Source organism: Pirellulales bacterium (assembly GCA_036490175.1).
GTDB lineage: Bacteria > Planctomycetota > Planctomycetia > Pirellulales > JACPPG01 > JACPPG01.
Genome location: DASXEJ010000302.1, coordinates 1 through 45,563 on the forward strand (window position 1 = coordinate 1; position 45,563 = coordinate 45,563).

Consider the following 45,563-nt stretch of genomic DNA (forward strand, 5'->3'; position numbering starts at 1 on the left):
CCGTCAATAGTATGCTCAAGCGGCTCCTCGGAGCAGCACTACGGGCAAGATCTTACTGGAGCCAGTGCCGTGAAATCCTCCTGCGAGCCATCACACTCAACGTGATGATCCTCAGGCCATGCCACGGTTTCTACAGAGCAACACTGACTCGGTAAGCTGTGGCGTGATCGCCCTTGTAAGGGCCTACTTCGCGCTCGAGAACAGCCACTCCGCTTATTTGACTTCCAACATCCGCTCGAGCGCCACGAGCGCCCAGCGCGATGTTTCGGCATCGACCTCGACGATGTTCACCGGCGTGCCGGCCGCCAAGTTCTCGATGCTCCAGCACAAGTGCGCCAAATCGATGCGATACATCGTGGCACACATGCACACGACCGGCGACAGAAAGTGTATCTCCTGTTCTGGATGCTCTTGCTTGAGCCGATTCACCAGGTGCAACTCGGTGCCGATGACCCATTTGGTTCCGGATGGTGCAGACTCGACCTCGCGAATGATCTTGCCGGTGGACCCGCTCATGTCTGCCTTGTCGACGACTTCGCGCGTGCATTCCGGATGCACCAAGACGTTAATGCCGGGGAACTTTTCGCGAAACTGTTCGATGTGCTCCGGCCGGAACATCTGATGAACGCTGCAGTGCCCTTTCCAGAGTACGACGCGGCTGCCGGCAAGTGCCTCGGCCGTGTTGCCGCCGAATTCGTCGGCATGAGGATCCCATACCGGCATCTCCTCGACCGGGATGCCCATTCGCAGCGCCGTATTGCGTCCTAGATGTTGATCAGGAAAAAATAGCACGCGACGCCTACGGCGGAAAGCCCATTCGAGTACCGCTGCGGCGTTGCTGGATGTGCAAACAATGCCACCGTGCTGGCCACAAAATGCCTTCAGGCTGGCAGCTGAGTTCACATAAGTGACGGGCGTGATATCAGCGGTGTCGATCACGTCGCCCAACTCACTCCAGCAGTTTTCAACCTGGTCGATCATCGCCATGTCGGCCATTGAGCAGCCCGCTGCCATATCGGGCAGAATCACCTTGACGCGTTCTCCGCCGCGTTCGATCAGCGGTTCGGGGCGGTTCGCCAGCACGTCGGCCGTCTCGGCCATGAAGTGGACGCCACAAAATACAATGGCGCGACAATCGCGACTGTCGGCCGCCATGCGGCTGAGTTGATAGCTGTCGCCGCGCAGATCCGCCAGCGCGATGACCTCGTCCTGCTGATAATGATGACCAAGAATTAGCAACCGATTCCCAAGTTCGTTGCGAACAGCCTGGATTCGAGCGCGCAACGTCTCGTTTTCGAGCGCCTTGTACGGTTGCAGCTCGTAGCGAGGCTTGGCGGAAGAAGCTAACGCGACACTCATGCTCTGGAAACCTAATGACGTGGATAAAGTCCTATCGGCAGCCTCGCGCCCCGACATAACATCGTTTGGTGTACCACTCTTAGGTACAGACGACAGACGGGTTGGATTGGCAGGGTCAGGTTGCCTAAGTATATCCCTGGACTAATCCACGAGACAGCTGGCCAAGACGGTGCTGCTCAATGTGGTGGGACGGTCGGAACGCGCTGTCAGGACGTCGTTCAGTCCCTAGAGTCTCGCGCCGGACTTAGCTTGCTGAGACGATTCCGTGGCGAACGGCAAATCGTGTCAACTCGACAGTTTTGTGAATCCCTAACTTGCCCATGATTCGGGCCTTGTGATTCTCGACCGTATTGTGACTGATTCCTAGCATCCGAGCGCAATCTTGCACTCTTAGTCCACGTGCCAAATGCGTCAGAACTTCGAGTTCGCGCGAGGTTAGTAACGCAGACGAAGGCTCCCCCTCGCCACCGCTACGTCGGTATGGCAGCTTTTGCCTCTCACCCTGCTCGACAGCCGGTAATCTGGGGAATGCTGTTCCACCTGCAGCGATATTCTCGAGCGCTTCTGCAAAATCGTTCCAAGGTTCACACTTGGTCGAATAGCCCGACGCACCGCATTCGAGGGCGCGACGAATGTGGGCCTCGGAAGGAAATTCGTCCAGCAAGATAACGCGTGTCCGCGAGGTGTGAGAAGCAAGCGTCCGCGCGGCGCGGAAAGCGTTCGGCATTGCCGCGTCGATCACCGCGATCGCCGTCGGCACGCGCTCGGCGGCGGAAAGAGCTTGCAGGGCGTCACTTGTCACGAGCGCCACGGAAAAGCCGGGCAGGGCGGATACCGAGCGCGCCAGCAGCTCTGCCACCAGCAACTGGTTATCGACCACCATGACGGTGATGCGACGACGTCTCGGATTCGACGCCGCAGTCTTCCCACGGCGTGGGAACGACTTCTTCGATGATTTCGGCATGCATCTGCCCCCGGTTTTCCGCTTGCCGCGCGAAATCGTGCTGGCACGGCGCAAGTGCGCGCCGTGTGCTTGCTAAATTTCGGCCATTTCGCGGCTTCAAGATGAGCGGGAAGGTACTGATGAGACGTGACAACGGGCTGTCTTACCGTGACACCGGCGCAGCCGAAATAATCCCAACCGGTCCCGTAATACGTCCCCGACTGTCCAACGCCGGTCCGGGAAGCTATCAGTGGTGCCTCCTCCGATCGTATAAAAATCGTGCAAATCTCCCCGCCAGCACACCGGCATGGTTTGCTCTACAGGCAAATGCCACTGGTATCTATAATTCGCCGCCCCGTTCCGACCTGAGGCATTTTGCGGGCAACCAATTATCGCTGACTTAGCCGGGAGAACTCGATGCAACTCCGCATGCACGTGCCTTCGAGAACAACTGCTTGCATCTGCCTCGGGCTTTCTGCCCTATGGACGACGTTTGTCCGGGCGGACGTGGAAGTCGAGATGCGCGTTGGAGATACGGCATACCTGCAACACGAGGTCGAGTCCGTTCAGCAAACGGTCGATTGGACCAGTCTGTTTCTAGCGGAATTCGCCATCGGCGGTTCGATCGTTAATCCCTATTGCGACGTCCATGGTCTGTCGCAAGGAAAAAACCGCTTTGTCCCTTACCTGAGCAGCACGGAAGCCGCGCCAATCCCAGATGGGGTGGATTTCGGGCACGCGTCGGATGTGGAAGTGAACGGTGTACGCCAGAGCCAATGGTCGATTACCGGCGTTTTCGAAACCCATACGACGCCCTCGCTGGAACAACTCGGCCTGTATAACGAGCCGTCGGACGCTGACCAGCCGTCGCAGGCGGATCACGACGCCGTGCTTGGCATTGACAGCGTCTCGTTGCCACAACCGAACGCGGGGCAACAAACGCGTGCGAACAAGGCTTGCCCAGTGTTTGATGCGGAAGCCGGTTCGCTCCCGCACGGCCGACTTTCAACTCCGTTACGCCAGGGCGAGGCCGCCACAGAGATTTTGAAGTTGCGACGCACGCTGGGTGTGAATCCCATCGCCGGCACGATCTTCGATGCTCCGGCCGGCGAGACGACTGCCTGGGCTAGGGATACACCTAGCGGCAATGCCACTTGTACTGTGGCCGATGACCGCTGCCTCGCCGAGGCCATCCGCGTGCTCGAAGCGGAACAGGATGCCGCCGAGCAATCGGTGGGCCAATACAACCAGTGGCCCGTGCCAGAGGCCTTTCCAGCGTGCCATAGTGACCAATTGCGACCCGCTGAGCAAAAGCTCGAAGAGGCAGCCGATCTACTGGAGAAAATCGGCCAATTCGAGCGGGCTGACGCGATACGTGAACTGGCAAGCCAGGTGCGTCAGGACGCCAGGCAGTGCGAACGACAAGCACAAAAGGCACCCGTCCAAATATTCTCTGACCTCTACGCACGTTAGGCGATCGCCGAACTTTGGATCCTCAAAGATCTTCTTTTCTCTCAACCAGATCGATCGCCGGCCCTTTAGTTGGCGCACCCGCCTGCAGGTTGGCAGAGGGGCGGCCGGCTTATCGCATTTATTAGTTTCCTAACGATCCTCGTGGCCACGACAAGGTTCGTGCGACCGCGCTAGGGCCTGATTCGCGTCCATCTGTTTGACAGGCCAACGGCACGCCATTACTCTGAACCACAACAGGGCTTAGGCACTTTTCAGAGGCGGAGGCATTCGCCCCCGTTGCTTGCTCCGTCGGCGCAAACATCACGTCGTTCGGCCGTTGAGCTTACGCGGAATAGAACCGGCTCGTGTTATGTGCGGGCGCGAAGCGCTTCCTCCTTTTTCGTTTTTTCTGCCGCTACAACTATGACAACTTCCAACTCCCCAAGTCGAAAGCCGCCGATGGCATCTGGGAAGCGCGACTTTTCAGAGATATTGATTCGCCAAGGTGTAATCAGTGCCGACCAATTGGCCGAAGCCAATCAACTGTCGCGAGCGTCAGGGGTTAAGGTGGGCGACGCCCTGGTGCGGCTCGGCTATGCCAATAGTGAAGAGGTGATGCGGGCCATCGCACAGGAGCATGGCCTGGATTACATCAATCTCAGCGAAGTTGTAATTCCGCCCGCGGTCGTCGAATTGGTGCCAGAGTCTGTCGCGCGCGAAAACGTCATCCTGCCCATGGCAAAGGAAGACGACTCGCTGAAGGTGATCGTCAGCGACCCGAACGACCTGGATACGCTGGACAAGCTGCGATTTATTCTGAATTGCAAGGTCGATATCGCCCTGGCTCCGCGTGAACATATCGTCGACGCGATCAATCGCCATTACGGCCAGACCGAGGGCGAAAGCGCTGACTCGATGTTGCAGGAGTTCACCGACACCGCCATCGACTTTACCGAGACAGTGGAGTCGACCGACAGTTCGGCCGAGGTCATCGATGAAACCAGCGCGCCGATCGTACGCCTGGTCCAATTGATCATCACCGAGGCCGTTCAGTTGCGGGCCTCGGATATTCACGTCGAGCCATTTGAGGATCGGGTGCGGGTCCGTTACCGCATCGACGGCGTATTGGTCGAGCGAGACGCCGCCCCCCGCCGACTGTTGGGTGCCATCCTGTCCCGCATCAAGATTTTGGGCAAAATCGACATCGCCGAACGTCGCCGCCCCCAGGACGGGCGGATCAAGGTCACCGTGGGAGAAAAGGAGCTCGACCTGCGCGTCAGCGTCCTCCCCACCAACCACGGCCAATCGGTGGTCATGCGAGTTTTGGACAAAGACAGCATCAAGGTCGGCCTGCGTCAGCTGGGCCTGGCCGAGGAAGACTTCCGAGCCTTCAATCAGCTTATCAAGCGACCCAACGGCATTATCCTTGTGACCGGCCCGACCGGCTCAGGTAAAACGACCACCCTCTACGCGGCTCTGAACGACCTGAATCGACCCGATAGGAAGATCATCACCGCCGAGGATCCGGTCGAGTATTACCTGCCCGGGATCAATCAGGTGCAGGTCAGCCACGGTATCGGGCTGGACTTTGCCCGCATCATTCGCTCAATGTTGCGCCAGGCCCCGAACGTGATCCTCGTGGGTGAGATGCGAGATGCCGAGACCGCCGAGATGGGAATCCAAGCATCTCTGACTGGACACTTAGTATTCAGTACGCTACATACGAACGATGCGCCTGGAGCTATTACGCGCATGGTCGACATGGGGGTGCCGTCCTATCTGGTCGCCAGCAGTGTGATCGCCATCCTCGCGCAACGGCTTGTGCGGGTTGTATGCACGAAGTGCAAGCAGCCCTACATGCCTTCGGATGCCATTTTGGAGACCGCCGGCATCCGTCGCGAAATCGCCGAGAAGGCTCATTTTTCCAAAGGAAAAGGGTGCGGAAACTGCCAACGCAGCGGCTACCGCGGGCGCATCGGCATCTACGAGTTGCTGTTGATGAAGACCAAAATTCGCGAGATGGCCTTCCAAGGCGCGTCGACTCAAGAAATACGTAAGGTCGCAATGGCAAACGGGATGAAGACGCTTTACCAGGACGGCATGCTGAAAGCGATGAAGGGCATTACAAGTATCGAAGAGGTTTTTCGCGTGGCCAAACGAACCGGCAACGAGTAATCACCTGCGGCCACAGTGCAGGAGCGTCACCTGTCGTCGTCAGATGGTGCTTCGGCAACTTCTGGAGGTACAGCGCAGTGGCAGGACGACGACACGCTTTGCCGTCCGACCGGGCAGACGCCGTGACACGTTACAGCCGATTCGTAGTGGTCGAAGTGAACAAGCGGATAGGTACGGATTCAGAGAAGCGCAGTGATCGTGGCGAGTAAATGTTGAGTCGTGGGTGAAGGCAGCGAATAATCCCTAGCCAGGCAACACCGTGTCCTTCCGAGGAGCACGGCTGAGTCATTTCTTGCAGGGTTGCCGTCCCGAGGGGGGACGGTCGACCAACTCAGTCGCAAGCGGATGAGCGGTGTTGGGGGATTTCAGGGGTGCCCCGACCGACGCGGCTTGCCATAGGCCAATCGCGTGGGAGGCACTTTCGTGGGAACGATCTTAATCGACAAACTGTTGCAGACAGTGGTCACCCAAGGGGCCAGCGATCTGCACATCTCCGTCGGCCAACCGCCGGTTCTGCGGTTGCACGGCCGCATGCGCAAGCTGGAAACCAAAGTGCTCACCGGGGAAGATACCGTGAGCCTGATGAAAAGCATTACGCCCGAGCGCTGTCAGCAGGAATTGCAAGAGGTCGGCGGTAGCGACTTCGGATTCGCCTTTGGATCCGCGGCCCGTTTCCGGGTGTCGATCTTCAAGCAAAAGGGCAACATCGGCATGGTGTTGCGGCAGATTCCCAACAAGTTCCTGAGCATGGATCAGTTGGGCCTGCCGGTCGTTTGTAAAGAATTGATTATGCGTCCGCGAGGCCTGTTTCTCGTTACAGGCCCAACTGGGTCGGGCAAGTCGACCAGTCTGGCCAGCATGATCAACTATCTGAACGAAAATGTTGACCATCACATCATCACGATCGAAGATCCGATCGAGTTCTATCACGAACATAAAAAATCGACCGTCAACCAGCGCGAAGTAGGCGTCGATGTGCCAAGTTTCGCCGAGGCCATTCGCCGCGCCTTGCGGCAAGACCCGGACGTGATTCTGGTAGGCGAAATGCGCGACCTGGAGACGATCGAGGCCGCCATCACGGCCGCCGAAACCGGGCACGTCGTTTTCGGCACTCTGCACACCACCGGCGCGCAAGGCACGGTCAACCGCATCATTGACGTCTTCCCGACCAGCCAGCAGGATCAGATTCGCACGCAATTGTCGACGTCGATTATCGGGATCCTCTCGCAAGCGCTGCTACCGCGGATCAGCGGCGGCCGCGTTGCCGCGCACGAGCTACTGGTCGTCACCTCTGCAATCGCCAACCTGATTCGCGAGAACAAGACGTTCCGCATCAATTCGTCGATTCAGACCGGCATGAAGTACGGCATGCAGCTGCTGGACGATCACATGTTCAAGCTGTGGCGCGAGGGAATCGTCGACAAGGAGGAAGTGATGGTTAAGTCCAACTCTCCTGACGATATGAAGCGCCGCTTCGAGCGGGCCGAGAAGGGCATGTTCGAAGACGAAGAAAACCGTGGCGATAAGGATAAGAAGGAAAAGGACGAGCACTAAACCCCGCGCGCATTGTCGCGGATCGGCGGTGCGGAAATCAAACGTCGGACAGGTATGAAAAGGCTCGCGTACTAAGGCGCAGCGATAAAGGCACAGCAGCTATGGCAATGCGACGTATTGGCCAAATCTTCGTCGATCTTGGCTTCATCTCCGACGAACAGCTCGAGCTGCTGCTAGAAGAGCAGCAGCAACGCCCCGATGAGTTGCTCGGCCAGGTGGCCGAGGGAATGGGCCTGGTCTCCGACGACCAGTTAGCCCAGGCGTTGGCCGAACAGATGAACATGCAGGTGATCGGCCTTTCCGAGGTCGTCGTCCCGCCCGAGGTGTTGGCCTACGTGACCGAGCCGATGGCTCAGCTGTACCGTATCATCCCGATCAGCTTCAAGAACGGCACGCTGGTGATCGCCATGTGCGACCCGCAGAAGCTGTCCATTCTGGACGAGCTGCGGAACTTCTTAGGCTACGACGTGCGCGCCGTGGTCGCCACCGAGCGCGACATCAAAGGCGCTCTCGACCGCTACTACGCCACGGCCGAAAGCGTCGAGTCGTTGATTACCGACATGGAGCAGGACAAGGACCTGGCCAAGGCCGCCGCGCTAATCGGCCGCGAAGGTCCCATCGACCTGACCAGCGTCGAAGCTCTGGCCGATAGCGCCCCGGTGCGCAAGCTATTGAATATGGTGTTACTGCTGGCGATCAAGGATCACGCCAGCGACTTGCACTTCGAGCCGTTTGAAAACGAGTTCAAGATTCGTATCAAGGCTGACGGCGTGTTGTACGAAATGGTACCCCCGCCGCGGCATTTGGCGTTTGCCATTACCACGCGCATCAAAGTCATGGCCAACCTCGACATTGCCGAGCGTCGCTTGCCGCAGGACGGCCGCATCGAGCTGAGCGTCGGCGGCCATCCCGTCGACTTGCGGGTGGCCGTGCTGCCCACGATGTTCGGCGAGAGCGTGGTCATGCGGGTGTTGGACCGCTCGGTCGTCAAGCTCGACCTCAACGGCGTGGGCATGAACGCCGACCTGATGCGGCAATTTCGCGTGGTTATCGGCAAGCCCAACGGCATCGTACTCGTGACGGGGCCAACAGGATCGGGCAAAACCACGACGCTCTACTCGGCGCTTTCCGAGTTGAATCATATTTCCGACAAGCTCATTACGACCGAAGACCCCATCGAGTACGACATCGACGGTATCGTGCAGGTGCCGATCGATGCATCGATCGGCAATACATTCGCTATGTGCCTGCGCGCTATCCTCCGCCAAGATCCCGACCGCATCCTGGTTGGCGAAATCCGCGACGTGGAAACGGCCGAGATCGCCGTGCAGGCTTCACTTACCGGCCACATGGTGTTTAGCACGCTGCACACCAACGATGCCCCCAGCACGATCACGCGTTTGCGCGACATGGGTGTGGCGCCGTTTTTGATCACCGCCACGGTCGAGGCGATCCTGGCGCAACGATTGGTGCGACGCGTCTGCTCCAATTGCCGCGAAGAGGTCCGGCCGGCAGGCGAGATGCTCGCCGAACTACAGCTCACTCCGACCGACGTCGCCGACAAGAAATTCTTCCGCGGCAAAGGCTGCGATACGTGCAACAACACCGGCTACAAAGGGCGCGTTGGTTTGTTCGAGTTGATGATCATGAACGAGGATCTGCGCGAGATGGTGATCCGCAACGCCTCGACAGATGATATCCGCGACAAAGCCCGCAGCTACGGAATGGTCACGCTCCGCGACGCCGGCATGCAAGCCGTCTACGGCGGCACCACGACCATCGAAGAGGTTGTCCGCGAAACGATTGTGGAAGGATAAGGACGTAAACGATGAAAGCAAAATGATAAATGATGAGTAACAAGAGGACGCTTGCGCGGTCCCTTTCGTCATTCCGCATTTTGCATTTCCTTCGGAGCTTGCCATGCCGACTTTTCAATTCGAAGCGATGGACGCCACAGGTCAGGAAATCAAGGACCTGATCGAGGCGCCGAGCGAAGAAGAAGCGCAGGCCACAATTCGGCAGATGGGATACTTCGTCACGAAGATCTCCGTCAAAAAAGCCCGTAAGGCCGCGGCTGAAAAAAAGAAAAGCGGCAAGAAAAAAAGCTTTGCCATCGGCGGCGTCAACAGCAAGGTCCTCACCACCTTCACCCGCCAATTGTCCATTCTACAGGACGCCGGCCTGCCGATTCTTCGCAGCCTGCGCATTCTGGAAGGGCAACAAAAAGGTGGCCGGCTGAAAAACAGTCTGATCGACGTCTGCGACGACATCGAATCCGGCTCGACGCTGTCCGAAGCGATGGGCAAGCAGCACAAGGCGTTCGACCGCCTGTACGTCAACATGATCAAGGCCGGCGAGGCCGGCGGTGCCCTGGAAGTGATTCTCCGCCGCCTGGCTGAGTTCCAAGAGAAGTCGGAGTCGCTCAAGCGCAAGGTCAAAGGCGCGCTTGTGTACCCGGTGGTCGTGATCTGCGTCGCGGTCGGCATCTTGGTCTTCATCATGTACAAGATCGTGCCGGAGTTCATCAAGATCTTCGACGGCTTCGGTCTCAAGCTACCGGCCATGACGGTGTTGCTAGTGAACATGAGCTACGCCACGGTCCACTTTTGGTACTTGATCCCAGTCATTCCCATCAGCTTCTGGCTGGTCGTCAAGCTGATTCGCAAATTTCGCCACGGCCGCGCCGGCTGGGACCTGTTCCTGTTGAAGATGCCGGTGTTCGGCCAGATCATTGAAAAGAACATCGTGGCCCGCACCACCCGCACCCTCGGCACGCTGGTGGCCAGCGGTGTGCCGATTCTCGAAGCGCTGAACATCACGCGCGAGACGTCTGGCAACGCGGTCTTCGAGAACATGTACACCAAAATTTACGAATCGATTCGCGAGGGCGAGTCGATTTCGCGACCGATGAAGGAATTTTCCCGGCCGAAGTTCCACATCATGGCCGTGTTCTTCTGGTTTGTGTTCGTGGCCGGCCCGGTCGGCGTGCTGGTCTACCTCACACGCATGAATACACGTATCGTCGACGACCTGGTCGTGAACATGGTCGACGTGGGCGAGGAAACCGGCGAGCTCGACACGATGTTGTACAAAGTCGCCGATAACTACGACGAAGAAGTGGCCGTACTCACCGAGAGCCTGGTGAGCCTGCTCGAGCCACTTATGATCGTGATCCTGGGCGTCATGGTGGGCTTCATCGTGATCGCGCTGTTCTTGCCGCTGATCGACCTGATCACCAACCTGTCGGGTGGAAAGTAAGGAGCCTTGTCGTGAGAACCATGCTGAATCACAGAAACGCTGAACGCGAAGCGCGGAACGCGGAACTGATAGCACACGCATCCAGGCGGCCGGAAGCGCGGCCCGGGATCTCCGTTCGTCGCATAGCGATTAGCACTCCTCGTTCAGCGTTTCGCCGCGGCTTCACCATGGTCGAACTGATGATGTCGCTGATCATCATGGGCCTGCTGGTATCGCTCTTGGGCGTCGCCGTGGGGTTTGCCGTCAACAAGGCCAAAGAAGTCCGCATGACATCCGAGATCAGCAATCTCGATGTAGCGTTTCAAAACTACAAGAACCAATTCGGTGGCGAGTATCCGCCGTGCATGGCTGTTCCAATTCTGGGTGGAACTCAGTTGACATCGCCGTCTCGACTCGACTTGTTCAACCGCGCACTGCGCAAACGATTTGCGCGATACACGTTAGATTACTTGACCTTAAGGTCGATTTTGGCAAATGGTGCTGGCGCATCGAACCTGAACCCGCCTCCCTGGACAGTAAGCAGCATTAGTACCGGCCAGCACATTGCGCTTGATCTACAAACATTAGATGCAGCCGAGGCGCTCGTTTTTTGGCTGGCTGGCCCCCCGGCACCGCTCAATGTTGCGTCGTCAACGATCTTGTATGGTTTTAGTGCCAATCCGACGAACCCATTTCAGCAGGCCGGGTCACGTTTGCCGAGCCTTTTTGACTTCGACGAAACTCGTCTGACGGATGTCGACGGCGACGGTTGGCCTGAGTATACGCCAGCGGGGACGAGCAATAAGTCGATTGGCATGGCGCCCTTCGTGTACTTCGAGCCCGCAAGCATGACGTACATCAATTTGCAGAATAACAGCCAACTGATCGCGTGTTACCCGCCGAAGGTGACTGCTATTCCAATTGGCGCTCCGACCTACGCTCCTCAGGGCAATCCGCCCCAGCTGCCGGTTCAGCCAGGAACATACGGCAATTCCGGCCTCGGTGCAGAGTGGGGCTTGGCCGTGCCCTATCCGACGAGTGTCAATACCAGCACCACGAATTACACGTTTACCTTCTGGAATCCCAAGAAGTTCCAGATCATCTGCGCCGGGGCCGATTCGGATTACGGCGGGTCAAATTATGAACCGCCACCACCCGAATCGTCTGGCGGTGGCCGCGCTAACATGCCAGTCCTGCCGCAAACGGCAAAGCAAGGCGCGACGGGCTTTATCGGCACGCCCATTTTGCTGCAGGGCGATCTCGACAATTTGACCAACTTCACCACGGGCAAACTCGAAGATTTCACACCGCAATAAGTAACTTCCGTGGTGCCAGCCGGCACCAGCGCTAACATATTTATTTCCGTGACGCCGATCGCGCTACAGAAGCGCGTGCGGGCGGCACGTGGGCGTGGCCAGGAGTGTGAGACAGGTGGCATCGAGAACGGATCGGAATAGGCAATGTCCGTCGAAGACAAAAACCGCTGGCAAACGGCAGGTAGCTGGCACCGTGGTGTGCAAAGCGCGCCGTCCCAAGCGCTGAACCTTGAACGCCCGACACCACCTCGCGCGAGCTTCACAAGGCGCGCGGCCTCGTGCGTTTCTGCCCCGTCGTCATTCAGCATTTGTCGTTCCGTGATTCATTCCGCCCGTTCATCGTTCATCATTTCACATTCATCATTACGGCCAGCCTTCACACTCGTCGAACTGCTAGTCGCGATCATCATCATTGCCATCCTGGCTGGCCTGTTCTTGGGCGCCCTAGGTAAGGCACAACAAGCCGCCAACATCGCCAACACGCAGGCCTTGATCGCCAAGCTCAACAGCCAGCTCATGCTCCGCTACGAGTCGTACCGAACGCGGCGACTGCCGATCAGCACAACGACACTGGGCCTTGGTATCAGCGTATACAACGCCACTAATACCCCGCTGATCCTGCCTGGCCAGTGCTTTGCGGCCTATCGTCTGGCGGCAATTCGCGAGCTGATGCGCATGGAGTTGCCTGATCGGTATGCAGACATGATGACGGCCAACAATTCGTATAACCTTCCGTTCGGCATTCCAATTGTGCCCCAATACATCACTTTCGACGGGTCCACATGGTATCCCGGTCCAATCGGCGGCTCATTCATGATTCAACCGACGGCCGTGAATCTTTCCTATCAGCGTCGGTGCAATACCAACGCTCAGGGTGCGCCGTCACCGCAGTTTGAGGACGCCGAATGCTTGTACATGATCATCACGACCGGTCTCAGCGACAATACGGTGGCCAACGAGCAGATTAACCCCGCAAACGTGGGTGACGTCGACGGTGACGGCATGCCCGAGTTTATTGACGCCTGGGGCAATCCGATTCGCTTTTTGCGATGGGCCCCCGGATTCATATCCGATATGCAGCCGCAGGACGCAACGAACAGTCCCAGTGATCCCAATTTCACTGCGACCAGACACGATCCATTTGATCCGTTGAAATTGCAGCATCCATTTGCGGCGGCCGGCCACAATTTTCAAAGCTCTCCCGCGGCCACAGCCTATGACGGTATGGCGCTCTACCCATTGATTTATTCCATGGGTCCCGATCGCACGGGGGACATCCAACGTCCGTCCACCGACGCACACGGTTTCGCGCTAGCGTCGAACAATTGGGCCTGCACGTTTCAAACGATTTTCATGACGTCATCGCAAGCGTTCCACGTTTACGACCCGTATAGCGTCGGTAACGGTGGCAATCTTGCAGGTGCGCCCTTCGACGAAGACGGCGATGGCGATCCGAACGGCGGAGCAGACAACATTCACAACCATTTGATCGGTCAATAGCGGCGCGAGGCGATTCCTTTCTTTGTCTCGATGATCTCTGTAAGTAGGCGTATGCACGTGGACCAAGTACTTCATCAACGCCGCCGACACGTCCGTGGCGTCACACTGCTAGAACTCTTGGTCGTGATCACGATCATGGTCCTGTTGGCGGCCGCGGCCGTGCCGGTATTCGCGCCGGCGATGCAAAATCGCCAGATTCGTGAAGCGTCGCGAACGGTTGGCACGTTTATTACCGGTGCCCGGAATCGCGCTTTGCAAACCGGCCGGCCGGTGGGCGTGGTGCTCGAACGCTTGCAGGGAATGAACGACGCTTGTGTGTCGCTATCGTATGCCGAGGTGCCGCCCCCTTACTCGGGCGATGCGTCGAATTCGACCGCCCTGGTTCAATACTACAACGGTCAGGCGTTCCTGGCCGCCTTGACACCGTACTACAGCGGCAGCGTCCTCAACAGCTCGCTCGACGTAGGTTGGATGGGTGCCATCCGCATCGGCGATATGATTCGCTTCAACTTTCAGGGCCCGTATTTTCAAATCCTCACGCCGCTCAATCCAGCGTCCTACGATTTCACGACAGGTTTTTTGACCGGGGATCCCGCCACACCACCTGGTGCGAATCCTCCCTACTATTATATGTGGCCGCTGGGTATCGTGCCCGGATCGAACACCGTCCCGCCCAACAGCGGCGGAGGGACCACGGGCTTTCGCTACCAGATCGTTCGCGCACCGATCAGGATGGCCGCTGGCGCCGTGCAACTGCCCGGCCCCACGGTCATCGACTTGAGCTTCTCGGGCTTCAATGGCGGCAGCAATCTGGTCGACACCGGCGGCATGCAAAACGCCGCGCATAACACGAACATCTCTCCGTGGGTGTACAGCTATTCCTTCCAGCCGCTATGGCCGCGCGTTGGCGCCCCGTCTGTAGCCACGAGCAATTGTCCGTTTACCAACCCTCTTAATTCGAACTTACCGCGTGATGACACCTCTTCGGTGATCATCACGTTCAACCCCTCGGGCGGCGTCGACTGGATCTGGTGCTGGCCGAATGGCGGATACAGCCCAATGACAAATCCGGCCAACACGTCGCCGCTCCCTCTATTGGCGCCGCAATCGAACCCTGTGCCGGCTCCGGTCAAGGCGACCACGCCAATTCACTTGCTCGTGGGCAAGCGCGAGTTGCTGCCGCTCCCCTCGTTGGGTCCGCCGCCGAACACGAACCCTAACAGCTCGAGCTTTCAGCCCTATGCCAACTGGCAGGACTTGACCAATTTCTGGGTCACGATCAATCCTCAGTCGGGCACGGTGACGGTCGTCGAGAACGCCGCGTCGACCACGGCCATCAACAACAACGGCTACCTCAATAGCGGTTACGGTTCGTTTGTCGAGCTTATGGAGGCGCGGCAATTGGCCCTTCAGTCCATGCGCGCGAGAGGCCAGTAATATGATGAAGACAACACTCGGCCATCACCGACGCGGTATCTCGCTCATCGAAGTATTGTTCGCGATGGGCATCTTGTCGGTGGGCATTCTGGCCATGGCGGCGCTACTGCCGCTGGGCGTCTACGAAATGGGCCAGGCCGACATGCTCGATCAGACGAGCACGCTAGGCCGGGCCGCCTTCCGAGACCTGGAAATCCGCGGCTATCTGCAACCGAAAATGTGGGTCGATACGCAAGTCGGCATGCTCGTTGCGCCAGTGCTTAATCCCGATCCGGATCCGAATTGCCTCACGGGTCCTACACCGGGCTCGGGCGCCGCAAATCCAGCGCCTGGGCAGCGTTTGGTCGCGTACCAATATCTGCCGGAAAACTGCCTATCGCTCTTTGGACAGACGGTGCCAGGCCAGTACCAACTTGTCACCGCGCCTCCATACACGCCGTCATCGACCAACACTCCGCAATCGATTCCGTTCGCATTGCCGACCACCTTTAACAACTATCCCGCGAACAACCATACGCAACCTATTGCCTGGAACCCGCTCACGAACACGCCCTTGGCGCCAATTATCACCGACATCGCACTTCGAGCCGCTCCCGTCTATACCGCGCTGTATCCCACCTATGGATTGGCGCTTCCACTTTCGGTGCCTCCCTTCACGGCCACCGAGTCGCCGCTGGTTATTCTCGATCCCTTGATGGTGGGCGCGATGGGCCTGAAATATCTTTCGACCCAAGTTCCTTATTCCGTACCGACTGGGACAGCAACGGTCCCCAATCTCGGATCGCTTTCGCCGAATTCAAATCCATGGACGAACATCCAAACATTCCCTTATCAACAAACGTACGTACCCGGCGCGCCAATTATTCCCCGCCTGACGTTGCTGGAATCGCGGCTGCCGCCATTTTCTGTTCCAGGCGCGCCACCTTCCGCTGCACCACAGCCACCGATCTGGCCGTCGACATGGACCGAGGGCAACTGGACCACTCCGCGGTTCATGCCCTTTGCGGCGGCGGACCGCATCTTTCGTTCGGCCGATGATTTGGCGTTCAATGTTCTCGATCCAACAGACCGCACGCGTGATCGGCCCACACGATCCATGAATTATGATTCTGGAGTTACGCAACCTTTGCCGCAGCAAGTGCAATATCAGGGCAACTATTCGTGGTTCGTAATGATCGCCCCATCGCAGGGCGAATCCGATACAACCGCTGGTGACTTGGGGGTGGATCCCATTTTGAGCCCCGATACCAAGGCCCTGACCGCGTCGCGACAATTCACCGCATCGGTCGTGGTTTGCCAGAACCGTGTGCTGGATGTACCCCCCCCCCCGAGCATCGCGGCCGATTTCCGCCCCAGCGAGTGGATGGTGCCGGCAAACGTGTACGCCGGCGGCCTGGGCGGTGGCGACGTGACACTCTACGGTGTCGATGGGGTACGTAGCGCCTGGCTCGCAGGCGTGCGTCCGGGCAGTTGGCTGATGCTCTCAGGCATCACCGTCTCGGCCGAAATCCGTATGGACCTGAACACCGGTTCGCAAGTGTATTGGCCCAAGTTCAAGCCCGTTGCCGATTGGTATCGCATCGTTGCGGTTGACGACGGATCAGGCCTCACGCCAACCGGCGGTATGCTCAATGTCACTTTGGCGGGCAGCGATTGGCCACAACCGAATTTCTACCCAAACCCGGTCAATTTTGGAGCGACCCCGCCGATCCCAGGAGTCCAACTCGTCAATCTCAATCCCAATTCGAATCCGATTCTTAGCGGCACTCCCATCTATACCTACGCCACGGTTGTCGAAGGCGTCGTGGGGGTTTATCAGAAGACGATCAGCTTCGACGGAGATTCTTTGTTCTCGTCTCATTGAATATATCGCGCGTGAAACGCGCCGACGGTGGGCGACCCAGTCGTACCCGAGACAGTCATGCCCACGCAAACTTGAAGCAACCTAAGACTGAGCAGCAAAACTCTCCTTAAGACCATTCCGCCGACCAGCCAGTACGGCGGTAAATCATTTCGGCAGCATTAGCAAACAGCGACGACGGGCAGGGGCGAGTGACATCGACCCACAGGCAGGGTCAGCGAAAGAAGCATCATCATGACACGGAACAATCGACAGTCCGCAGGCAATCCATCGGCCCACGCCCGGCAGGCGACCGCCGGATCGACCGGCAACATCTCGTCGGCCCAATCGAGGCGAGCGCGAACGACGCCGCTCGGTGCGCAAACTACGGCCCGGTCACGCGGCAGCCGTCACGCCGCACAACCACGGCAGGGCATCATCCTGCTGATCGTGCTGGTGCTGTTGGCCCTGTTTACGATGATGCTCATCACGTTCGTCGTGGCCACGGTCAACACCCGCCAGGGAGCGCTCCAAGCCGCCCGCGCCGAACAAACAGGTGATCCCCCACAATCGATCTTGCACAGTGCGCTAATGCAATTGTTGCGCGGGGCCCGCAATCCAAATTCAGTGATCGGCCCGCATGGCTTGCTGGAAGACATGTATGGATCGAGCGTGCCGGGCAAGATCACAGCCAGTGTTACCAATCCAAGCGCCGTACCCCCGCCTACGACGGGCTACTTCTACACGCAGCTCGATGGTTCTGGCAATCCGCAAGTCGTACCGTACCTTCCTTCGGGAAACCCGATACTGGTAACGCCAAATGGGCCGCCTGCCAATGCGAAACAAGCAATCGGTTCCTTTCCGACGTACACCTATATCCACACACCGCTGATCGGCTTCCGGGTATCAAGCACATCGCCTACGGTTGGCACCGTTGCAGGCGGCGATTTCCCTGACGGATTCAATCGTCCGTACGGTTTCTACAATGGCCGCGTGATCACAATGCTCGACGGTCCTGCCGCCGGTCACAGTTCGCGCGTGGTCGGCTATTGGTACGACAATACCAGCGGTCCGCCGTTCTACAGCTACTTTCAGGTCCTCGACTTTGACGGGCTATTGCCCTACGACCCGGGCGTACCGGCGACGTTCAATGGCACGTCCAACGTTTATCCCAACTACCGGTTCATCATTAACGGTCGCGTGTTTTCCGGCACCGGATTTGGATTTGCCCCCCAATTGTTCAATCCGACCGCGCCGACTTATACCCGTAGGTTGAACGCGGCAGACACTTCGGGACCACACATTTACCCTTACGCGCTGTTGCCCAATCCGCGTCGAGGTGTCTTTTCGCCAAGCACTATCTTCTCTTATACCGACCCGGCTGGGTCAGGCGGCGCGAACGAAGACTATGACGCCCCGGATTTCCAGAACATGCTTATGGCGATGCGGATTTGGGCCGATCCGTTTCACACGGGCAACTATCAGCTTGCCACGCCGCTCCCCTCGTTGCACCGTCCCGACCTAATCAACTATTGGAACAACTGGTGGTCTACCAACGCTGGTCCCAATTACCTTGTCGCTCCGCCGACCGGAGGAGGTGGTTCGTACGATGCGGTCGAAAACATCAGTAATCCAGCGACGTACCTCGCTGCCCGCAATCTGCTACGCAAGATTGTGTTGCGTCCGCTATCGTTCCAGGACGACGTGACGAATACGCCGAACGTGGACGAAAGCGAACACCCGAACTTTACGGGGAGCAATCCGAACTTCAACCTGTTCACCGGCCCGTGGGATGTCGACAACGACGGCGACGGCACGCCGGACAGTATTTGGGTCGATATGGGTTTCCCGGTGCAAACTGCGCCAGATGGCCGGCGTTACAAGCCGCTGGTTGCCGCACTCGTGATCGATATGGACGGCAAGCTGAATCTCAATGCGCATTCGAATTGGTGGCACGCTCCCTCGACTTCGGTCGGCGTTCAGTCGCGCTTTCTCCCCATCGGCGCACCCGTTGCGCAGACCACTTTGTCGCTCCCTAGCCCGACGACCATAACGCTGAAAGCGGGTTCGGGCTATGGACCGGCGGAAATCAGTCTGCATCCGCTATTCGAGCCAGGATACCACATCAGCAACAACGCCTTCAGTCCCACACTGCAGATATCTCGCCTGCTCGGCGGCGACGCCGTGAATCTCATTGACGGGCGCTATGGCGAGATCGAAGTTGCCTCGGGTGCGGGCCAGGCTCCACTTAACCAAGCCCCCGGCCCAGGCATTTCGAATGTTGACGATCCGATCGCATGGCTGCGCGAGACGGACTATCCGCAGATTCACTTTATGGGCACCGTCAATAACTACCCGCATAGCAACTACCCCTACCTGCCCACCGGCACGTCGGTTGGTGGGTTTACTCTCGACTCGCTGTCCGGCGTTTGGCTGCCTAGTTCGGCAAGCCCACAAATCTGGATGAAGCGTTCGGCGTTCGGCACCCCCAACGATCTGGACGGCGATGGCATACTCGCGCTCGATCCGCGCGGTCAGCCGCTGTACATCGATTGGGGCATGTTCAGTGGCGCCAATTCCGGCAGTCGTGGCTTTGGCGAGCGCGATGACACGGTCGACGATCCCTATGAAATGGACCTGTCGCTCAACACCTCGGAAGGAAGCTATTCCGGGAGCCCGGCGTTCCCCTACTTTTCCGCGAACGTGATGACAAGCATCAGTACAAGCAATGTTGTCTCGCTCGACGCACCGTTCACGCCGGCCGAATTGGAGCGCATTCTCCGACGCAACGATGTGGACGCAGGAATGCTCCCCGACCGGCTCATCCGCCTCGCGCCGTTAGGATTCACCGATCCCAATCCCTTGAGTTCGCAGCCGCCGATCACCCAAGCCACGGGTCGTTTCCCTTATTTGCCCGAGTTGGCGCAGATGCCCAACCTGGTGACAACTCACAGTTTCGACGTGCCGGCTCCAGCAACGCTCTTCACGTCGCCCGACTTGTTAAACACTGCGCGAACGGTGGCAGCTTACGACCAGACGAATGGCATTTCTAATCCGCCGACGTCACCGGCACTCTTCAGCCATATTTCGCAGGTACTCACGACCCGCATCTATTACGAAAACAACTTGAACCACGGAACGCAACCTACGCACGCGAACCTGGATCTGGCTATCACACAACTCCTCTCGCCCGACTTGATCGGCGGCGAGAAGATGAATATCAATCGCATGCTCGGCGATGGTCAAGATGACAACGTCGCCGGCTGGAACATCACAGGTGCGAACAATGCTGTTGACGAACCAGGTGAGACCGAAGGTGGCTGGGCGGCCCTTGATGTAATTGGCGGCGTTCCCACAAACATTCCATTCGATCTCGACAATGACGGCACCGCAAATAATTTCGCGCAGAACAATTCTGTTGGGCACGACGATTTGAAGGCGCGCCAACTTCTCGCGCGCCACTTGTACATACTACTGATGTTGTTCAAGGATCCGGGCTTTGTCATCGTCGCGGATCTCAACGGCGACATGCAACCGCCGACGACCGCGATCATTCAAAACGGTCCGAGAACCATCTATGCGCAGGACATTGATACGGCGTACTACTTTGCCCAGTGGGCGATCAACGTGGTCGATTTCCGCGACCGCGATGCCATCATGACGCCCTTCGAGTTTGACGTCGATCCGTTCTTCGACAACGACGGCAATGCCGCAAACACGACTTGGGATGTAGACGGCGTCCTTAACTCCTCAGTAAGCATTGGAACAACCAGCACCGATGACACACAGCTATATCGTGGACTGGTGTGGGGTGCGGAGCGTCCCGAACTTTTGATCACCGAGACGTTGGCGGCACATGACCGGCGCACGCGAGATACCCCGAATGGCACCCCTGCAGGGACCATCATTACCTCCCCGCCAAGCCCCGACCAGGACTTCGATCAAGTGCGGCGCCCCCAGGGATCGCTCGTCATCGAACTATTCAACCCTAATCCTCCCCTGGCCGTTGGCAACAAGCTTGCAGGCCAAGCTCCGAACGAGCTGTACGCCTCGGCGGGAACCGACGCGCTGGGCGCTCCGATGTTTGGAGTTAATCTGGCCTTGCAAACGCCGAGTAGCGCTGGAAACGTTTATCCGGTCTGGCGACTGGCAACGCTCAGCCGCGCCGCGGCATTGTCGCTGCCCCCCAATACGCCACCGGGTGGGGGCACAGCTAAGGCTCTTCCCACGCGGCAACCCATTTTGCCGCATCCAGCGACATTACCTCAGTACCCGCTTGCCTCGGCGACGGCATCGTACCCACTGCCAACGCTCCCTTACCCAAACCAAATTGCAACGACCACTTTTCAACATAATGAATCGGTGATCGATCGCGTAGCCTATTTCACTCAGCAGCCGACAATCGGCGCGATTCCGCAGATGGACGTCGAGGCGTATCGGCAGTTCTACGCGATGCCCAGTGTCGCGCCAGGTGGCACAACGCCGCCTATCATTCCACCCAACCGCTACGCGATTGTCGGCCCCGGTTGTTATGAAGTGGACCCCTATTTACCGGCCGGTGCCCCCCCGGGCGGCGCGATTCTGCTGGGCCAGCGCAGTTTCGCGAACGACAGCGACCCGACGGGCCTCAACTACCCGTCGACGATCAAGAACACGTATCAAAAGCGGATCATCCTGGACCCGACTTTAGGTGCAAACGCCGTTTCGGTCCATCTCGACATGATAGGCACCAATTATGGCGCTTATTCGTTTCCCGGCGAAACGAAGCCGGCCATTGCCATCCCGATGGCGCCACTGGCGTTTACGGGCAATACGCCCGCGCAACTGACACAGTCGACCGGCTATGCATCGGCGCTTCGCCTACTGCGGTTTAGCATCACGGAGCCAAGCATCGGATATCCGGTCCCTGTCGGACTACAACTTGGCAGCGCGCCTGCCTGGGATGAGAACGGGTATTACACCACGACGCAGGTCCAGGGAACGCCTTACGACTCGACGAACTCAAACAACTTCCAACCATCGAATGATCCGAACGACGTCTTACGGCAGCAGGCAATTATCAGCCCGGCGACTGCGGACAGCACGCAGTACAACTACACGATCGTGTACCTCCAGCGACTTGCCAATCCGCTGTTGCCGTGGGACCCGAACGCCAATCCGTACATCATCGTGGATCAGATGTGGGTCGATCTGACAGCGTACAACAGCGAGAAGCATACCAACACGCCCCTACAACAAGTGATGAACGGTAGTACTACTTTCAATGAACCGCTTCCCGGGGGCAATGTAAACGCCCCCTCGTTTACATTCGACACGCGACAGCGTGCGCCTGTTCCGGCGGCGATCCCGGGTCCTGCGAACGCATCGAACACTCTGACAGGTCCGATTCCAACAGCGCAAAATGCATTGAGCACTAATAACCTTTGGTATCCGTTTGGTTCACCTCCCACAACTGGAGCGCCCTACGGCGGGACGGCGCCGACCCTTCCGCTCGGGAACGCAACCATTGGATACCTCAACTTCGAGTACGGGGACTATGCAAAGTCGGTCTCGCGCATACGGCCGGGCCAGTTTCAGGTATATGGATCGTTGTTCCTTGCGCAAGAATACTACGGCGACCCAACGATTCCGTTCCCTTGGTTGAATTGGAACGATCGTCCGTACGTCAGTTCGAAGGAGCTCATGCTTGTCCCCTTGGGTAGTCCGACGAGTCTTCTTACCGAGATGACCGTGAATGGCCCCTATATGACAGGCACGCTCCTCAATCCCACGACGGCTGGCCCGATAGAGCCGACCAACCCCACGCCGCTGAACGATCTATTGCCGAAGGGAGAATTCGGCCACTTGCCGAATTTCTTCCACTCACCGCGATACCTGGTGAATGGAACACGGACGGACCCCCTCGGCAATCAGACATATCCCAACGCACAGCCGGTCGCATCTGCCAACTTCTATCGGCTGCTGGAATTCGTTCATGTGCCGTCCCGATTTGCCGGTACGGAGACGTGGTTTCCGCCGCTCGTCATGGAAGGCAACGATGCAGGATACATTCCACCCAACGGCTTACCAGCGCACCAATTCCATCCGCCGTTTAATCGCGTGTCGCGATTTCGTGATCCTGGTCGGGTGAACATAAACACAATCTTCGATCCGTTCATATGGCAAGGGATCATTGATGATGGTTATTCGGCAAATACAAGCTCACCTCCCTGGCGGAATCTGTGGAAACTCATTTGCACGAGCCGGCAAGGCACGACGATCCGCGCCAACGACGGCAATGCTGCGTATTTACGGACGGCTCTTGTGAATTCGCTTGGCCCGAATGCCAGCAATCCGACTACGACTACTGTCTCACCAAGTCTATTTAGCGCGCCATTCCGCTCGTACGCCGGGCACACGCTTGTCCCGTTGGACAGCATGCGCACCGGAAATGACACGACGCGACAGACGTGGGGAGATCGAGAGATCGACAGCACTATGCTTCGCGGAACGATGTTACCCGGCGATCCGGCTCCGTCGACTCAACCCGATCCCACTGGGGCTGCAACGGACGGGTTTCCCTCACAGAATGCGCCAAACTATCCGCTATTTGAATACCCTGGCTGGCCTGGCCAGACTGGAATACTGCAATGGTGGGAGCTTAGCGGTACTTCACCAGCGGTTGATCCAACGCAGAACCCGTACTTCGCCTACAAGGCGTTCACGCGTTTAGACAACCTTCTGACCACACGCTCGAACGTCTATGCGATTTGGCTGACGGTCGGTAATTTCGAGGTCACGCCGGCGCCAAGTAATGATCCGCAGCGCAGTGTGAAGTATCCCGACGGTTGGGTGCTGGGGCAGGAATTGAATTCCGACACGGGGGACATTCAGCGGCATCGGTCGTTCTACATGTACGACCGCACGATACCTGTCGGCTTCGAGCGCGGTGAGAATCACAACGCGCACCGCGGCATCTTGCTAGAGCGGTTTATCGAATAGCTGGCTGGATAAACGATACGCGAGCGTGTGAAGTGGTTCCCATCGCCTGATCGGCGATGGGCAATGGGGCGTCGTCACGTCCTGACGGAGTCTGCGGCTTGCTCCCTTCCGATGTGAAGTGACGTGGACCGTCAATACCGCAAATGCTCACGGCATCCGATAACCGCGTCGGATGAGATGCCGGAAACGTCGACCAGAGTGCTGTGACGGATGAAACTTATTCTGAGACAAACTCCTGAATGATCGTCACTTCGCGGATCTGTTTGCTATCAGGATCGAAGCAGCGAATCTTGACCTGAATGCCGCGCAGCGGAGCCGTATACGGCGGCGGCGCCTCGAGCTCGCCCGGGTCATCGACCAGGCCGTCACTGTTGTCATCAACGCCATTAGTCCCCTGGTCAACGATGCCATTACTGTCCTGATCGATGCCATCATGTTCGTAGGCCCACGAACCTGTGTCATAGATCGCGGCAGCGGGAATCCACGAGCTGTTACTGCTGGGCAGATAATTCAAGGAGGTTGCATCGCGTTGGTACGCATCCAGCCGCGAGCGCGCATCGCCGGGGCCGAAAAATGAAGTGGTCGACGACATTGCCGGCGCCGGCAGCGTTCCGTACTGCAGGAACGTGCTGAGTTGTGCTGCTGTCGGCGCTTGAACGGGGCAAGGAAACAGCGGAGGAACGATGGGTGCCCCGGAAGGCGGATTGGAGACGCCCGTGAGGACTACCTGAGCCACCGGATTGTTAACAGACCCGAGACTTGTACCACCTGTAGCTGCATAGTAGTAGGCGGCGATTCCGGCGTAATAATTTAAATCAACGTACGCACCCTGCGAGACGAGCGAGTAACTGAAGTTGCCCGACCCGCTGAGCAGCCCTGCGTAGTTGAGAACCGCTGGGGCGTAGCCCGGATCGCCGGGGGCGTAGGTTGCTACATTGCCAGAAGCGTCCGTCAGCGCAATCGTCCAAGCCGTGGGGTCCCAAACACGCACGTCGAACGACAGGACATTCGTTAAAACGATGTCGTCGGACAGCCGCGGGGGAAACGGCGTAGAGTTCGGCGCATCGAGAAAGTGGCTCAGCGTGCCCGATAGCGGGTCAATCGGCGTGCTGGCGTTGTTCAGATACATGGTTGCGGTAAATGGCGGGTTGGGATTATCCCATGCGTCGAAGACTTCGGGGTTTCCCGTGGCGGAATTCGCACCCAATAGGATTTGTTGCCCTGTCACCGCCGTGCTCACCAGGTCGACCGTGCCCGGATAGAACCAATTTTGCGACGAGCATTCGCTGAGCGTAGGCAGACCTAGCCGGCCCGTCGTCATCGCACTCCCCAATACACCAGGGGCGTACCCATACGGCGTGCTGCTGTAAAAAATTCCCCAGCCGCGCACATCATGCGGCCATCCATAGGGAGAATTCGACGGCGTGGTGGCTGGTATTCCCGAATAGAGTACCAGCAGCGGGCGATGAAAGAGACGGTTCTCGCGATTTGTGAGGTCGCTCAGCGAATTCGCCACGGTTAAGAGCGCTGTAGGGGGCGTGGGGCTGAGGTCGAATGCCGCCTTGGTCGGTAGGCCCGTGGGGATCGAGTACGAACCCGCAGCATGGACCGACAGGTCGTTATGCCCATAAAACGCATACTGAGCGGGGTAATTGGCCGGTTGAAGGATGCGCGGCGTTGTCACCGTTGCCGCGGGGGGTGACAGATAGAACTCGTTGAGATCGGGCCGTACCAGCAACTGCCGACGATAGAGCGTCGTGCCGCGAATAAACCAGGCCACTTCGGCAACCTGACTCTGAACCGTCGTGTCATTCGCAAAGACAGGATCGTAGTACCGTCCTGTAAATGGTTCTCCTTTGGTGCGCGTGGTGAACATCAATATGTCATCGTTGTCGCCGACGGTCGTATCGGGGCCGAGGTTTCCCCGCTCGTCGAGAACGAATACGGTGTTGGCGCTGGTGCCGTATTGGCCGCTAGGAGACAACGCGGGGGCCAGTTGCCCTGCCGGCCCATCGATAATCTCGAAGTACCCCTCGCCGTACTCGAACCGGCGCGGGGGGAGCATTTGTGCCGTGACGCCGGCCAGGTCGACTTGCAAGCGATTCTTGGCCGTACGCAGTTGATCGGTCATGTCCATGGTCGCATGGCTATTCGACACTCCAGTGCCGATCGCGCCGAAGATCGTCACCACGATCCCCATCAGGATTAGCGTCACGACCATCGCCACTAGCACTTCGATCAGCGTGAAGGCCAGGCGGTGCGGTCGGCAAGCCGTCGCCAGAGAGCCGCCAGTGCTGGGCAGAAATGCCAGTGAACCGTGCGCGCGACAGCGATTGGAAACGACAAAGGAAGTGCGAACAACGGGCCGGTGCATGCTCTGCTCCACGCGTGTATGAGCGCTCGAAAGAAACCACTTGCCCGTCAGTCCGCTGGCCCGCGATAACGGTCGGCAGATCGCGCTGAGACCGAGGAGCGGTTCTGGCGACCGCGACTCAAGTGATGTCCCGACGTAGACCTACTTAACTATTGCACTTGGGCCGCGAGCGTATGTCAAGTGATCTGCGGTTTCGACCAGCCGATGCGCGCGAAAAAGCAACTTCGCGGTGTTTCCACGCACATTGAGGCAGGTTTATTACCCCGCCGCGTCCCAACGCGGCTACTTCGATGGCGCCAACGGCCCACTACAGCATCGCCTGGTGCTGGATTCGCACGTCACGATTCCAACGCGGAGCATGCACTCCGTGCCGAATTATTGCGACTATTCCGACAATCGGGAGCGATTTACGGATGTTAATGGCTATTCGTAAACGGTTACACGGGCGGCCGCCGTGCAAACGGTTCATAACATGGACGTGCCGACCCGCCGGCTTGACGCACTTGCCATCCGCGACAGCAGTGCCGCGGCGTTCATCGACGACCTCTTACCCCAGCGCTTGTTGACCCCCATCGCCAGCGCCAAGTAATCGAAGCAATTCGCAAGTAAGTCGGATCTAGCCGCCGACGGTGAATCCCACTATTAGCGTCCGCCGGCGGCAATCGCTTCCCTGCATGCTGGTCGTCTCTCTCCGCTCCCGCACGTCGCGCGAGCCGTCTGTAGTTCCCCACAGGACCGCTCCGGTCTTAGGGGCGGTCTCCACCCTTTCGGAGATCCCCCAATGATCGCGATTGCTACCGTTTCAGGTACACCTTCTGTAAAGAGTCTCAACTGCTGCGATCGAGTCGTAGCCGGCCAAGAGCAGTTTCTGGTCTTACTGCCGGCCATCCGCCGTCAGGCGCGCAGGGCGTTTTGCCATTTGGGAGTCGAAGCACGCGAGGAATCCGTCAATGCCACGGTCGCCCACGCTTGGGCAGCATTTGTGCGGCTGTGTGAACTCGGCCGTTCAGAAATAGCCTATGCCAGTCCGTTGGCCACCTACGCCATCGCTCGTCTTCGGGAAGGGCGCTCGATAGGGAACCGTCTCAATTCCCGTGACGTCACTTCGATCCGTTGCCGTCGTCGGTACGGCGTGCAGATCGAAAGCCTGGACGACGGCGACGACGAATGGCGTGAAATCGTCGTCGAGGACCGTAAAGCAGGGCCCGCCGATATCGCCGCTGTACGGCTCGACTTCACAGCTTGGCTCAACTCTCTCTCCAGCCGCGATCGTCGCATGGCAGAGATCCTGGCCACGGGTGAGACCACAAGGCTGGCGGCGGAACGTGTCGGCCTATCAATCAGCCGCGTCAGTCAGCTACGCCGCAAGCTGTATGAAGCCTGGCTGACATTTCAAGGCGAGATGGGCGGCACGGAGGGGATCGCGTCGGCGTGTGCCTAAACGGAAATGTCAACGGCTCGTCGTAGCCCGCCCACTCGTTCTCTTGCCGACCTTCGGCAGGAGACGGGCGGGCCGCTACCTCAGCGAGACCTTGACCGAGATGATATGCACCATTCCACCGCCGGGGTGGCCGATCTGGAACATACGAACCGCGGCCAGAAAGCAAACCGCACTGTGATCGACACCGGTAGCCTTTGATCGGCGTGCGTCGTACAGGGGCTAGTCGCGTACCTGCTCCACTGCGAAATTTATTCTGCCGGGCGGTTGAGGATCTGGCGAGGTCGGGCGTCAAGTTATCAGCCCACACAGGATCCCCGAGAACTAGGTGTCCATCACACAGACGCCCCCCTGCACCTGGCTGCCGGCGTCGATCAACCACGTGCAGCGCGTGTACGGAGGCGAGGGTAGTGGAGTCGCGTCAGAAGTGGCACTCAGCGGCGCTATAATTCACCCTGGGCAAGCTTAAAGACAATTACATCGGGTCCCTGTAACAGCACATGGCCACGTCAGGCGCCAGTTCGAACATTCCGCGTTGGGCCGCCGCTCGAATGCAGGACCTGCATGCGCGACTGTCCTCGCAGCAATTCGGCTGGCAGATCCGCGCACGCCTCTTGACCGACGCCGAGCGTGCCTCGGTGCCGGACGACCCGCAGACGTTGGCGGACATGCCGCATATTTGGGGACGGCTACATGCCATGAGTTTGGAAAAATTCTGTGTTGGACCTAGCGCTGCGGATGAGCATCCTCACTCCGGGCGATCATCAGAGTCTGCACGTGGCACTGGGGCTCGTCGAGGCGCCAGCCGGGGGAACAGTGCCCGTGCCCGAATGGGACGATGCCGCTCACGTACTCCGCTTCCAGGGTAGGACAATTCGGCAACTCCGTCGGCCAAAGCATAGCCCCAACGTGCGCGCAATCTTGAGGGCGTTCCAAGAAGAGGGATGGCCCTCGCAGATTGATGATCCATTACCTAATGGGCGCCATCCAGGGCGTTTACGTGAGACAATTCGCTCTCTCAACCGAGATCTAGAGCAGATCCGGTTTCGCGCAGATGGTGACGGTGAAGGAGTGCCCTGGGAACTGCGCTGAGTACACTCCCGGTTATACACGCGCTTCGCACATGGCTCGCACACGGCCATGACTTCTGCTCGGCCGTAATATGAGAAGGCGCAAGACGTGCGGTGCCATTTTCATCGTTGGCGCAACCCAATATTCCGGGATGTCGACGTGCATCGCCAGTGCAGATGCTCATGTCTTGTAACGGAACCCATCGCCTAGAGAAAACGGCAAGATGCCGCGATAAGCAGGAATTCGAGCATGGACGCGCAGGATAAAGGGACAGAGACATCCGACGAACGTACTTCCTCGCCAACCCACGACCGCAGTGCAAACGCGCTGCGGCACGGTCTGGCTGGCACCAAGCACCTGCCACCCTCCCTCCAGCATGGCCGAGTGGAGGAGCTGTTCCAACGTCTCAAAGAGGAAGTTCAGCCCACGTCGTTTTTGGAAGAGCTCTCGCTCCGCGAAATCGCACGACACGCGGCGATTCTCGATGTGATTGAGGTAGGCGAGCCCGCGGTAATGCGGCAGGCGGCACACGGTATGGCCGGTCTTATTGCCGTCGATGGCGATGTCAACGAAGACCTTGCCATGGCGCTGGCAGTCACGGCCGAACCGCTTGAGCGCGTTTCGCGATACCGGCGCGCTCACGAAAAGGCATTGCACGCCGCGCTGGACCGGATTGTCGCGCCACGTCAGCCTGCAGACGAGAGGGCGCGGCCTATGCCGGCCGCTCCGAAAGACCGCCGCTTCGCCACAACGGAGGCGTATGAGTCGTATCTAAGCCAAAGGTTTTTATCGGCTACCTGGAGCTGCCCTTGGTGTGGTAGCCGTGCCGGAACTTACCGCAAACGCCTCAAAGCATGGGCATGCGCCAGCTGTAACCGAATTATCGGTCTGCGGCAGGGAACGATCTTCGCACGCTCGCCGGTTCGCCTTCAAATTTGGTTTCGCGCGATCGACGTTGTCGCTGCCGATCTAAACATTGAAGCCTGCGAACTTGCCGAACGGCTCGCGATTAAGCGCCTCGCTACCGTCCGCAAAATGCTGCACAAGATCCGCGTGGCCCTAGCCTCTGGCGAAATGACCTTACCAAACGCGACACCAATTGACACCGTCGTGCACTACGTACTCCCGAACGCCTTTTTGCGAAACGAGAACCCCACGTCGCCCACATCTCGCCGCCACGCAAATCACTTACCAGCCAATAGTTAGCAAGCGCGTCGCCCTTTGCGACTCGCGCGCGCCAAGTGTCCCAAAAATTACTTCTCTATCCACGCCATCATCAAAGGATTGGAAATGGCCGACCTACCCCTGCTCGAGTTTTCCCACGACGATCGTCAGCGTGCACCCGAAAATGATGAACCCCGACAACGGCATGCGGACGGGAACGATCGTCACAGCCAGCAGGCCGGTGGCGACCGACGCCAACGCCGTGCAAACCGAGACCCTGGGCCGATTCTCAGCGCTGCAGAGTGCCTCGCGGCGCTGACAAACCTGCTAGGACTCATCGCCATGGGCACGATCAAGCCCGCACAGGCGAACGCGATGATCGCCACCATAAACGCGTTGTTGCGACAGCATCAGGCCGCCGGCAGCCGCAATGACCACCCCACGCTTTCCGATGACGACGTTTTCCAGGTCTTTAACGACTCCCCAGAAACGTTCAACCTGCTCAGCCCCTTTCTCACCGATGAACAGATCGATCTGGTGATGCGCCGTGCCACCGAGGCCAGTGATAAAAATGAATAAATATGACTTCTGTCAGACTTTTGTGAGGCTGGACAGAGGGCCGATGCGCTTCGCAGCGCGTCCCTATCTACCGGCGATCTATGCCGTCCGCGATAGGAACCTTGTAATTCGCGCGTCACGACAAGTAGAAAAATCGACGTTCCTCGCCAATACCATTTTGTTTGAGGCTTGCGCAAACCGGAACGCTCGCATCCTTTTCGTATCGCCGCGGGCCGAGCAGGCCAGTGTCTTCAGCCATATCCGGTTAATGCCGATGGTGAGGGATAGCCCCCTCCTCGCCCGGCACCTGCTTGGCAAACAAAAAAAGCTGCCGGTCACCAACGTCACCTTTGCCAACGGCGCACAGCTCTATCTGCGTGCGGCGTTTCATTCGGCCGACGCGTGCCGCGGGCTGTCGGCTAACCTACTGTTGGTTGATGAAGTTCAAGACATTGCCGCCGGTGACCTGCCCGTGCTGGCCGAGACCCTCAGTCACGCGGAGCACGGCCGCATGATCTTGACCGGGACGCCGAAGTTGGTTGACAACCATCTCGAAGGATTTTTCAGTCAGTCAACGGCCAACTGCTGGACGATCGTCTGTGACGGCTGCCAGAACCCGGTCAGAATTGACGAACGTGCGCTGGGGCCCGTTAGTCTCATCTGCAACAACTGCCAGACGCCGCTCGACGCCGCGCACGGTGCCTGGGTCCCGCGTAACCCCCAGGGTACTTGGGGCGAGGGTTTCACGATTTCGCATCCGATGGTGCCGTGGCTGGATTTCCACGATGTACTGGAACGGCAGCGCGCCTACGATCCGGTCCGTTTCCGTAATGAGGTTTTGGGATTGCCCACCACGCTAGGGGACCACGTGGTCACCCGCGCCGAACTTGAATCGTGCTGTGGCGACGACGTTTTGTCGAATACATCGCCGTTTCTCGGCATGCCCCTTTATGCCGGCGTTGATTGGGGAGGCGGCATGGCATCCCGCACTGTGTTGGTCGTAGGCACGATGCGAAGTGATTTCACGTTTCACATCTTACACATTGCCGCTTTCCAGCCTCAGGAGGATCCGCAGCGGATTCTCGATCAAATTTCTCGTCAGTGTCGCGAGTTCCGCGTCGTCGCCCTTGCTGCCGACGGCAACGGCAATGGCCACGTCTACAACCGACTTTTGTATGATCGACTACGGCCCCAGCGCGGATTCTACTCAATCTTTTACTCCCAAGCAGAGCAGCGACCGACACCGGATGGCGTAATGCATCGCTGGACTGTAAATCGCTCCGCCTCGATAGGGGTGCTATTTGGACGAGTTAAGCGCAAGCAATTAATATTTCCCCGGCGCGCGGACGTCGATGCCTTTCTCGATGAATTCGCCTGCGAGACGGCGGTCTATGATGAGCATGCTCGCGCGATTAAGTACACCCATCCCGAGAATCAGCGTGACGATGCCATGCATGCCACGAACTATGCGCTTTTAATCGCGACCCGCGCGCACAATGCGCCCTCTTCGTCAGACTGAACTGCACGGTCCGAGCAGACGGTCGGTCGCCGGCGAAACGCGACCTCTCGGACGCCGCGTTGTGGAATACGACCTGACCTGGCCGGCAGGCTATTTGGTCTTGAGATAGCCGGCGCTGGATTGGAAGTATTTGCGTCGGCGGCTGGCCTTGGTGTCGGCGGCTTCGGCTTGTTGATTGGCCAGATCATCCCAGTTGGCCTGGCAGTAGCGGCAGCCCACCACAGCGAGATGGAACTGAATGTATTCGGCTTCGGCCGGTGCGAGCACGCCCAGCAGGCTACTGCCCAGTTCAGCCCGGGTGGGGCAAGTCAGCCGATGGCGGCGCCAGATTTCGCCGAGCGAATGGCTCCCCGCGTCCCGCCGTAGATTGATGCTGGCCAGCCGGGCGATCAAAGCGCTATTCGCGCGGGCGGCGATCTCGATGCGCGCCATCTCGTCGGGCGGCAGCGCCTCGTCCAAATACCCGTCCAGATCGGCATCGGAGAATTCGTCGCTCATGGTCGTGGTAGCTGGGTTGATGTGATCGGTGCTCTTTTGGTCGCTGACGGCGAACACCGTACAAGTCCGTGCGAGCCGCACGTTGTTCTGAGTGCTCCTCCCCTCACCTAGCCTCTCCCTCCAGGGGAAAAGGGATTTTCAGGTGGCGCTCATCACTCACTCTGGCTTTCACGCCTTAAGGAGAGCCCTCATTATTTGCCACGTGGACCTCTCACACTTTGCGCGGTCATTTATTCCTCATGCAACTCCGGGAATACGTCTTGTGGTAGGCCGCGCTCCTTGACACGTGCGCGAAGGCGGGCCAGGAAGTCGAACTTGTGGTTGGCCACGGCTTGTTCCGAGATGCCCAGTCGTCGGGCGACCTCTTTGTTCGGTAGCCCGCGGACGAACAGCAGCTCGGCACACTTGATCTTTTCCCAATCTCCTTGTTCTTTCCAACGCTGCATCTGCGTCGAGACTGCTTCGACCAGGGCCGCACTCTCCAAATTCCGGCGCTCGCCGCTGCGGGCGATGCTGCTGGCCGGCCGGGCGTTGCCTGGCAAATCCCATTCGGCACCGGATGTCGCATTGCCGGCCAGCGGCAAAGCGGGGCGGCGGCCCTCACGTCGCAAGTAATCGGTAAGCTTGTGCGCCGCGATCGAAAACAAATAACCTTCCAACGGTCGAGCCACGTCATAGTTTGGCAAGCTGGTGAGAAAGCCGATGAAAGATTCTTGCACCACGTCTTCGCTCGCCGCTCGATTGCGCAACCGGCTATCGACAAAGGCCAGCAGCCGGCCTTCGAAGCGATTGATCAATTCGTTCCAAGCGGCAGGTTCGCCCGAGCGAATGCGATTCACGAGCAATGTGTCTGGCTGCGACGGAGAAGACATGCTGGGCGGCCGCTGTCGGCTGTGGGTCGAAAGAACACTCGCTCGCAAAACAAGGCCGCATTCGCAGGGCCCGCGGTCGCAGCTGGCCTTGCCAACTGCCGCCGTGCCAGTCACGACCCGCGCTGCTGCACGCCCGGGTGCCTGGCACAACGGGCGTTGGCCGCACGCCGCGATATCCGCATCACGGGGCGGGGTCATTACGGAATCCGCCGCACCGTGACCGTTGCTTCGCTCGTCTGCGGCCGGAGCAACGTCGGCAGCTTCGGCGAAGCGCCAACCAGCACTGTGCCGGCGCCCGCGGCAACAGTCGTAAGTATCACTACCGTGGCGGCGAACTGCAAGCGGCGCGTGTAGTAGCCACGCGTCATGGTGTCGAGCTTCAGGTATCCGAACAGCGTGCCCAGGATAAGCAGCACGGCACCCGCGCCGCCGGCGACGCTGAGCAATCGATTCTCGACGTCCGCATCGCGATGCATTCTTTGCATTTGCGTCTTGATGCGGCGATCGAAACCCAGCCGGACGTACAAGTTCAACATGGCGCCGACCGTCGGCGTATCGCTTTGGGAGTCCTGAACGTACCGATCTTTGACCAGATGATCCTGGATGTAGGCCGGCGGAATATGTACGACCTTACTTGCTCCGGCACCAAGGTAACTGTCGATGTAGGCATTGGTCGCCTTCTGCAATTCGGCGGGCAATTCTTCCTCGCATTCGCGAATCGTCTTGTAGGGGCCCACCACGACGGTAGTGTAATAGGTGTCGCGTTCGAGCCCGGGTGTCGACGTCAGCCAGGCCGGGGGCTGCTTGCCCTCGGCCGCTGAAGTGGATTCGGCGGACGTTGGCGCTTGCGGCGCCGCAAGGATTGTTGGCAGAGGCGGATTTGCGGCCGGTGCAATTGCCGGTAGCGCTTTAACGTCGACAGCAACTGGCGTAGCCGCCGGCGCGGGTGCGGCAACCAAGACCGCAGGGCTCGACGACGCAGATGGTGTGGGAGCTAATGGCGCCGAGACGGGTCGCGGGGGAACAGCAGCTGCCGTTGGATCAACCACGATTGCTTGCGATGCCGCCCGATCCGCTGCCGCCAGATTGCGATGTACCGTTGCTTCGACCTCGCGCGCGTCGACCATCGACCTGGTCAGCACTTTCAACGCCACAGCATCGCGATGCGTTTGATCATAAAGCGATTGCGCCATGGCAATCGCCCGCTGGGCCAATTCGCCGGCCTCGGCCAGGGTGCGGGCCACGTTCGGTATCCGCGCCGCTATGTCCTGCGCGGCGACGTTCGATTCTGCGACATGATTTTCCGCAAAGTTCGCAGCAGCCCCTGTCGAAGGTTTCGATTCTGCCGAATCCGCGGTGCGGTTGTCTTCGCTGGGCGTTACAGGAGTAGCGTCCACGGCCGAGTGATCATCGGCGTGGCGGCCGACATCGGCGTCGTTCTGCGCCGATTGTCGCAGGGCCCACAGGTCTTGATTATTGATTTTGGGGAACGTGTTGTTGCGAAATCGTGCATGTTCCGCCAAGTGCTCGACGCGATTCCAATCCCAATCTTTCCCACCACGGAAGTGGTTTACAGCAACAATAGCCAGCACAACCACGACGGCGGTCTTCCAGGGAAACCAGCCTCGCCTGCAGACGCCCTGTGCGTTCACACGACGACGCGACGGTCGCACACAACGGCTCACCACTACGATGGCCGCCACGATCAGAATCCAACCGAACGTAGATGGTTCGGCTGCGAACAGGGCCACCTGAGATAAAGTTCGCGTCATACCGAAGGCGAACATTCTGTCCCCCTTCTAGGGCTTAAAAACTCGTGGCCGGCGCATTGGCGACGCGGGCCACGCGAAGTTGCGGATCGATCCACGGACTAGACAACTGTACCGCCAACGAAATCGTTCCGGCGATCATCATGCCCCACGGCTGCGGGAATTGCCAGACACAATTAACAAGCGCGGCCGCTAGGACGCACACCGTCACGGACCACAGGCTGAGCCGGCTTGAGCGGAGCGGATCGGCCTGCTTCCACCAGCGAACGATAAAAAACAAGAATCCGAAGTAGGCCAGATAACCCATCACCTCGGGCTGCCCCTCGACGTTGTAAGCGCCACGTCCGTCGATCTGCACATGCGGCATATCGACTTCGTTGTCGAGCACGATCCTCATCAGCTTGGGTCCGGATTCAAAGGCTACCAAGCCGAATATCAGGCCGATTCCCAAGAGAACAAACCGCCGCAGCACGGCATCACCTTGGCGACCTTCCCAGAACTTGGCGGGGATCAAGACGCCCCAAGCCCCCAGCGTGCCGCAGAGGCCAAGCCATGAATACTCGGAATAAAACCGCTCATCGCGATGTTGCACAATGAACATCAAGAGTGCCGCGGCAGCCGAGACGGCGGCGGCCAACAGCAACGAGCCCACTAATTCGGTAAAGCTTTCACGAGGCGATTTGTGTAGCATCTCGCGCCGCGCGGAATCCCGACGAGCGATACGGCGCTCGCGGCGGGTATAGGTCGCCGCACGCGGCTGAGGGGGTGGCGGACCGGCCGCGGCTCGAGCCTGAGCCGCTGCGGGTGGTACGCTCCGCGGTGCCGGTTGGTCGGCAGTCGGGGGTCGTGGAGCGGGGGGCTTTGTGCCAAGCCAGCCTGCAAGCTTCATTCCGCCCAAGAAGAGCCCGGCGAGGATCACCACGCGGAACCCGTTTACAGAAACCGTGGTTCCTTCAATGCGCGATACCATCGAGAGACCAATAAACGCAGCAATCGCCAGTAGCACTTTGGAACGCGTCTGGAGCGGCGTCCACCAGTCGACAAACCGTCGAAAGTGGTTATGCGACTCCGGGCTGCCTGGACCGGCAACATGCACCGGACGCACCGGCTGGGCGACAGGGATCTTTCCCTGGGGCGGGATCGGTGGTGTACCGGGGCTGTGCAAGATCGTTGTCTCGGCCAGCGCGGGTTCCGGCCTGGGACGCGACGGCAACAACTGAGGAACCGCAGGCCGCGTTACATTGGCGGGTAGCGCTGCGAGAAACTCGGTAACCGAATGAGGCCGTTGCTGCGGATCTTTGGCCAGCGAACGCGCAACGAGACCCCGGAACTCCTCAGGGACACGACTGACGTCAGGCTCGGCCGTGAGATGCTTCATCAGCACCTCGCCCACGCTCTCGCCCTCGAATGGCACCTGGCCGCTGAGCAATTCGTACAGGATCACGCCCAGGGCATACAGATCGATTTCCTTGCCGTAGCGGCCATTGGCAATTTCGGGCGCCATGTAATGCACGGTGCCCACGCTTTCGGTCTGGCCACTGCGACGACTGGCGGAAATGAATTTCGACAGTCCGTAATCGCCGATCTTTACCTGACCATCGTCGTTAAAGATGTTGCCTGGCTTGAGATCACGGTGCACGATTCCTCGATCGTGCAAATAGGCAACGCCGGCGGCAATGCCGTGAAACCATAGCAAGGCCTCGGGGATGGGCATGCCCTGGGGCTGTCGCGCCAGCACATCCTCCAGGCTTTCGCCCGAGACGTATTCCATCACAACCCAGTTGTCGCCGCGCTCGTCGACTTTAACGTCGTACAGCGCCAACAGATTCGGGTGCTTTAGGTTGAGACATTGCATCACGCCGCGCAGCTCAATATCGAGGTTGCGGCGGATCAGCTTGAGCGCCACCTCTTTACCGGCGTCGCTTGTGGCGTAGTAAACTTCGCCGAATCCCCCTTGGCCGACACCTCGTTTGATCGTGTACCCCTCGAGGGGCCGCGAACCACTGGTGTAGGTGAATTTCATCGCTGCGGCCCGGGGGACTGGAGAGTACTGTAATTCAGCTGCTGGGAGGTCCATGGGATCCTCACTCACTACATCTAACGTAGCGGCTGGCTCGTTCATTTGTCCAGAAATCGCAAGGTCTTATGGCAAAACAATTAGCGCCGCAGTATCGACCCCGTTCCGGGTGGTCTGACGGGGGCGCTTAATTCGCCCAAAACTGTACCTGTCGCAACTGATCCCGATGCCTCTTCCCAGCGCCGGCCGTAACCGCTGTTCGTCGGCCAGCATGTTCCGCTCGCCGGCCGCGTGGGCCGGCCATCAAACATTCTCCAAGCTCAGCGAAAAATCCTCGCCCACGATTTGCGACGATCTGGTGATCGTCGTCCGATCCTCGACCGCCACACTATCCACCTCGAAACGACCGGCGGTGCGGCAATGCAGGGTGCCTCCCTGAGGAAACAAAACTACGTCCTGTGGCCAGTCCCGGCAAACGATGTGCGACGTGCTGCCCGGCCCCAAAATGCACGACTCGGCCATTAACAACACGCAATCGGTCCTGGGCAATGTTCGATGGTGACTGATAAACTCCAGCCGCGCCGTGCGGCTTAACGGGTTGGGGATGCGGAAGCGCATCTTCACGCCATCCCCCAGTTCGATCTGGCTGCCGTCGACGAGTAACGTCGCGTGATCGACGGCTCGGCCGTCAACGTGTGTTGTGCGGCCCGGCTCGATCACGTAGCTCTCACCGTCGCGGCGAATTTTCGCATGCAATCGCGATATGTCAGCCAACACGGGCACATCAACGTAGCTGCCCTGTACCGGCTGGCCCAGCGAGACCACATCTCCCTGGCAAACCAAATAGCCTCCGACCCCGTCTACCCACAACAGAAATCTTGGAGAGGGTGTTTCGCCCACTGACGGATCTTCTTCAATGGCAACCATTTGAGCATCTTGCGCCGCGTGACCGAGTGGAGTGCGCTGAATGCCCAACTGCGCAGCCACGCCAGCCGGCGACGGCGACAAGCACGCACCGACTACAGCCCACGCCCGTCGACGGGCATCCAATGCCGCGACGTGTTCTGGGCTGATGTCTAGTATCGCCTCGGCGTGGGCCAATCCAAGTGTCCAATCTTCTTTTGTGAGCGCTGAGTGCAACTGCTCCACCAAACGACGGACACTGGCCCCCCGCGCCAGGCAGGCCTTTCGAATCTCGGCTAATACTTGCCAATCCGGCCGTAAGACGAGCGCGGCAGCGATTTCCTCTTCAGCTTTGGCAAACTGGCCCGTTTGGCAATGGCCTTGGGCAGCAAGTACCTTGGCGGCAGCTTCACGCACCAGGCGAAACTCGCGCCCCCCCGCCCCCTGGCGATGGAGCGCCTCGAGACGGGCCATCGCCGCGGCGGGCTCACCTGCCTTTAAATAGGCTTCGGCTTCGCGCATTCCGGCTTCGACGAATTGCTGTTTTAGCCGCGCTACCTCGGCATGTTCCCCTCCCAGCTGCTCGGCCGCCAAAAGGTCCTGCCAGCCAGCCATCGTGGCACCTGTCGCGAATCTTTTTTCAGCACGCTCGGCCATTTCTTGCGCCACTTTGGCCATGAGTCGCTTGGCGGGCAGAAATTCGAGCAATCCCCGCTCGTTCAATAACCGACTGGCTTCTTCCAGGCGGCCGTCGCGCAGCGCCTCTTCGGCCTCTCGCACTTTGAGTCGCCACGCTTGGAACATTCCAACATCTCCAATAACTCGCCGGTGCCCAAGACTGAGGGCCATCGGCGCCGAGTTCCAGAATCTCCCTCTGGCTGCCCCGTTCGTTGAACCCACACGCTATGACTTCGTCGTATTCAAAAACGGCGGCGAGCCCGATGCGTCGTGCCTCGCCGCCGTCTGCCTGCTTTGGGGTTGACGATATTCGGCACGCAGAGGCCGTAGACCGAGTGACGTCAGTCGGCACTCGGCGGAGTGGCGTCCGCAAGCTTCTCGCCAGTATCGAGTTGGAGATATTCAGTTACTTCGTCCAGTAAATTGTCGCTGGCAGCTTCCGAGAGGGGGATTTCTCCATGAAAGGATCCCTCGGCGCTCGTCAGTCGCTCGGCCACGTCCAACCGAGTGCGCAGATCCGTGATGAGTTCCTTGACGCGGCTCAACCGGCTGTCGTCGAACGCATAGTCGCTCGTCGTCTGCGCAGCCTCGATCATCTTCAGTCGAGCTTCCAAATGCTCGACGTCCACCTCCAGCTTACGCTTGGCAGCCAACATGCCGTCGAGCTTCTCGCGGGCGGCAGCCAGGCTGCGCTGGCGTGCCTGTTCGATTTCCTTCAGACTGGCCAGGGTTGCATCTGTCGTCTTGAAGCGCTCGAAGCGATTCGCCAAATCCGATTTCACCTGCACGGCCGAGTACTGACGACCGGCATAATGAAATACGCTGTTCCCTGTACCTAGATCGTTCTTCAAGCGCACGAGCTCGTTTCGCTCCTTGCCCAAACGTGACTCGGTCTGTGCAATCTGCTTGTGCAACTGCTCGACCTCGACTTCTTCCTTGGCGATGACGTGCATGTTCTTACGAATGTCAGGGACCAGTTCCTTGACCATCCGCCGGGCCCGATCGATCTCGAAGTCCAGCGGCACGCTGCTGCGTACGGTGTCCTTCATTCGACCAGCAGTCGTTCGAAAGTAGCTCAACGCATCACGTCCGAAGAAAACCGAACTGACCAGGCAAATGCCAACGCCGGCGAGAATCGCCTTCTTGATCATCGCAACACCCTCCCTTTCTCGAATGCCAACAGCCGTTGTGCTTTACGCGTGAACCCCCAAGGGCTGGTGGTTTCGACCCCAGCGGGCCTTGCATGGCACGCCGTGCGGAAAGTACCAACCGCGGTTAGTTTTTCGCCGGTTGCATTCAACTATTTGGCCGTTGGCCTCAAGTTTTCTGATAGCTGTCTCTTAAGGCGAGAATTGAATGTTCGACTGTCCGTTTCCACCCAACGACACGGTCATATCCATAAACTTCTATTCAATAGTCGTTTACGTCGAGTAAATGCGTTCAAATTCGTCGACCTTTGACAATCGGACGGCTGCTGCTTACCATTCAGTGGATGGAAAGACTGAATATTTCGTAATGATCGTTTTTCTCGTAAATGCGGCTGTCGTTCGCCCAACGATGGTCAATCCGACTCACGCCGCGCATCGCCGCCCACGGCCCAAAATGCTGCGGTGTCCTGAAACATCGGGGGAACGTTGCCCCCGTTGGCACCGCGAAAACTGCTCTCGCGGATGGTGAAATGCGTACCCCGATTGCGAGCCCTTGGCCCCAGTTGAAGGCTGCCCTGCCCCCGCTAGCTGCCTTTTTGTTTCTCGTCGGGCTGGCCGTGTGGGGCCACGTCACTCATTGGAAACTGGGGCTCGGCGATACGTCTTGGACTGCCGTTGCTGGGTCGGGCAGCACCGCAACGCGGCTGGCCGCCGTAGAGCAGCCCCTGCCGGCGCTCGCCGCAGGCCCGGTCGCTCAAGGATCAGTGGCAGAGCCGCATCAGGTTACGGCCGAAACCATGCAGGCCACACGCATTCAATTTCCTACGGTCGAGGCCGTCCGCAAGGCCGACATCCAGACCACAGCGGTCGAAGAACGGGCCATCGATCAGGAGATCGTTGCGAACGGCGTTATTAGTTACGACGAAACGCGCACTGCCCAGTTGTCGGCACGCGTCCCCGGCACGGTCTGGAGGATCGAAAAGCAGCTCGGCCAGCCGGTTAAAAAGGGAGACGTCCTGGCCATCATCGAAGCCATGGACATCGGCAAGGCCAAGGGCGAGCTGCTACAAGCCGTCGTCGATTATCAATTAAAGCAAGGCATCGCCGATCGACTGCTCACACAGCAATCGTCTGTTCCTGAGCGCCAGCTCGAAGAGGTTCAAGCCGAAGCACGGTCCGCTTATATCCACCTGGTTAACGCCCAACAAACGTTACTTAATCTTGGCTTACCCATCCGTATCGACACCCTCGAGGACGTGCCCGACGACGAGCTGGCAGGGCGTATTCATTTTCTCGGATTGCCCGAGTCGATCGCCAGTACGCTTGATGCGGAAACGACCTCGTTCAGCCTCGTTCCGTTATTGTCACCACTGGACGGTGTGGTCATTGGCCGCGAAATCTCGCTGGGCGAGATCGTGTCTCCCTCGGCCGAACAATTTGAGGTGGCCGATATCAGCCGCATGTGGATTCTGCTGGACGTACGTAGAGAGGATGCGGGGCTACTGAAGCTTGGCCAGCGGGTGGCATTTACGGTCGATGGCGCCGGGGTTGAAGTAACCAGCACCATTTCCTGGATCAGTTCCGAGATCAACGAGAAGACCCGCACGGTCCCGGTGCGTGCCGAAGTTATCAATCCTTTGGTTCATGACGATCAGCAACCGCGCCAAGAGCGACGCATGCTGCTTGCGCACTCATTTGGCACCGGTCGGGTTCGCGTCCGCGAGGTGCCTGCGGCCGCTCTGGTTCCGAAAGACTCCGTGCAGTGGGAAGGGCGCCGCTGGGTGGTGTTCGTCAAAGTTGACGACACGACGTTTGAAGCCCGGCCCGTGGAAGTGGGCATCTCGTTGCGCAACCAGGTCGAGATTCGCAGTGGCGTCGTGCCCGGCGACGCAATCGCTACAACCGGCAGCCACTTACTAAAGTCCGAAATCGTTCGCAGCCGGCTCGCATCGCGTCAATAAACGGGGGGCAGCACTCTTTCATGACGCGACCGTTGCTTGCCAATTCGGCCTGCGCATCACCCCCCGTCCGTTGCGCTCTACGGCGGTGGGAGGTTTAATGCTCGCCTGGCTAATCGACTGGTCCCTGAGGCGGCGCTATGTCGTATTGGCCTGCGCCTTGGGCGTGGCCCTGGCAGGGATTCTTTCGCTGCGAAGGCTCAATATCGATGCCTTTCCGGATACGACGCCCGTTCAGGTGCAGATCAACACCGTGGCGCCAGCGCTCGTGCCAGAAGAGGTCGAACGGCAGATCACTTATCCGATCGAATTGGCGATCAGCGGAATGCCGGGCTTGGAACAGCTTCGTTCTGTTTCGCAATTTGGTCTCTCGCAAGTCGTGGTCACGTTCGTCGATGGCACCGATATTTATTTCGCCCGCCAATTGATCAACGAGCGACTGGGCACCGTCGAGATCTCTGTCGGCATCGATCGGCCGCAGATGGGTCCTGTCTCGACGGGCTTGGGAGAGGTGCTGCAATACATGCTGGTGAGCGAAGGCAAGGACCTCGCCGAGTTGCGCACCATGCACGACTGGGTCGTGAAGCCAGCCTTACGCCCGGTGCCAGGCACAGCAGAGATCAATTCCTGGGGTGGCTTCAAGAAGCAGTATCAAGTGCGCATCGATCCTACGCGCCTGATCAAACATGACCTGGCTTGGGAAGCGGTCATGGAGGCCGTGCGCAAGAACAACCTCAATGTCGGCGGTGGCAGCATCAACCGTTCGGGCGACATGCTGCTCGTACACGGTGTTGGCCGCACGAATACCATCGAACAGATAGAAGACATCGTGGTTACCGCCCGGGCCGGCATCCCCATTCGCGTTCGGGATGTGGCCGATGTCGCTATTGGCCATGAAATCCGGCGCGGAGTCGTCACGGCCAACGGCCAGGGAGAGGTGGTGCTGGGTCTAGGCTTCATGCTGATGGGAGAAAACAGCTACGCCGTTACTACTCGCCTTGCCGACAAGCTTTCGGAGGTCAAAAAGGACCTTCCGGCCGGCGCGCGACTGCAGACCGTTTACGATCGCACCGAGCTGGTCGATCACGTAATCGATACCGTCCGGCGCAACTTGCTGGACGGGGGCCTGCTGGTGATCATTATTTTGTTTGTTTTCTTGGGCGACCTGCGGGCCGGACTGATCGTGGCCTTGGCAATTCCCATGGCCATGCTGTTCGGTTTCTGTGGCATGCTGCAAGCGGGAGTGGCTGGCACGCTGTTGAGCCTGGGGGCGATCGATTTCGGAATTGTCGTCGATAGCTCGGTGGTCGTGGTGGAAAACATCGTCAAGCGGCTCGGCCATCATGGCTCTGCCCGCGGGCTTGAGCGGCTGCGCATCATTCGCGATGCAGCTATCGAAGTTCGCACGCCCACCGTATTTGGCCAGCTGATCATCATGATCGTCTATCTGCCGATCCTTACGTTGCAAGGCGTGGAAGGCAAGATGTTCCGACCAATGGCGCTGACGGTGATGTTCGTTTTGACGGGATCGCTGATCTTGTCGCTCACGCTGATGCCCGTAGTCGCCAGCCTGGTGCTACCGACGCATATCGAGGAACGAGACTCGCTGCCGGTTCGCTGGGCACGTGCGCTGTACGCACCTGTGCTCAGGCTTTGCCTGAACTTTCGCTACATGGTGCTGGCCGTTGCGGGCGGGGGATTGATTCTGGCCGCCACGCTGGCTTTGTCGTTTGGGTCCGAGTTCGTGCCAAGGCTATCCGAGGGAGCCATCGTCATTGGCATCATCCGCCCCCCCGGCACTAGCCTGGAAGAATCAATCCGTGTAAATACGCGGATCGAGCAGATGTTGCTCGATTTGTTTCCGGACGAGGTTTCGCACGTGTGGAGCAGAGTCGGCGCGCCCGAAGTTGCCACGGATGCCAGCGGCGTTGAAGCCACCGACCTGTTCATTTCTTTAAAACCCCGCGAACGCTGGCGGCGGGCACAAACTCAGGATGAACTCGTCGCGCTGATGGAACGCGAGGTTGCTGACATACCGGGGCAGATCAATTGGTTCACGCAGCCGATCGAACAGCGTATTAACGAAATGATTTCCGGCGTACGATCGGACGTTGCCGTGAAGCTATTTGGCGATGACTTCGACACGCTCGTAAAATACGCCCACGAGTTGGAAGGAGTGCTGCGCGGCGTGCGCGGCTGTGTGGATCTGGCCACGGAACAAATTGCGGGACAGCCAGTCTTACAGATTCGCATTCTGCAGGATCAAATTGCTCGCTATGGCGTGTCGTCGCGCTTTGTGCTCGACATCGTCGAATCCGTCGGCGGTATCGAACTCGGGGATGTGGTCGAAGGGCAGTTGCGATTTCCGCTTACCGCGCGATTGCCCGAGGAATTGCGCTCGAAGCCGGAAGCGATCGCCGATATCTTAATTTCAACCCCTGAGGGTGAGCGAATTCCCCTCTCCCGATTGGCCGAGGTCCGCCTGATCGAGGGCCCCAAGACCATCTCGCGCGAATGGAGCAAGCGTCGCATCACGGTGCAGTGCAACGTGCGTGGCCGTGATGTGGGAAGCTTTGTCGCCGAAGCCCAGGCACAAATCGGTGCCCAAGTCCAATTGCCCGACGGCTATCGCATAGACTGGGGCGGGCAGTTTGAAAATCTACAACGTGCTAAAACACGCCTGACGATTGTGGTTCCGTTGGCACTGGCCATGATCGTGGTGCTGCTGTTTTTCACGTATCACAACGTGACAGATACAGCGATTGTTTTCGCCAGCGTCCCGTTCGCGTGCATCGGTGGAATCGCTGCCTTGGCGCTGCGCGAGATGCCGCTGTCGATCTCGGCCGCGATCGGTTTTATAACGCTGTCCGGCGTGTCGGTTCTGAATAGCATGGTGCTCGTGTCGGCGCTGCGTCAATTGCTCACGGACGGAATGCCCGTTACCGAAGCAATTCCGCAGGCGGCGCTCTCGTGCCTGCGCACGATTATTATGACGGCGCTCGTGGCCAGCGTCGGCTTTATCCCCATGGCCACCAGCGTGGGTACGGGCGCCGAAGTACAACGTCCGCTGGCCACGGTCGTGATCGGTGGTGTCATTTCCAGCACGCTAATGACACTGGTCGTGCTGCCGGCGATCTACCTGGTCGTCGGTTCGCGCGGCAAGGTTGTTGCGTCGGGGAATTGAAGTGGCGGCGCGGCAACAGCTTGCTCGTCGTCGGCTTCACCCGTGAGCGGCCTATCGCCGCGCGATGTTACGCTTATCTTTCGACCCCGGTCCACCACGGCCAGGCCCAGGATGGTGAACGTCACTCCCAGAGCCAGGCTGGCAGTCACGCGCTCACCAAAAATGGCTACTCCGGCCAACGCGGCCACGGCCGATTGCGAAGCACTGACGGCGTTCACCTGCACGATCGAGACCAACTGCAACGCCTTGGTTAACGTAAAGAAACCAACGGCGTTGAAGGTTCCGGCAATGAACATCACACCGATATCGCCGAGGGCCGTCTCGTCGAGCCCCGTCCATCCGACACGTGCCACGCTCGCCAACCCCAAACTGATTACCCCCATGCTGCTTACGGTTGCCAGCACGACAGGCATCTGCATCGAGCCGGTCACCAGGCGTCGGATCGTGACGTTGAGCACCGAGTAAGCCACACCCGAGAAACAGGCGGCGCCGAGCGCGAGCGTGATGGGCGCTGTTGCTTCGGCGATTTCCGCAACCTTGGGCGCCCGCTCGGCTCCAAAACTCAGGATGGCGATCGCCGTGATTAATAGTGCAATGGCTATCGCGGAGCGTGGTGTT

Annotated in this window: 28 protein-coding genes; 17 read left to right on the plus strand and 11 right to left on the minus strand. The window is 58.9% G+C overall.

All coding sequences use genetic code 11. From position 1 onward, the window contains the following. Nucleotides 1-213: 213 nt before the first annotated feature. Both nadA and VGG64_22785 read right to left on the minus strand, forming a co-directional pair. Nucleotides 214-1,359 (minus strand): quinolinate synthase NadA, encoded by a 1,146-nt coding sequence (gene nadA / locus VGG64_22780; GenBank protein HEY1602446.1) that lies wholly within the window; start codon nt 1,357-1,359, stop codon nt 214-216. Nucleotides 1,360-1,603: 244 nt separating this feature from the next. Next, a complete protein-coding gene (locus tag VGG64_22785) occupies nt 1,604-2,323 on the minus strand; it encodes a response regulator transcription factor (GenBank protein HEY1602447.1) in 720 nt (239 codons plus the stop codon). Between the two features lie 498 nt (nt 2,324-2,821). Between VGG64_22785 and VGG64_22790 the strand changes: the two genes are divergently transcribed. The 10 genes from VGG64_22790 (at nt 2,822) to VGG64_22835 (ending at nt 23,794) form a co-directional block, all read left to right on the plus strand. After that, nucleotides 2,822-3,775 carry a hypothetical protein gene (locus VGG64_22790; protein HEY1602448.1) on the plus strand — a complete coding sequence of 318 codons (954 nt, stop codon included), beginning with the start codon at nt 2,822-2,824 and terminating at the stop codon, nt 3,773-3,775. A gap of 438 nt (nt 3,776-4,213) precedes the next feature. Beyond that, the gene (locus VGG64_22795; GenBank protein ID HEY1602449.1) at nt 4,214-5,929 is read left to right on the plus strand and encodes an ATPase, T2SS/T4P/T4SS family; all 1,716 of its coding nucleotides are present in this window, start codon (nt 4,214-4,216) and stop codon (nt 5,927-5,929) included. Between the two features lie 423 nt (nt 5,930-6,352). After that, nucleotides 6,353-7,483 (plus strand): type IV pilus twitching motility protein PilT, encoded by a 1,131-nt coding sequence (locus VGG64_22800; GenBank protein ID HEY1602450.1) that lies wholly within the window; start codon nt 6,353-6,355, stop codon nt 7,481-7,483. Between the two features lie 101 nt (nt 7,484-7,584). Continuing rightward, on the plus strand, nt 7,585-9,300 hold the full coding sequence (locus VGG64_22805; GenBank protein HEY1602451.1) for an ATPase, T2SS/T4P/T4SS family: 1,716 nt from the start codon (nt 7,585-7,587) through the stop codon (nt 9,298-9,300). A gap of 103 nt (nt 9,301-9,403) precedes the next feature. Continuing rightward, a complete protein-coding gene (locus VGG64_22810; protein ID HEY1602452.1) occupies nt 9,404-10,741 on the plus strand; it encodes a type II secretion system F family protein in 1,338 nt (445 codons plus the stop codon). A 20-nt stretch (nt 10,742-10,761) separates the two neighbouring features. Next, nucleotides 10,762-12,036: a type II secretion system protein gene (locus VGG64_22815; GenBank protein ID HEY1602453.1), complete on the plus strand. Its 1,275-nt coding sequence runs from the start codon at nt 10,762-10,764 to the stop codon at nt 12,034-12,036. A gap of 318 nt (nt 12,037-12,354) precedes the next feature. Continuing rightward, complete coding sequence (locus VGG64_22820) at nt 12,355-13,536, plus strand: prepilin-type N-terminal cleavage/methylation domain-containing protein (GenBank protein HEY1602454.1); 1,182 nt, start codon at nt 12,355-12,357, stop codon at nt 13,534-13,536. A 57-nt stretch (nt 13,537-13,593) separates the two neighbouring features. Further along, the gene (locus tag VGG64_22825; protein ID HEY1602455.1) at nt 13,594-14,973 is read left to right on the plus strand and encodes a prepilin-type N-terminal cleavage/methylation domain-containing protein; all 1,380 of its coding nucleotides are present in this window, start codon (nt 13,594-13,596) and stop codon (nt 14,971-14,973) included. Nucleotide 14,974: 1 nt separating this feature from the next. After that, nucleotides 14,975-16,837: a prepilin-type N-terminal cleavage/methylation domain-containing protein gene (locus tag VGG64_22830; protein HEY1602456.1), complete on the plus strand. Its 1,863-nt coding sequence runs from the start codon at nt 14,975-14,977 to the stop codon at nt 16,835-16,837. Nucleotides 16,838-17,068: 231 nt separating this feature from the next. Continuing rightward, nucleotides 17,069-23,794, plus strand: coding sequence for a hypothetical protein (locus tag VGG64_22835; protein ID HEY1602457.1), 6,726 nt, complete (start codon nt 17,069-17,071; stop codon nt 23,792-23,794). A gap of 217 nt (nt 23,795-24,011) precedes the next feature. Here VGG64_22835 and VGG64_22840 read toward each other — a convergent pair whose 3' ends face one another. Continuing rightward, the gene (locus tag VGG64_22840) at nt 24,012-26,168 is read right to left on the minus strand and encodes a prepilin-type N-terminal cleavage/methylation domain-containing protein (GenBank protein ID HEY1602458.1); all 2,157 of its coding nucleotides are present in this window, start codon (nt 26,166-26,168) and stop codon (nt 24,012-24,014) included. Between the two features lie 229 nt (nt 26,169-26,397). Between VGG64_22840 and VGG64_22845 the strand changes: the two genes are divergently transcribed. The 3 genes from VGG64_22845 (at nt 26,398) to VGG64_22855 (ending at nt 27,609) form a co-directional block, all read left to right on the plus strand. Next, nucleotides 26,398-26,601: a hypothetical protein gene (locus tag VGG64_22845; GenBank protein ID HEY1602459.1), complete on the plus strand. Its 204-nt coding sequence runs from the start codon at nt 26,398-26,400 to the stop codon at nt 26,599-26,601. A 21-nt stretch (nt 26,602-26,622) separates the two neighbouring features. Beyond that, nucleotides 26,623-26,757, plus strand: coding sequence for a hypothetical protein (locus VGG64_22850; protein ID HEY1602460.1), 135 nt, complete (start codon nt 26,623-26,625; stop codon nt 26,755-26,757). 192 nt (nt 26,758-26,949) lie between these two features. Then, the gene (locus VGG64_22855) at nt 26,950-27,609 is read left to right on the plus strand and encodes a hypothetical protein (GenBank protein HEY1602461.1); all 660 of its coding nucleotides are present in this window, start codon (nt 26,950-26,952) and stop codon (nt 27,607-27,609) included. Between the two features lie 1,248 nt (nt 27,610-28,857). Here the strand turns inward: VGG64_22855 and VGG64_22860 are convergent. After that, nucleotides 28,858-29,319, minus strand: coding sequence for a hypothetical protein (locus VGG64_22860; GenBank protein HEY1602462.1), 462 nt, complete (start codon nt 29,317-29,319; stop codon nt 28,858-28,860). A gap of 648 nt (nt 29,320-29,967) precedes the next feature. On the opposite strand from VGG64_22860, the gene VGG64_22865 reads away from it, so the two are divergent. Both VGG64_22865 and VGG64_22870 read left to right on the plus strand, forming a co-directional pair. Beyond that, nucleotides 29,968-30,420, plus strand: coding sequence for a hypothetical protein (locus tag VGG64_22865; protein ID HEY1602463.1), 453 nt, complete (start codon nt 29,968-29,970; stop codon nt 30,418-30,420). 43 nt (nt 30,421-30,463) lie between these two features. Further along, nucleotides 30,464-31,918 carry a phage terminase large subunit family protein gene (locus tag VGG64_22870; GenBank protein ID HEY1602464.1) on the plus strand — a complete coding sequence of 485 codons (1,455 nt, stop codon included), beginning with the start codon at nt 30,464-30,466 and terminating at the stop codon, nt 31,916-31,918. Nucleotides 31,919-32,008: 90 nt separating this feature from the next. Here the strand turns inward: VGG64_22870 and VGG64_22875 are convergent, their stop codons facing one another. The 6 genes from VGG64_22875 to VGG64_22900 form a co-directional block, all read right to left on the minus strand. Further along, entirely contained in the window at nt 32,009-32,473 is a 465-nt protein-coding gene (locus VGG64_22875; GenBank protein ID HEY1602465.1) for a hypothetical protein, read from the minus strand. A gap of 173 nt (nt 32,474-32,646) precedes the next feature. After that, complete coding sequence (locus tag VGG64_22880; protein HEY1602466.1) at nt 32,647-33,255, minus strand: sigma-70 family RNA polymerase sigma factor; 609 nt, start codon at nt 33,253-33,255, stop codon at nt 32,647-32,649. A 230-nt stretch (nt 33,256-33,485) separates the two neighbouring features. Further along, nucleotides 33,486-35,060 (minus strand): hypothetical protein, encoded by a 1,575-nt coding sequence (locus tag VGG64_22885; protein HEY1602467.1) that lies wholly within the window; start codon nt 35,058-35,060, stop codon nt 33,486-33,488. Between the two features lie 34 nt (nt 35,061-35,094). Then, nucleotides 35,095-37,080 carry a protein kinase gene (locus VGG64_22890; GenBank protein ID HEY1602468.1) on the minus strand — a complete coding sequence of 662 codons (1,986 nt, stop codon included), beginning with the start codon at nt 37,078-37,080 and terminating at the stop codon, nt 35,095-35,097. Between the two features lie 297 nt (nt 37,081-37,377). Continuing rightward, nucleotides 37,378-38,781, minus strand: a complete 1,404-nt coding sequence (locus VGG64_22895; GenBank protein ID HEY1602469.1) for an FHA domain-containing protein — start codon at nt 38,779-38,781, stop codon at nt 37,378-37,380. A 215-nt stretch (nt 38,782-38,996) separates the two neighbouring features. Beyond that, nucleotides 38,997-39,806, minus strand: a complete 810-nt coding sequence (locus VGG64_22900; GenBank protein HEY1602470.1) for a hypothetical protein — start codon at nt 39,804-39,806, stop codon at nt 38,997-38,999. A 527-nt stretch (nt 39,807-40,333) separates the two neighbouring features. On the opposite strand from VGG64_22900, the gene VGG64_22905 reads away from it, so the two are divergent. Continuing rightward, nucleotides 40,334-41,764 carry an efflux RND transporter periplasmic adaptor subunit gene (locus tag VGG64_22905; GenBank protein HEY1602471.1) on the plus strand — a complete coding sequence of 477 codons (1,431 nt, stop codon included), beginning with the start codon at nt 40,334-40,336 and terminating at the stop codon, nt 41,762-41,764. A gap of 97 nt (nt 41,765-41,861) precedes the next feature. Further along, a complete protein-coding gene (locus VGG64_22910) occupies nt 41,862-44,945 on the plus strand; it encodes a CusA/CzcA family heavy metal efflux RND transporter (GenBank protein ID HEY1602472.1) in 3,084 nt (1,027 codons plus the stop codon). Here VGG64_22910 and VGG64_22915 read toward each other — a convergent pair. Further along, the coding region (locus VGG64_22915) for a DMT family transporter (protein HEY1602473.1) at nt 44,897-45,563 on the minus strand (667 nt) is incomplete at its 5' end. The genes VGG64_22910 and VGG64_22915 overlap by 49 nt on opposite strands.

Excerpts from the sequence above, each read along its gene's own strand:
- VGG64_22865 (HEY1602463.1), top strand. The coding sequence starts at position 29,968 with ATGGCCGACCTACCCCTGCTCGAGTTTTCCCACGACGATCGTCAGCGT.
- VGG64_22785 (HEY1602447.1), bottom strand. The coding sequence starts at position 2,323 with ATGCCGAAATCATCGAAGAAGTCGTTCCCACGCCGTGGGAAGACTGCG.
- VGG64_22805 (HEY1602451.1), top strand. The coding sequence starts at position 7,585 with ATGGCAATGCGACGTATTGGCCAAATCTTCGTCGATCTTGGCTTCATC.
- VGG64_22900 (HEY1602470.1), bottom strand. The coding sequence starts at position 39,806 with ATGATCAAGAAGGCGATTCTCGCCGGCGTTGGCATTTGCCTGGTCAGT.
- VGG64_22835 (HEY1602457.1), top strand. The coding sequence starts at position 17,069 with ATGACACGGAACAATCGACAGTCCGCAGGCAATCCATCGGCCCACGCC.
- VGG64_22840 (HEY1602458.1), bottom strand. The coding sequence starts at position 26,168 with ATGCACCGGCCCGTTGTTCGCACTTCCTTTGTCGTTTCCAATCGCTGT.
- VGG64_22815 (HEY1602453.1), top strand. The coding sequence starts at position 10,762 with ATGCTGAATCACAGAAACGCTGAACGCGAAGCGCGGAACGCGGAACTG.
- VGG64_22910 (HEY1602472.1), top strand. The coding sequence starts at position 41,862 with ATGCTCGCCTGGCTAATCGACTGGTCCCTGAGGCGGCGCTATGTCGTA.
- VGG64_22895 (HEY1602469.1), bottom strand. The coding sequence starts at position 38,781 with ATGTTCCAAGCGTGGCGACTCAAAGTGCGAGAGGCCGAAGAGGCGCTG.
- VGG64_22890 (HEY1602468.1), bottom strand. The coding sequence starts at position 37,080 with ATGAAATTCACCTACACCAGTGGTTCGCGGCCCCTCGAGGGGTACACG.
- VGG64_22810 (HEY1602452.1), top strand. The coding sequence starts at position 9,404 with ATGCCGACTTTTCAATTCGAAGCGATGGACGCCACAGGTCAGGAAATC.
- VGG64_22790 (HEY1602448.1), top strand. The coding sequence starts at position 2,822 with ATGCGCGTTGGAGATACGGCATACCTGCAACACGAGGTCGAGTCCGTT.
- VGG64_22870 (HEY1602464.1), top strand. The coding sequence starts at position 30,464 with ATGCGCTTCGCAGCGCGTCCCTATCTACCGGCGATCTATGCCGTCCGC.
- VGG64_22855 (HEY1602461.1), top strand. The coding sequence starts at position 26,950 with ATGATCGCGATTGCTACCGTTTCAGGTACACCTTCTGTAAAGAGTCTC.
- nadA (HEY1602446.1), bottom strand. The coding sequence starts at position 1,359 with ATGAGTGTCGCGTTAGCTTCTTCCGCCAAGCCTCGCTACGAGCTGCAA.
- VGG64_22885 (HEY1602467.1), bottom strand. The coding sequence starts at position 35,060 with ATGACGCGAACTTTATCTCAGGTGGCCCTGTTCGCAGCCGAACCATCT.
- VGG64_22905 (HEY1602471.1), top strand. The coding sequence starts at position 40,334 with ATGCGTACCCCGATTGCGAGCCCTTGGCCCCAGTTGAAGGCTGCCCTG.
- VGG64_22795 (HEY1602449.1), top strand. The coding sequence starts at position 4,214 with ATGGCATCTGGGAAGCGCGACTTTTCAGAGATATTGATTCGCCAAGGT.
- VGG64_22830 (HEY1602456.1), top strand. The coding sequence starts at position 14,975 with ATGATGAAGACAACACTCGGCCATCACCGACGCGGTATCTCGCTCATC.